Annotated in this window: 49 protein-coding genes (1 of these 49 running past the window's edge); 22 read left to right on the plus strand and 27 right to left on the minus strand. The window is 63.8% G+C overall.

What is annotated here, in order from left to right:
* The 3 genes from moaA to DL237_RS08095 form a co-directional block, all read left to right on the plus strand.
* Positions 1–451 carry the 3' end of a GTP 3',8-cyclase MoaA gene (gene moaA, locus DL237_RS08085; protein WP_119398716.1) on the plus strand. It extends 557 nt beyond the left edge of the window, so 451 of the gene's 1,008 nt are visible here — the last part of the coding sequence; the start codon falls outside the window, past its left edge; its stop codon occupies positions 449–451.
* Positions 451–1,767, plus strand: coding sequence for a 3-deoxy-D-manno-octulosonic acid transferase (locus DL237_RS08090; RefSeq protein WP_119398550.1), 1,317 nt, complete (start codon positions 451–453; stop codon positions 1,765–1,767). Before moaA ends, DL237_RS08090 begins: the two co-directional genes overlap by 1 nt.
* Before the next feature lie 81 nt (positions 1,768–1,848).
* Complete coding sequence (locus DL237_RS08095; RefSeq protein WP_119398551.1) at positions 1,849–2,904, plus strand: glycosyltransferase family 4 protein; 1,056 nt, start codon at positions 1,849–1,851, stop codon at positions 2,902–2,904.
* A gap of 276 nt (positions 2,905–3,180) precedes the next feature.
* Here DL237_RS08095 and DL237_RS08100 read toward each other — a convergent pair whose 3' ends face one another.
* The 4 genes from DL237_RS08100 to DL237_RS08115 all read right to left on the minus strand — a co-directional run bounded on the left by DL237_RS08100 (position 3,181) and on the right by DL237_RS08115 (position 8,821).
* Positions 3,181–4,344 carry a M20 aminoacylase family protein gene (locus DL237_RS08100; RefSeq protein WP_119398552.1) on the minus strand — a complete coding sequence of 388 codons (1,164 nt, stop codon included), beginning with the start codon at positions 4,342–4,344 and terminating at the stop codon, positions 3,181–3,183.
* Positions 4,345–4,380: 36 nt separating this feature from the next.
* Positions 4,381–5,541, minus strand: a complete 1,161-nt coding sequence (locus tag DL237_RS08105) for an amidohydrolase (RefSeq protein ID WP_119398553.1) — start codon at positions 5,539–5,541, stop codon at positions 4,381–4,383.
* Positions 5,542–5,544: 3 nt separating this feature from the next.
* Positions 5,545–6,711, minus strand: a complete 1,167-nt coding sequence (argE, locus tag DL237_RS08110) for an acetylornithine deacetylase (RefSeq protein WP_119398554.1) — start codon at positions 6,709–6,711, stop codon at positions 5,545–5,547.
* 250 nt (positions 6,712–6,961) lie between these two features.
* Positions 6,962–8,821: an ABC transporter ATP-binding protein gene (locus DL237_RS08115; protein ID WP_119398555.1), complete on the minus strand. Its 1,860-nt coding sequence runs from the start codon at positions 8,819–8,821 to the stop codon at positions 6,962–6,964.
* 274 nt (positions 8,822–9,095) lie between these two features.
* On the opposite strand from DL237_RS08115, the gene DL237_RS08120 reads away from it, so the two are divergent.
* The 4 genes from DL237_RS08120 (at position 9,096) to DL237_RS08135 (ending at position 13,912) form a co-directional block, all read left to right on the plus strand.
* On the plus strand, positions 9,096–10,802 hold the full coding sequence (locus DL237_RS08120; protein WP_119398556.1) for a peptide ABC transporter substrate-binding protein: 1,707 nt from the start codon (positions 9,096–9,098) through the stop codon (positions 10,800–10,802).
* 165 nt (positions 10,803–10,967) lie between these two features.
* Positions 10,968–11,990, plus strand: coding sequence for an ABC transporter permease (locus tag DL237_RS08125; RefSeq protein WP_119398557.1), 1,023 nt, complete (start codon positions 10,968–10,970; stop codon positions 11,988–11,990).
* 79 nt (positions 11,991–12,069) lie between these two features.
* Positions 12,070–12,960, plus strand: coding sequence for an ABC transporter permease (locus tag DL237_RS08130; protein WP_233544916.1), 891 nt, complete (start codon positions 12,070–12,072; stop codon positions 12,958–12,960).
* Positions 12,961–13,021: 61 nt separating this feature from the next.
* Positions 13,022–13,912, plus strand: a complete 891-nt coding sequence (locus DL237_RS08135) for a DMT family transporter (protein ID WP_119398559.1) — start codon at positions 13,022–13,024, stop codon at positions 13,910–13,912.
* A gap of 17 nt (positions 13,913–13,929) precedes the next feature.
* Here DL237_RS08135 and DL237_RS08140 read toward each other — a convergent pair whose 3' ends face one another.
* From DL237_RS08140 to DL237_RS08150, 3 genes are all read right to left on the minus strand, one after another.
* Positions 13,930–15,207 (minus strand): DUF3422 family protein, encoded by a 1,278-nt coding sequence (locus tag DL237_RS08140; RefSeq protein ID WP_119398560.1) that lies wholly within the window; start codon positions 15,205–15,207, stop codon positions 13,930–13,932.
* A 316-nt stretch (positions 15,208–15,523) separates the two neighbouring features.
* Entirely contained in the window at positions 15,524–16,957 is a 1,434-nt protein-coding gene (locus DL237_RS08145; RefSeq protein WP_119398561.1) for an NAD(P)(+) transhydrogenase (Re/Si-specific) subunit beta, read from the minus strand.
* A gap of 13 nt (positions 16,958–16,970) precedes the next feature.
* Positions 16,971–18,545 (minus strand): Re/Si-specific NAD(P)(+) transhydrogenase subunit alpha, encoded by a 1,575-nt coding sequence (locus tag DL237_RS08150; protein WP_119398562.1) that lies wholly within the window; start codon positions 18,543–18,545, stop codon positions 16,971–16,973.
* Between the two features lie 509 nt (positions 18,546–19,054).
* On the opposite strand from DL237_RS08150, the gene DL237_RS08155 reads away from it, so the two are divergent.
* Positions 19,055–19,804 carry an SDR family NAD(P)-dependent oxidoreductase gene (locus DL237_RS08155; protein WP_119398563.1) on the plus strand — a complete coding sequence of 250 codons (750 nt, stop codon included), beginning with the start codon at positions 19,055–19,057 and terminating at the stop codon, positions 19,802–19,804.
* Here DL237_RS08155 and DL237_RS08160 read toward each other — a convergent pair.
* Together DL237_RS08160 and DL237_RS08165 are read right to left on the minus strand one after the other, a co-directional pair.
* A complete protein-coding gene (locus DL237_RS08160) occupies positions 19,801–20,580 on the minus strand; it encodes a gamma-glutamyl-gamma-aminobutyrate hydrolase family protein (protein ID WP_119398564.1) in 780 nt (259 codons plus the stop codon). The two genes, DL237_RS08155 and DL237_RS08160, sit on opposite strands and share 4 nt — an antisense overlap.
* Before the next feature lie 202 nt (positions 20,581–20,782).
* Positions 20,783–20,977 (minus strand): hypothetical protein, encoded by a 195-nt coding sequence (locus DL237_RS08165; protein WP_119398565.1) that lies wholly within the window; start codon positions 20,975–20,977, stop codon positions 20,783–20,785.
* 148 nt (positions 20,978–21,125) lie between these two features.
* Between DL237_RS08165 and pepN the strand changes: the two genes are divergently transcribed.
* From pepN to DL237_RS08185, 4 genes are all read left to right on the plus strand, one after another.
* Complete coding sequence (gene pepN / locus DL237_RS08170; RefSeq protein ID WP_119398566.1) at positions 21,126–23,690, plus strand: aminopeptidase N; 2,565 nt, start codon at positions 21,126–21,128, stop codon at positions 23,688–23,690.
* 162 nt (positions 23,691–23,852) lie between these two features.
* Positions 23,853–25,367 carry an Asp-tRNA(Asn)/Glu-tRNA(Gln) amidotransferase subunit GatB gene (gene gatB, locus DL237_RS08175; protein ID WP_119398567.1) on the plus strand — a complete coding sequence of 505 codons (1,515 nt, stop codon included), beginning with the start codon at positions 23,853–23,855 and terminating at the stop codon, positions 25,365–25,367.
* A 235-nt stretch (positions 25,368–25,602) separates the two neighbouring features.
* On the plus strand, positions 25,603–26,070 hold the full coding sequence (locus DL237_RS08180) for a thioesterase family protein (protein WP_119398568.1): 468 nt from the start codon (positions 25,603–25,605) through the stop codon (positions 26,068–26,070).
* Between the two features lie 122 nt (positions 26,071–26,192).
* Positions 26,193–26,750, plus strand: a complete 558-nt coding sequence (locus tag DL237_RS08185) for a DUF4177 domain-containing protein (protein WP_119398569.1) — start codon at positions 26,193–26,195, stop codon at positions 26,748–26,750.
* A gap of 214 nt (positions 26,751–26,964) precedes the next feature.
* Here DL237_RS08185 and DL237_RS08190 read toward each other — a convergent pair whose 3' ends face one another.
* The gene (locus tag DL237_RS08190; RefSeq protein WP_119398570.1) at positions 26,965–27,222 is read right to left on the minus strand and encodes a BolA family protein; all 258 of its coding nucleotides are present in this window, start codon (positions 27,220–27,222) and stop codon (positions 26,965–26,967) included.
* Positions 27,223–27,297: 75 nt separating this feature from the next.
* On the opposite strand from DL237_RS08190, the gene DL237_RS08195 reads away from it, so the two are divergent.
* Positions 27,298–27,924 carry a J domain-containing protein gene (locus DL237_RS08195; RefSeq protein WP_119398571.1) on the plus strand — a complete coding sequence of 209 codons (627 nt, stop codon included), beginning with the start codon at positions 27,298–27,300 and terminating at the stop codon, positions 27,922–27,924.
* Positions 27,925–28,201: 277 nt separating this feature from the next.
* On the opposite strand, the gene DL237_RS20975 is transcribed toward DL237_RS08195, so the two are convergent.
* From DL237_RS20975 to DL237_RS08205, 3 genes are all read right to left on the minus strand, one after another.
* The gene (locus tag DL237_RS20975; protein WP_267897013.1) at positions 28,202–28,336 is read right to left on the minus strand and encodes a hypothetical protein; all 135 of its coding nucleotides are present in this window, start codon (positions 28,334–28,336) and stop codon (positions 28,202–28,204) included.
* 207 nt (positions 28,337–28,543) lie between these two features.
* Positions 28,544–29,266: an anti-sigma factor gene (locus DL237_RS08200; RefSeq protein WP_119398572.1), complete on the minus strand. Its 723-nt coding sequence runs from the start codon at positions 29,264–29,266 to the stop codon at positions 28,544–28,546.
* Complete coding sequence (locus DL237_RS08205; RefSeq protein WP_119398717.1) at positions 29,251–29,793, minus strand: sigma-70 family RNA polymerase sigma factor; 543 nt, start codon at positions 29,791–29,793, stop codon at positions 29,251–29,253. Before DL237_RS08205 ends, DL237_RS08200 begins: the two co-directional genes overlap by 16 nt.
* A 229-nt stretch (positions 29,794–30,022) precedes the next feature.
* Here DL237_RS08205 and cobS point away from each other — a divergent pair, with 229 nt between their 5' ends.
* The 6 genes from cobS (at position 30,023) to DL237_RS08235 (ending at position 36,268) form a co-directional block, all read left to right on the plus strand.
* Positions 30,023–31,006 (plus strand): cobaltochelatase subunit CobS, encoded by a 984-nt coding sequence (gene cobS / locus DL237_RS08210; RefSeq protein WP_119398573.1) that lies wholly within the window; start codon positions 30,023–30,025, stop codon positions 31,004–31,006.
* A gap of 259 nt (positions 31,007–31,265) precedes the next feature.
* Positions 31,266–31,667, plus strand: a complete 402-nt coding sequence (locus tag DL237_RS08215) for a hypothetical protein (protein WP_147405322.1) — start codon at positions 31,266–31,268, stop codon at positions 31,665–31,667.
* 45 nt (positions 31,668–31,712) lie between these two features.
* Positions 31,713–32,075 carry a hypothetical protein gene (locus DL237_RS08220; protein ID WP_119398575.1) on the plus strand — a complete coding sequence of 121 codons (363 nt, stop codon included), beginning with the start codon at positions 31,713–31,715 and terminating at the stop codon, positions 32,073–32,075.
* Positions 32,076–32,128: 53 nt separating this feature from the next.
* Positions 32,129–34,003: a cobaltochelatase subunit CobT gene (gene cobT, locus DL237_RS08225; RefSeq protein WP_119398718.1), complete on the plus strand. Its 1,875-nt coding sequence runs from the start codon at positions 32,129–32,131 to the stop codon at positions 34,001–34,003.
* Positions 34,003–35,826 (plus strand): aminopeptidase P family protein, encoded by a 1,824-nt coding sequence (locus DL237_RS08230; RefSeq protein ID WP_119398576.1) that lies wholly within the window; start codon positions 34,003–34,005, stop codon positions 35,824–35,826. The genes cobT and DL237_RS08230 overlap by 1 nt, the downstream gene beginning before the upstream one ends.
* A gap of 100 nt (positions 35,827–35,926) precedes the next feature.
* The gene (locus DL237_RS08235) at positions 35,927–36,268 is read left to right on the plus strand and encodes a DUF427 domain-containing protein (RefSeq protein ID WP_119398719.1); all 342 of its coding nucleotides are present in this window, start codon (positions 35,927–35,929) and stop codon (positions 36,266–36,268) included.
* A gap of 92 nt (positions 36,269–36,360) precedes the next feature.
* On the opposite strand, the gene DL237_RS08240 is transcribed toward DL237_RS08235, so the two are convergent.
* Positions 36,361–38,049: a chloride channel protein gene (locus DL237_RS08240; protein ID WP_119398577.1), complete on the minus strand. Its 1,689-nt coding sequence runs from the start codon at positions 38,047–38,049 to the stop codon at positions 36,361–36,363.
* A gap of 499 nt (positions 38,050–38,548) precedes the next feature.
* Between DL237_RS08240 and DL237_RS08245 the strand changes: the two genes are divergently transcribed.
* Positions 38,549–40,375 carry a LuxR C-terminal-related transcriptional regulator gene (locus DL237_RS08245; RefSeq protein ID WP_158585603.1) on the plus strand — a complete coding sequence of 609 codons (1,827 nt, stop codon included), beginning with the start codon at positions 38,549–38,551 and terminating at the stop codon, positions 40,373–40,375.
* A gap of 354 nt (positions 40,376–40,729) precedes the next feature.
* Here the strand turns inward: DL237_RS08245 and recN are convergent, their stop codons facing one another.
* From recN to ftsW, 12 genes are all read right to left on the minus strand, one after another.
* Entirely contained in the window at positions 40,730–42,382 is a 1,653-nt protein-coding gene (recN, locus tag DL237_RS08250) for a DNA repair protein RecN (RefSeq protein ID WP_119398579.1), read from the minus strand.
* A gap of 78 nt (positions 42,383–42,460) precedes the next feature.
* Complete coding sequence (locus DL237_RS08255; protein ID WP_119398580.1) at positions 42,461–43,312, minus strand: outer membrane protein assembly factor BamD; 852 nt, start codon at positions 43,310–43,312, stop codon at positions 42,461–42,463.
* A gap of 149 nt (positions 43,313–43,461) precedes the next feature.
* Entirely contained in the window at positions 43,462–44,382 is a 921-nt protein-coding gene (gene lpxC / locus DL237_RS08260) for a UDP-3-O-acyl-N-acetylglucosamine deacetylase (protein ID WP_119398581.1), read from the minus strand.
* 246 nt (positions 44,383–44,628) lie between these two features.
* On the minus strand, positions 44,629–46,419 hold the full coding sequence (gene ftsZ, locus DL237_RS08265; protein WP_119398582.1) for a cell division protein FtsZ: 1,791 nt from the start codon (positions 46,417–46,419) through the stop codon (positions 44,629–44,631).
* A gap of 173 nt (positions 46,420–46,592) precedes the next feature.
* Positions 46,593–47,900: a cell division protein FtsA gene (gene ftsA, locus DL237_RS08270; RefSeq protein ID WP_119398720.1), complete on the minus strand. Its 1,308-nt coding sequence runs from the start codon at positions 47,898–47,900 to the stop codon at positions 46,593–46,595.
* A 30-nt stretch (positions 47,901–47,930) separates the two neighbouring features.
* The gene (locus tag DL237_RS08275; RefSeq protein ID WP_119398583.1) at positions 47,931–48,836 is read right to left on the minus strand and encodes a cell division protein FtsQ/DivIB; all 906 of its coding nucleotides are present in this window, start codon (positions 48,834–48,836) and stop codon (positions 47,931–47,933) included.
* Positions 48,824–49,744 (minus strand): D-alanine--D-alanine ligase, encoded by a 921-nt coding sequence (locus tag DL237_RS08280; RefSeq protein WP_119398721.1) that lies wholly within the window; start codon positions 49,742–49,744, stop codon positions 48,824–48,826. Before DL237_RS08280 ends, DL237_RS08275 begins: the two co-directional genes overlap by 13 nt.
* Before the next feature lie 154 nt (positions 49,745–49,898).
* Positions 49,899–50,831: a UDP-N-acetylmuramate dehydrogenase gene (gene murB, locus DL237_RS08285; protein ID WP_119398584.1), complete on the minus strand. Its 933-nt coding sequence runs from the start codon at positions 50,829–50,831 to the stop codon at positions 49,899–49,901.
* 73 nt (positions 50,832–50,904) lie between these two features.
* Positions 50,905–51,153: a DUF2484 family protein gene (locus DL237_RS08290; RefSeq protein WP_321185971.1), complete on the minus strand. Its 249-nt coding sequence runs from the start codon at positions 51,151–51,153 to the stop codon at positions 50,905–50,907.
* A gap of 324 nt (positions 51,154–51,477) precedes the next feature.
* The gene (gene murC / locus DL237_RS08295) at positions 51,478–52,881 is read right to left on the minus strand and encodes a UDP-N-acetylmuramate--L-alanine ligase (protein WP_119398585.1); all 1,404 of its coding nucleotides are present in this window, start codon (positions 52,879–52,881) and stop codon (positions 51,478–51,480) included.
* 1 nt (position 52,882) lies between these two features.
* Positions 52,883–54,007, minus strand: a complete 1,125-nt coding sequence (gene murG / locus DL237_RS08300) for an undecaprenyldiphospho-muramoylpentapeptide beta-N-acetylglucosaminyltransferase (protein WP_119398586.1) — start codon at positions 54,005–54,007, stop codon at positions 52,883–52,885.
* 19 nt (positions 54,008–54,026) lie between these two features.
* Positions 54,027–55,193 (minus strand): putative lipid II flippase FtsW, encoded by a 1,167-nt coding sequence (gene ftsW, locus DL237_RS08305; protein ID WP_119398587.1) that lies wholly within the window; start codon positions 55,191–55,193, stop codon positions 54,027–54,029.
* A 392-nt stretch (positions 55,194–55,585) separates the two neighbouring features.
* On the opposite strand from ftsW, the gene DL237_RS08310 reads away from it, so the two are divergent.
* Positions 55,586–56,080: an SRPBCC domain-containing protein gene (locus tag DL237_RS08310; protein ID WP_119398588.1), complete on the plus strand. Its 495-nt coding sequence runs from the start codon at positions 55,586–55,588 to the stop codon at positions 56,078–56,080.
* Between the two features lie 5 nt (positions 56,081–56,085).
* Here DL237_RS08310 and DL237_RS08315 read toward each other — a convergent pair whose 3' ends face one another.
* Positions 56,086–56,382 carry a GNAT family N-acetyltransferase gene (locus DL237_RS08315; protein ID WP_119398589.1) on the minus strand — a complete coding sequence of 99 codons (297 nt, stop codon included), beginning with the start codon at positions 56,380–56,382 and terminating at the stop codon, positions 56,086–56,088.
* 103 nt (positions 56,383–56,485) lie between these two features.
* Between DL237_RS08315 and DL237_RS08320 the strand changes: the two genes are divergently transcribed.
* Positions 56,486–57,667 (plus strand): BaiN/RdsA family NAD(P)/FAD-dependent oxidoreductase, encoded by a 1,182-nt coding sequence (locus DL237_RS08320; RefSeq protein WP_119398590.1) that lies wholly within the window; start codon positions 56,486–56,488, stop codon positions 57,665–57,667.
* Positions 57,668–57,671 lie beyond the last annotated feature (4 nt).

A 57,671-nucleotide genomic window follows, 5' to 3' on the forward strand; every position in this document is an offset into this window, starting at 1 on the left:
GGATCTGACCTGGATCGAGGTCATGCCCATGGGCGATATCGGCAACGAGGATCGCGTCGGCCAGTACTGGTCGATGCGCGACGTCCGCGCCCTGCTGGAAACCCGTTATCGCCTGCGCGATCTTACCGAAAGCTCGGGTGGTCCCGCGCGCTATGTCCGGGTCGAGGAGACGGGCCAGAAGATCGGCTTCATCACCCCGCTCAGCCACAATTTCTGCGAAAGCTGCAACCGCGTCCGCATGACCTGCACCGGCGAACTCTACATGTGCCTCGGGCAAGAGGACATGGCAGACCTGCGCCCGGCCCTGCGAAATTTCCCCGGCAACGACGCGCCCCTGGAACAAGCGATCCGCGATGCGATCTCGCACAAGCCCAAGGGGCACGATTTCGATTATTCACGCCAGCGCGCCGATGGCCAGGTTTCGCGCCACATGAGCCATACGGGCGGCTGATGACGCGCCCACAGGCGCAGGCGACGCCGTTCTATCACCTCTACCGACTGGTGGCACAGGCGGCGATGCCGCTGCTGTGGCGGCGCGTGTCCCGGAAACTCGGCGCCGAAGGCATCACGCCCGACCGCCAGCGCGAACGCCTCGGCCATGCCACCCAGGCGCGCCCGGACGGCACGTTGCTGTGGTTCCACGCCGCCAGCGTCGGCGAAAGTGTCTCGGTCCTCGCGCTCGTGCAACGCCTGCTGGACATGCGCCCTGACGCCCACGCGCTGATCACATCCGGCACCGCGGCCTCGGCCACGGTCCTGGCATCGCGCCTGCCCGCGCGCTGCCAACACCAGTTCGCCCCACTCGATGCTGCCGGCCCGGTTCGGCGATTCTTCGACCACTGGCAGCCCGACGCGGGTATCTTCGTCGAAAGCGAACTGTGGCCGCAGACGATCGTCGCCGCCCGCGCACGCGGCATCCCCCTGGCCCTGCTGAACGCCCGCCTGTCCCGTGGTTCTCTGCGCAACTGGCGCCGTTTCGACGAAACCTTCCGCTTTCTCGCGGACCAGTTCTGCCTGATCCGCACCCAGGATCGCGCCACCTGCGACGGGCTGCTTGCGCTCGGCGCGCGCGCCGACACCGTCGCGCAGGGCCCCAATCTCAAGGCGATGATCCTGCCCCCGCCCGTGGATCAAGACGCCCTTGCACGGATGCGCGCGGCGTTTCCCGGCCCGCTCTGGGCGGCCGTCTCGACGCACGAGGGCGAGGAGGAACAGATCCTCGACGCCCACCTCGCGGCCCGCACCACCCTGCCCGGCCTGCGTCTGATCCTGGTGCCGCGCCACCCCACCCGCGCGGATGCGATCGCTCGCCTGATCAGCGACCGCGGCCTGGGCTTCGCGCGCCGCACCCAGGGCGCCACCCCCGGCACGGCCGAGGTCTACCTCGCGGATACCCTTGGGGAAACCGGCCTGTGGTATGCCCTCGCCCCGCTGGTTTTCCTGGGCGGCTCCTTCGGCAAGGCCGGCGGCCATACCCCCTATGAACCCGCCGCCTTCGCAACACCGGTGCTGCACGGCCCGCATGTCGCCAATTTCAGCGAAACCTATGCCCGGTTCGACGCCGCGGGGGCCGCCCGCGCGGTATCCGACGCCACGGCCCTTGCCACCTGCCTGACGCAGCTGCTTGGGGACCCTGCGCAGATCGCGCGCATGGGCGCTGCCGCCCGTGCCATCTCTCACTCGCAGGGCGAAACCCTCGCCCAGGTGGCCGACGAACTGCTCGAGGCCATCGCGCTGCCGCTTTCCGCGCCCCCCCGAACGGTGTAGTGCTGCCCCAGCCTCAGACCCAGCCCCAGACCCAGCCCCAGAACAAGACCCAGCCCACACTCACGAATACGGAGCCGCCCCATGCCGTCCGATACCGCAGGCCTCGACGTCATCGCGCCGAACTTCAAGAAACGCATGTCCGGCGTCACCTCGACCGTGTTCCGGCTGGTGCCACTACAGGCGCGCGACATCGCCATCGCCAGTGCCGGCCCGAATATCCCCGAAGGCGTGCCGCAGGTGCCCGTCTCCGCCCTCTTTACCATGTCCCGCCAAGGCCCCTCGGGGGCGCGGGTCTGGCACGCCAGACGCAACAACGAAATGCTGGTCGGAATCGCGCTCAAACGGATCTTCCGCAAGCGGCTGAAACTGCTGTTCACCTCCGCCGCGCAGCGCCATCACACCGGCTTCACCAGATGGATGATCCGCCAGATGGATGCGGTGATCGCCACCTCCGCCCGCTCCGCCGCATTCCTCGAGGTACCCGCCACCGTCATCCACCACGGGATCGACACGGAACTCTTCAGCCCGTCGCAGGACAAGACCGCCCTGCGCGCCGCGCTCAACCTGCCCATCGACCAGGTCCTCGTCGGCTGCTTCGGCCGCATCCGTCCGCAAAAGGGCAATGACCTCTTCACCGACCTGATGCTGCGACTGCTGCCCTCGCGGCCCGGCGTCACGGCCGTGATGATGGGCGGCGTCACCGACAAGAACCGCGATTTCCACGCCGACCTCGTCGCACGGGTCGCGGCGGCGGGCCTCACCGACCGCTTCCTCTTCCTGCCCGAAGACCCGCACTGGGACATCTCGCGCTGGTTCAAGGCGCTCGATCTCTACGTCGCGCCGCAACGCTGGGAAGGCTTCGGCCTCACCCCGCTCGAGGCCATGGCCTGTGCCGTTCCCGTCGTCGCCACCCGCGCCGGCGCCTTCGAGGAACTGGTGCAGGACGGCAGCACCGGCACCCTCGTCGGGATCGAGGACCTCGACGCGATGACCGACGCGACCGCCGCCCTGCTCGACGACGCCGACAAACGCGCCGCCTGGGCACGCAATGCGCGCGCCCATGCCGACGGCCACTACCGCATCGCACAAGAGGCCGCCGCCATCACGACGATCTACCGACAGCTGCTCGCCACATGACAAAAGGCACGCAGCCCCGCCACGCGCCTGTTGTTTCCCTGTTTCAAGTATCCCCGCCGGAGGCATCGCCGCCCGCGGCGATCCTTTGAAACGCGGGCCACATATCACCCCCTAAACGCCCTCGCGGTCGTCTGCCCCTCGGCGTATCTAAGCCGCCTACGCCTTCAGACATGACGGTCGCCTACGCCTCTACAAAGGCGCCTACGCGTCCACACAGCATCCGCGCCTACGCGTCTCCACATGACGGTCGCTTACGCGTCTCCACGGGATAGTCGCTTACGCGACGGGCATCCGCTGCTCGACGATCCCCGCCCACCAGGAACACCCTGCCGGGATCACCTCGTCGTTGAAGTTGTAGTCGGCGTTGTGCACATCGGCGCTGTCTCCATTGCCCACCAGGATATAGGCGCCGGGGCGCTCTTCCAGCATATAGGCGAAATCCTCGCCCCCCATGGTGATCTCGGCGGCCGCGCAGTCCCCTGCGACCGAACTGGCGACCTCTGCGGCAAATTCGGTCTGCTCCTCGCTGTTCACCATCGCAGGATAGCCCGGCAGCCAGGTGATCTCGGCCACCGCGCCAAAGGCCTCGGCGGTCGCGGTGGTGATCGCCTTCATGCGGTCCTCGCCCAACTTGCGCCCCTCGGCGCTCATCGTGCGAATGGTGCCGCGCAGGGTGACATGGCCGGGAATGACGTTGAACGCCTTGGAGGCGCTTTCGAACGAGGTGACCGAGACGACGATGCGCTCGACCGGGTCGGCATTGCGGCTGACGATGCTCTGCAAGGCGGTCACGATCTGCGCGGCCGCGACGATCGGGTCGATCGTCTGCATCGGCTTGGCGGCATGGCCCCCCCGCCCCTTCACCTTGACCTCGAACTGATCGGTGGCGGCAAAGAAGGCGCCGGGCCGGATGCCGAAACTGCCCGCGGGCATCCCCGGCCAGTTATGCATGCCATAGACCTCCTGGATGCCAAAGCGCTCCATCATCCCGTCCTCGCACATCTCGCGACCGCCGCCGCCACCCTCTTCGGCAGGCTGAAAGATCACCACGGCGGTGCCGTCGAAATTGCGGGTCTCGGCCAGATATTGCGCGGCGCCCAGCAGCATCGCGGTATGCCCGTCATGGCCGCAGGCATGCATCGCACCCGGTGTCTTGCTGGCATATTCCAGCCCGGTCGTCTCATGGATCGGCAGCGCGTCCATGTCCGCGCGCAACCCGATGACCTTGCCCGCGCTGTCGCTGCGGCCCCTGATGACGCCCACGACACCCGTCCGCCCGATCCCCGTGACCACCTCGTCACAGCCGAACGCCCGCAGCTTTTCAGCCACCAGGGCAGATGTGCGATGTGTCTCGAACAGGATCTCGGGGTTTTCGTGCAGATCCCGGCGCCACTTGGTGATGTCGCCGTGAAGCTCTGCGAAACGGTTCTTGATCGGCATGTCGTGCTCCTTGGGGTGTGGGTGATCCCGCGCCGCTCAGGCGCGCAGCGGCAACCGGCTTTCGGCCATCTCGGCCAGCCAGCTGCAACCATAGGGGATGACCGCGTCGTTGAATTCGTAACTCGGGTGATGCAGGTCGGCGCTGGCGCCATTGCCGACCAGAACATAGGCACCGGGGCGCTGGCGCAGCATCTCGGCAAAGTCGTCGGCCCCCATCACAGGCGCCAGATCGGTATCGGCGCGCGACACGCGCCCGGCCGCCGCCACCGCATGATCGACTGCCTGCGCATCGTTCACCAGCACCGGCGGGCCGGGCAGGAAAGTCAGCGCGGCGCTGGCGCCGAACGCCGCGGCGGTGGCCTGCGCCAGCGCCTCGATCCGTTTGCGAAGCATCGCCTGCACGTCCATATTCATGGCGCGAAAGGTCCCCTTGAGGGTCACCGTACCGGGAATGACGTTATAGGTGTCGGTCTCGGTGCGAAACCCGCAGACCGAGATCACCACGGGATCGACCGGATCGGCATTGCGCGCGGCAATGCTCTGCAACGCCGTCAGGATATGCGCCGCCGCCAGGGTGGTATCCGTGCCCTTGTGCGGCATCGCGGCGTGGCCGCCCTTGCCGGTCACAAGGATATCGAACCGTTCCGGCGCGGCGAACTGCGCACCCTTGCGCATGGTGAACCGCCCCACGTCCAGCCCCGGCCAATTGTGCATGCCGTAAACCTCCTCGATGCCGAAACGGTCAAGAAGCCCATCCGCCAGCATCGCCGCCGCACCGCCACCGCCCTCTTCGGCGGGTTGAAAGATCACCACGACCCGGCCTGCGAAACGGCGCGTCTCGCCCAGGTATTTCGCCGCGCCCAGCAGCATCGCCGTATGCCCGTCATGGCCGCAGGCATGCATCCTGCCCGGAATGGTCGACGCATGCGCCACCCCCGTTGCCTCAAGAATAGGCAGCGCATCCATATCGGCGCGAAATCCGATGCAGCCACCGGGGGCAGAGCCGTTGATCACCCCGACCACGCCGGTGCCGCCCAGTCCTGTCACCACCTCGTCACAGCCGAAATCCCGCAGCTTTTCCGCCACGAAGGCGGCGGTGCGATGCTCCTCGAACCGCAGCTCGGGGTGGGCATGGATATCGCGCCGCCACCCGGCGATCTCGACCTGCATCTCTGCGATACGGTTGCGCACCGGCATGGCTCAGCCCTCTGCCAGCAGGTCGAGCAACCGGCGCATGAAATCATGACCCGCCTCGAACTGCGCCACGGTGATATATTCGTCAGGCTGATGCGCCTGCGCAATGTCGCCGGGGCCGCAGACCACCGCCGAATAGCCGTGGTTCTGGAAATGCCCGGCCTCGGTGCCATAGCTGACGACATGGGTGCCATTGTCACCGGTCAGCCGCCGCGCCAGCTCCTCGGCCGCGCCGTTCACCTCGGGGGCAAGACCGGGGGCCATGAACTTGGGCTGGATCTCGATAAAGGTCTCGGGGCGGATCGCCTGCATCGCGGCCTCCACGCGCGCCACCTCGGCGCGGTACGCATCTTCGTATATCTGCGGGTCTTCGCCCGGCACACAGCGGAACGACATCACGAATTCGCAGCGCTTGGCGGTGATGTTATGGGCGGTGCCACCTTCGATCATGCCGACGTGGGCATTGGTCCAGGGTGGATTGAACAGCGCATCGGTGCCCTCTGCCCCCTTGGCCATGTTCGCGTCGTTGACGCCGTTGGCCCAAGTGATCAGCTTGGCCCCCTCCATGATGGCCGACACCCCGGTGTGCGACAGCGAGGAATGCACCTCGAACCCGTGCACGATGGTGTCAAAGGCGATACCCGCCTTGTGCCCGGTCACCGGCTGCATCATCGACGGCTCGCCAATGATCGCGACCCGCCCCCGCGGCAGCTTGTCCGCGACATCGCGCAGCAACGGGTCGGCGCCGATCACGCCGATCTCCTCGTCATAGGTCAGTGCGATCTGAACGGGGCGCGCCAGATCGCGGCCCGCGCCTTCGGCCAGCGCCCAGATGGCCAGCGCGTCAAAGGATTTCATGTCGACGCAGCCGCGCCCGAAATACTTGCCGTCCCGCTCCACCACCTTAAAGGGATCGCTGGACCACGCCTGCCCGTCGACGGGCACAACGTCCGTATGGCCCGACAGCACCACCGCGCCCTCCTCCATCGGCCCGGCATGGGCCATCAGACCGGCCTTGGGTTCGCTCGGGTGCAGGTGACGCACGCAGGTGACGCCGTGTTCCTCCAGATAGTCCTGAACCCAGTCGATCAGCGCAAGGTTGCTGTCCCGGCTGACGGTGGGAAATGCCACAAGGGTCTGCATGATCTCGAGGGGACTGAGGCGAGAGCTCATCTTCTGTCTTCTTTCAATTGGCTTCCTTCCGTCGAACGCGATGGAAAGAGGCGCCGCAATGCGGCATCACGCCGAACACACCGGCATCTTTTGCAAACCCGGCGACGCACCGCAGCACCACCGCACCGTTCTGGCCCCATCACCGGCCCGCTGCAAGGTGCAGCCAAGGCCGGGCGCACCCGCGCCGGACCTGTGCACACTTGCGGGGCAAAAGGACGCCACGACAGCACGGCAGCGGACGCCGTTCCGCTCAGTACCCGCTGTCTGTCACCAGCAGATAGTGATCCTCGCCCACCTTCTGATAGACCGACGGTTCGGGCTGATAATCCAGATCGTGTATCGGTGACGGGATCGGCTTGAAGTTCAGCTCATGCTCGCTCTTGCGGCGGGTCGGATCGGCAATCGGCACAGCCTGCATCAGCGCCTGCGTATAGGGGTGGCGCGGGTCCTCAAAGATCGCGCGGCGGCTGCCGATCTCGACGATCCGCCCCAGGTACATGACCCCGACGCGGTGGCTGACCCGTTCAACGACCGCCATGTCATGACTGATGAACAGAAAGGACAGGCCCAGCTCGGCCTGCAATTCCATCATCAGGTTCAGCACCTGCGCCTGGACCGATACATCCAGGGCACTGACGGATTCATCCGACACGATCAACTTGGGGTTCAGCGCCAGCGCGCGGGCAATGGCCACCCTCTGACGCTGGCCGCCCGACAGCTCATGCGGATATCGCCGCATGAAGCTGCGCGGCAGCTCGACCCGGTCGAACAGCATCTCGATCCGCTCCTGCATGGCGCGCCCCTTCAGCGTGCCGTAGTTTCGCATCGGTTCGGCCACCTGATCGGACAGCTGCATCTGCGGGTTCAGGCTGGCAAAGGGATCCTGAAAGATCATCTGCATGTCCAGACGCGCCCGACGCAGATCGCCCTGGTTCAGCGCGATGATGTCTGTGCCGCCCAGTTCGACCTGCCCCGACAGCGGCTCGATCAGCCGCAGCAGCGACCGCCCGGCGGTGGATTTTCCACAACCCGACTCGCCCACCAGGCTCAGCGTCTGGCCCTTGTTGATGTCGAACGAGATATCCTCCACCGCGTGCACGTTGGCGACGGTCCGGCGCAGCACGCCGCCCTTGACGGGAAAGCGCGTGGTCAGGTTGCGCACGCTCAGCAGCACCTCGTCGCTGCCGCGGATCGGCGCGATGTCCTGCCCTTCGACGCCGAACAGCTTCATCGGTTCGGGGAAATCCTTGCCGGTCATGTCGCCCAGCTTGGGCACCGCTGCCAGCAGCGCCTTGGTATAATCATGCACCGGAGCGTGGAATATCTGCTCCACCGGGCCTTCCTCGACCTTGTTGCCCCGGAACATCACGACCACGCGGTCGGCCATCTGCGCCACCACGGCCATGTCGTGCGTGATGAACATCACGGCGGTGCCCGTCTCGCGTTTCAGCCGGTCCATCAGGGCCAGGATCTCGGCCTGGATGGTCACGTCCAGGGCGGTCGTCGGCTCATCCGCGATCAGCAGGCGCGGCTCGCACGCCAGGGCCATGGCGATGACGACGCGCTGACGCATCCCTCCCGACAGCTCATGCGGGTACTGCTTGATCCGCCGCTCCGGTTCGGGGATGCGGACCTCTCGCAGCAGCTCCACCGCCCGTTTCATCGCGGCCTTGCGGTTCATCCCCTTGTGCAGGATCAGCCCTTCGGACAATTGCCGCCCGATGGTGAAGACCGGGTTCAGCGCCGTCATCGGCTCCTGAAAGATCATTCCGATCTCATTGCCCCGGATCGTGCGCATCAACCCCTGATCGGCCTGCGCCAGATCCACCTCACCCCCGCCCTTGCGATCAAAAATGAGGCGCCCGCCCGAAATCTCGCCGCCGCCATATTCCACCAGCCGCATCAGCGACAGAGACGACACAGACTTGCCCGACCCGGATTCGCCCACGACGCAGACGGTTTCACCGGGGTTGATGGTAAAGGAGATGTCCTCGACCCCGACCACCGGCCCGTCCTTTGTCTGAAAGGACACCCGCAGGTTCTCGATACGGGCGATATGCCCGGTGTCGGGCTGCGCTGTCGGGCTCGGGGGGGGCGACGTGTCCAGCATGTACCAACCTGAAAGAGTGAATGTTGCCCGACGCTACAGACGGTTTCGCCAAAATGTCAAACGCCGGTCCGGCTGACCGGGCCTTCCCTCTGCGTCAGCGGCGGCGAAGGCTTGCAATTTGAACGAATCCGCTTTTCGATGCCTTCACCCGCGGGGGTCGGTGCGGCACAGGCCGTGCACGACGCACGGTTGCGCCATCACCCGGCACTCCGCATGGCACCCTGCGACAACAACCGGTCCGAAAAAAGGCCGGGCATCCAACTGGGAGATATCTATGAAACTGAAAACCATTTTGCTGGGGGCGGCGGCTGCATTCGCCATGGCCCCGGCGGCGATGGCGGAACGCGGCGCCGATGGCCACGTCAACGTCATCTACTGGCAGGCGCCCTCGATCCTGAACCCCTACCTGTCCGGCGGGACCAAGGACATCGAAAGCTCCTCGATCATCCTCGAACCCCTTGGCCGCTATGACCCCGACGGCAACCTGGTGCCCTTTCTCGCGACCGAAATCCCGACGGTCGAAAATGGCGGCGTCTCCGAGGATCTGACCTCGATCACCTGGAAGATCAAACCGGATCTCCTGTGGTCTGACGGCACCCCCCTCACCTCCGAAGATGTCGTCTTTACCGCCGAATACTGCATGGACCCGCAGGGCGGCTGCGCGCAGCTGTCGAAATTCAACGGCATCAAGACGGTCGAAGCGGTCGATGACCTGACCGTCAAGGTCACCTTCGCCACGCCGCAGCCCAACCCCTATGGCGCGTTCATGGGCGGCCAGTCCCCGATCCTCCAGAAGGCCCAGTTCAAGGATTGCACCGGCGGACGCGCCGCCGAATGCACCGAGGCGAACTTCAACCCCATCGGCACCGGCCCCTTCGTCGTCGACGAATTCAAGCCGAACGACGTGATTTCCCTCTCGGCCAACCCCAACTACCGCGATGCGGCGAAACCCGCGTTCGCCACCATGACCTTCAAGGGCGGCGGCGATGCCACTGCGGCGGGTCGTGCCGTGCTGGAAACCGGCGAATTCGATTACGCCTGGAACCTGCAACTGGCCCCCGAGGTGCTGGAACAGATGGCGCAGGGCGGCAAGGGTGAAACCGTCGCGGCCTTCGGCACGCTGGTCGAACGGATCGAGATGAACCTGACCGACCCCTCGCCCGATCTGCCCCCCGAAACCCGCGCCACGGTCGATGCACCGCACCCGATCCTGTCGGACCTGAACGTGCGCAAGGCCCTGTCGATGGCCATCGACCGCGAGATCCTCGTCGAAATCGGCTACGGTCAGGCGGGTCGCCCGACCTGCAACCTGGTGCCCGCACCGGAAATGTACGCCTCGCCCAACAAGGAATGCATCCCGCAGGACATCGAAGGCGCCAAGGCGCTGCTGGACGAAGCCGGCTGGACCGACACCGACGGTGACGGCATCCGCGACAAGGACGGCAAGAAGCTCAGCCTGCTGTTCCAATCCTCGACCAACGCCGTGCGCCAGAACTTCCAGGACGCGATCAAGGCATGGTGGGGTGAAATCGGCGTCGAAACCGAACTGCGCAACGTCTCGGCCTCGGTCTTCTTCGGCGGCGATCCCGGCTCGCCCGATACCTTCCAGAAGTTCTATGCCGATGTCGAAATGTACGCCAACAACTTCGACGGCACCGATCCGCAGGCCTACCTGGCCCAGTATCGCTGCGGCAACGAACCCAAGCCGTCTTCGCAGTGGCAGGGCGAAAACATCAACCGCTTCTGCGATCCCGCCTATGATGCCATGCTGGATGAGCTGGCAAAGACTGGCGAACTCGACAAGCGCGGCGAAATCGCCAAGAAGCTGAACGAGATGCTGACCAAGGACACCTACACCATCGTCCCGCTGGTCGACCGTGGCCGCGTCTCGGCGCACTCCAACACGCTCGGTGGCGTGGCGCTCAACACCTGGGACAGCGAGCTTTGGAACGTTGCCGACTGGTACCGGATCAAGGAGTGATCCATCCCCGGGGTCGGGCCCTGCGCCCGGCCCCGGATCTTGCGTACTGGTGCCGGGCCGCGTGTCCGGCACCGGATTCTGCGCAGCGGAGCACTTTTGCCTGACCTGCCTCCTCTGACTTCAGGTCACGGCGCGACAGTTCACTCCTGACCCCCGGGACACCCCATGCTGACATTCACCATCCGACGGCTCATCATCGCCGTCCCCACCCTGCTATTCATCGCCGTCGTGATTTTCGGGCTGTTGCAGCTCGCCCCCGGCGACCCGATGGCACAGGTTCCCCTGACCGTGCCCCCCGAAGTCAAGGAACGCATGCGCGAGGCCCTCGGCCTGGGCGAGCCGATCCATGTGCAATTCTGGAAATGGATCGTGCAGTTCTTCTGGATCGAACCCCAGGTCTTCATCGACAATGTCTTTGGCACCCACCTGGCCGACGGCAAGCTGCGCGTCCTGTCCTGGCAGACCCGGTCCCCGGTGATGGACATCGTGGTCCAGCGGATGCCCCAGACCCTGTGGGTTGTCGGCATGTCGTACCTCGTCGGCATCCTGATCGCCCTGCCCATCGGCATCTATTCGGCCTACCGGCAGTATTCGATCTTCGATCAGCTCGGCACTTTCATCGCGATGATCGGCTTTTCGGTGCCCACCTTCTTTACCGGCGTGCTGCTGATCGTGATCTTCTCGGTCAACATGGACCGCGACAGCTTCTGGTGGTTTCCCTCGATCTACGACACCACGCTCCAGGTCACCGACTGGGCCAGCTTTGGCCAGCAGATCCGCCAGATGGCGATGCCGGTGACCGTGCTTGCGCTCTATAACGCCGCGCAGATCTCGCGGTTCATGCGGGCCTCGATGCTCGACAACCTCAACCAGGATTACGTGCGCACGGCCCGCGCCAAGGGCGTCGGTGAACGCGCCGTCGTCATGGTGCATGTGCTGCGCAACTCGCTGATCCCGGTCGTGACGGTCATCGCGCTCGGCGTGCCGCAGGTCTTTGGCGGGGCCATCATCACCGAACAGGTCTTCAAGGTGAACGGCCTCGGCCAGCTGCTGATCGGCGCGATCGAGGCGAACGACCTGCCGATGGTGCAGACGCTGACCTTCATCTTCGCGGTCCTGATCGTGCTCTTCAACCTGATTGCCGACGTCCTCTACGGCATCCTCGACCCACGGATCCGCTATGACTGAGCCGACACACACCCCCGAAAACGAACCCGTCGTCGAAACCGGCGGCGCCACCCTTGCCGGGGGCGTCATCCCGCAGCCCATGCCCTCGGCCCCGCCCCGCAGCCAATGGCTCGATGTCTGGCACCAGTTCCGCCACCACAAGGGCGCGATGGCCGGCGGCATCGTCTTCCTGTTCATCGTGCTGGCGGTTTTCCTCGGCCCCTACCTGTGGGATCTCGACCCGGCCAAGATCGACTTTCGCGCCCGCAACAACGGCCCCAGCTGGGCGCACCCCTTCGGCACCGACCAGCTGGGGCGCGACATGATGGCCCGCCTGATGGCCGGTGGTCAGGTCTCCCTCGCCGTCGGCATCACCGCGATGCTGCTGGCGCTGGTCCTCGGCTCGCTCATCGGGATCCTGGCGGGCTATTTCCGTCGGCTCGACAACATCCTGATGCGGATGACCGACCTGTTCCTGGCGCTGCCCCTGCTGCCCTTGCTGCTGGTCATGGTCCTGCTGTTCCGCGAACCGCTGTCGGCCGCCTTCGGCATCGAGACGGGGATCTTCATCCTGATCGTCACCGCCATCGGCGTCACCTCCTGGATGCCGACGGCGCGCATCGTGCGCGGCGACGTGCTGGCCCTGAAGGAGCGCGAGTTCGTGCTGGCCGCGCGCTCCATCGGCACCACGAACCTGATGATGATCCTGCGGCACATCCTGCCCAACGTGATCTCGCCCATCGTCGTCTCGGCCACGCTGGGCATCGCCAACGCGATCATCACCGAAAGCGCGCTGTCCTTCCTCGGCCTCGGCTTTCCGCCGGACTTTCCGACCTGGGGGCGGCTGCTGTTCGATGCCGTCGACTACATGCAGCAAAACCCCGAACGCGTGGTCATGCCCGGCATCGCCATCTCGCTGACCGTCCTGTCGGTGAACTACCTCGGGGACGGGCTGCGCGACGCCCTCGACCCGCGCATCCGCGGCCGCTAAGGTCCGGCGCAAGACACCCCCGCGGCCACCGCGCCGCGGGGATCACCTACCGAAAGACCCCATGTCCCACCGCGCCTATTACGCCGGGATCGCGCTGCGCCTGACCTCGGCCTTCCTGATCACCGCCATGTCCGCTGCCGTTCACGGCGTCGCCGCCACCGTCCCGGTCGGGCAAATCATGTTCTGGCGCTCGGCCGTCGCGCTGATCCCGATCCTGGGCTACATGGCGTGGCACGGCAATTTCCCCGCCGCCCTGCACAGCCGCTATCCCCGCCTGCATGTCACACGCGGGATGCTCGGCGCATTTTCCATGGCGCTGTCCTTTGTGTCGCTGGCCTATCTGCCCGTCGCCAATGCACAGGCGCTGGCCTATCTCGCTCCGGTCCTCAGCCTGCCGATGGCCGCCATCCTGCTGCGCGAAAAACTCTCGCCCGCGATAATCGCCGCCGTCGCCTTCGGCTTTGCAGGCGTCGTCGCCCTGCTGTGGGAGGCCCTGGAAATGCCCGGTGACGGCGCGCTGATCGGCGTCGCCGCAGGCCTCGCCTATGCGCTGACGATGGCCTTCGTGCGGGTCCATACCAAGCGGATGACGGTGACCGAATCCTCCTCGACCATCGCCTTCTACTTTGCCGTGGTCGCGGCCCTCGTCGGTCTTGCCACCCTGCCCTTCGGCTGGGTCGCCCTGAACGGCACACATTACACCTGGCTGATCCTCGCCGGGCTGCTCGGCGGTATCGGGCACATCGTCTCGAACGAGGCGACGGCCCGCGCGCCGGTCAGCACGCTGGCGCCCTTCGACTTTACCGGGCTGATCTGGGCGCTCGGGTTCGACCTGATCCTGTTTGCCACCTTTCCCGGCCCGCTGGGCCTTGTCGGGGTCGTCGCCATCACCGCCGCCGCCCTGCTGGTCACCTTTGCCGGGCATCCCCGGCGGGTGCCGCCCGGCAAATGACCGGCAAATGACCGGCCTCAGTGCAGCCTCTTGCGAATGCGGCGGATCATCCACCACACCACCAGCACGACAAGGGGCGTGACCATCGCCAGCAGCATCCCCTTGCTCAGATGCGCCGCATCGGCCAGTGGATAGGACAGATACCCCACCAGCGACACGGCGTAATAGCTGATCGCCACCACCGACAGCCCCTCGACCGTCTGTTGCAGGCGCAACTGCGCATCGGCGCGCTGGTCCATGCTGGCCAGCAGCGCCTGATTCTGGGCACTGCGCTCGACGTCCACCCGCGTGCGCAGCAACTCGCCCACCCGGATCGCCCGGGCCGACATTGCCGCCAGCCGCGCCTCGGCCGCGCGCACGGTGCGCATGGCCGGATCGTAGCGCCGCATCATGAATTCGCCAAAGGTCTGCCGCCCGCGAAACCGTTCCTCGCGCAGCATCGCCACCCGTTCGCGCAGGATCGCCTCATACGCCTTTGTCGCCGCCAGCCGATAGGCGGCCTGCGCGGCAATGTCCTCCAGCTCTGCCGATACGCTCAGCAGCCCCGCCAGCGTATCCTCCGACCGGGTCGCATCATCGCGCATCGTGCCGATCAGCCGGGTCAGCTCCGCGTCGATCCGCGCCATGTCAGGTTCCAGCGCACGCACCCGCGCCAGCCCCAGCATCGACATGGCGCGATAGGTTTCGATTTCGCACAGCCGCTGGACCACCCGCCCGATCCGCCGGGTGCCGATGCCATCGTTGGTAAAGACTGAAAACCGCGCATGACCCGCAGGATCGATGCGGAAATCCCCCGCGATGATCGCGTCGCGCTCGATCGCATGGGCAATCGCCAGGCTTTCCCCGACGAACCAATCCTCGATCTGATCATGCACCTCGTCCTCGCCCCGGCTCGGCTCCACCCGCAACAGGATCGAGGTAACGCGCCGCCCCGGCGCCTGCTCCAGCCAGTCCTGCGGAAAGACATCGAAGGACGCCGGATCGAAGGGACGTTCCGGCACGCCATCGCTGAACACCGTATAGGTCACGAACTCGGTATGGCTTTCCCATTTCAGCATGTGCCGCCCGATCTCGCCCGACCAATGGGTCGCGCCGGGCTGCGGGTGCGCCGCGCCGTGCCGGTCCAGCAGGTCGATCAGGTGTGCCCGCTCGGCCGCGCGGTTGCGCGCCGCCACCGGGCCTTCGGCTTTCAACGCCAGAAACGCGACGCTGCACGGCGATTTCAGCGTCGGAAAGGGCCGCGCGTGCAGTTCGTTGACCAGGGGATAGCGTAGCGGATGATCGTTCAGCGGCATGGCATGTCGTTCCGTCTCAGGGGGCGTCAGGCCGCCTTGTTAGCCCCGCACGCTGCCCCTGAAAAGGCATTTATCAATATTTTCAATGCGTTAGCGGAATACCTTGGTATACTGGCGCACGAAGCGGCATCCGGGCCGGGGCGTCGACAGAAAAACCGTTCAGATACCGCTCTGATACCGTTCAGATACCGACGTTCGAATTCAGCGTTTTCAATGGCTTGGCACCGTCAGACCGGCCGATACCGACGCCGGTGCGCAGATGTGCAAAAGGGCGACCCACCGGGCCGCCCTTTGCGTCGTCACGTTGCTGGTGCGATCACGCGATCTTGGTCAGCAGCTCGTCCAGAGATTTCTTGGCGTCGCCATAGAACATGCGCGTGTTCTCCTTGTAGAACAGCGGGTTCTCGATCCCGGAATAGCCGGTGCCCTGGCCGCGTTTGGACACGAACACCTGCTTGGCCTTCCAGCACTCCAGCACCGGCATCCCGGCGATGGGGCTGTTGGGATCTTCCTGCGCCGCAGGGTTCACGATGTCGTTCGACCCGATCACGATCGCCACGTCGGTAGAGGGGAAATCTTCATTGATTTCATCCATTTCCAAGACGATGTCATAGGGCACCTTGGCCTCCGCCAGCAGCACGTTCATGTGCCCCGGCAGCCGCCCGGCGACCGGGTGAATGGCGAACCGCACGGTCTTGCCCTTGGCCCGCAGCTTCTTCGTCAGCTCGGAAACCGATTGCTGTGCCTGCGCCACCGCCATGCCGTAGCCCGGAATGATGATGATGCTGTCGGCCTCGTCCAGCGCGCTTGCCACGCCATCGGCGTCGATGGCAATCTGCTCGCCCTCGACCTCCATCGCCGGGCCGCTGGTGCCGCCGAAGCCGCCCAGGATGACCGAGACGAAACTGCGGTTCATCGCCTTGCACATGATATAGCTGAGGATCGCCCCCGAAGACCCGACCAGCGCGCCCACGACGATCAGCAGATCGTTCGACAGCGAAAACCCGATCGCCGCCGCCGCCCAGCCGGAATAGCTGTTCAGCATGGAAACGACGACAGGCATGTCCGCCCCGCCGATGCCCATGATCAGGTGATAACCAATGAACAGGGCCGCCAATGTCATGATAAACAACGGGAAAAATCCGCCGCTATTAAAGTACCAGATCAGGCAAAGAACCGAGATCACGGCCGCAGCAGCGTTCAGCATATGGCCACCGGGCAGCTTCGTTGCCTTGGTGTTCACCTTGCCTGCCAGCTTGCCATAGGCAATCACTGAACCGGTGAAGGTCACCGCGCCGATGAAGATACCCAGGAACAGCTCGACCCGCAGAATGTTCTGCTCGACCGGTGTCTTGTGGGCCAGCAGCTCGGCAAACCCGTGCAGGCCGGTACGTACGGCGGGATCCATTGCCAAAACGTGCTGCAATTCGAAATGCGCGTTGAAGCCGACGAACACTGCCGCAAGACCGACGAGAGAGTGCATGGCCGCGACCAGTTGCGGCATCTCTGTCATCTGCACACGGGTTGCGACGAAAAAGCCGATGATACCGCCCGCAGCAATCAGGATGACCGACAACAGCCAGAGACCCGAGCCGGGTCCGATCAGCGTTGCGAACACCGCAAGGGCCATGCCCACGATGCCGTACCAGACCGCGCGCTTTGCGCTCTCCTGGCCCGACAGGCCGCCGAGCGCGAGGATAAAGAGGACCGCCGCAACCACGTAGGCCGCTGTGGTGAAACCGAATTCCATTGTTCAGACCTCCTTACGATTTCTGGAACATGGCGAGCATGCGCCGGGTGACAAGGAAACCGCCGAAGATGTTGATTCCGGCCATGAAAACCGACAACGCCCCGAGGATGATCACGATCCAGGATCCAGACCCGATCTGCATCAAGGCCCCCAGAATGATGATGGATGAAATCGCGTTGGTGACGGCCATCAGCGGCGTGTGCAGCGAATGCGACACGTTCCAGATAACCTGGAAGCCGATGAAGACCGACAGGACGAACACGATGAAGTGCTGCATGAAGCTCGCTGGCGCGACAAGCCCGACCCCCAGCAACAGCACGGCGCCAATGGCGAGCAGACCCACCTGGTTGCGCGTCTGTTTCTTGAAGGCGGCAACCTCTGCGGCACGGCGTTCCTCGGGCGTCAGCTCCTTGGCCTTTTCCTTCGGTTTCTGCGCGGCAATCGCTTTGACCTTCAGCGGCGGCGGCGGAAAGGTGATCTCTCCTCCACGCGTGACCGTGGCCGAACGGATCACGTCATCATCCATGTTGTGGTTGATGACACCGTCCTTTGCCGGCGTAAGATCCATCAGCAAGTGACGGATGTTGGTGGCATAGAGGCTTGAGGCTTGCGCGGCCATCCGGCTGGGAAAGTCGGTGTAGCCAATGATCGTCACGCCGTTCTCGGTCATGACCTTTTCGTCAGGCACCGTGCCTTCCACGTTGCCGCCACGCTCGGCCGCAAGGTCGATGATGACCGACCCGCGTTTCATCGACGCGACCATATCGGCGAGCCACAGCTTGGGTGCCTCGCGGTTGGGGATCAGCGCCGTGGTGATGACGATATCGATATCCGGCGCGATCTCGCGGAACTTGGCGAGTTGCGCTTCGCGGAATTCTGGCGAGGAAACAGATGCATAGCCACCCGTCTCGGCGCCGTCCGTCTGTTTTTCCTCAAAGTCGAGGTAGACGAATTCCGCACCCATGCTCTCGACCTGCTCGGCCACTTCGGGCCGCACGTCGAAGGCATAGGTGATCGCGCCAAGCGACGTTGCAGCCCCGATTGCGGCCAGACCGGCGACACCTGCGCCGACAACCAGAACCTTGGCCGGGGGCACCTTGCCCGCCGCCGTGATCTGACCGGTGAAGAACCGTCCGAAGTTGTTGCCCGCTTCGATTACTGCGCGATAACCCGCGATGTTCGCCATCGAAGACAGCGCATCCATCTTTTGCGCGCGGCTGATGCGTGGAACCATTTCCATGGCCATCACTGTCGCACCCTGCGCCTTGCACAGTTCAAGCAGATCGGTGTTGCCAGCCGGGTTGAAGAAGCTGATCAACGTTTGATCGGATGTCAGCAACTTCGCTTCTTCATCACTTGGCGCACGCACCTTTGCCACGACATCGACAGCTGCGAACAACGCCGCCTCATCTGCAACGACGGTGACGCCTGCCGCCTCATAGGCGGCATCCGCGAAGCCGGCGACGGTGCCCGCCCCGGTTTCCACAAAACACTCGTGTCCCAGTTTCTGCAATTGCAGCGCGGAATCGGGCGTCATTGCGACGCGCGCCTCTCCTGCGAACACTTCCTTTGGCGATCCGATTTTCACCTTTGTCGTCCCCCTTTTGAACAACTGGCTAAAATTTCGCCGGAGAAACAACTCCGGCGGCTCCTAGTCAGCATCGCGCAACATTATTGCGCTTCGGCTGTTGTGGATTTGCCTGTTGTGATAGGCCAAGTCAAACCCAACGATGTGTGTTTCGCGCTTATGTGGCGAATTCTGCACGTATTTTTCTCGATAAGATACGTCTCCCGGATCAGATGAAGCGTTTCTGCGGTACCTTAGGCAAGCGGTGATTGCATGGTAGCGCCAACACCACGGCTGGTTTCGAAATTGCCCGTGCAGCGCGGCAACATCGCAACCTATCCGTGCGCTCCTCTTTCGGAGTCCGCAGCAGCATATCACCCCCGCCCCGCAGTACCAGCGCGATCCTGGGTCATCCCATTGCCTTATCCAGACAGACCCGCATCACCGCACAGGCTTGCGCCAATCTGACAGGACGATATGGTTCGCCCGTATTGCGGAAGAATATTCCGCTGAACTGGGAGGAGACCGACATGCTGGAGGGCAAGCACGCCATCGTCACCGGAGGTGGCACGGGAATAGGGCTGGCAATCGCCAATGCACTGGCCGACGCCGGTGCCCAGGTGACGATTACCGGGCGCAGACGCGAGGTCCTGGAGGACGTCGCGGGCCCGAACATGTTCGTTTTGCCAATGGACGTCAGCGACGAGGCATCGGTAAGGGACGGGATGGCCAGCGCGGTTGCCGCACGCGGCCCGATCCAGATCTGCGTTGCAAACGCGGGGATCGCGGAGGGGCGAAAGCTGCAAAAGACGTCATCCGAGTTCTGGCGCAAGATCATGGCGACAAACCTGGATGGCTGTTTTTATACGGTCCGCGAAAGCCTCGAGTCGATGACGACGACCGATTGGGGGCGGGTTATCGCGGTCTCTTCCATCGCCGGACTGCGTGGTGCGCCCGGCGCCGGGGCATATTCAGCGTCGAAACATGGCGTTATCGGTATGATGCGATCCTTTGCCGAAGATTTTCTGGGGGGCCCCATCACCTTCAATTCGATCTGCCCCGGCTATGTTGACACGCCCATTGTCACTCGCAACACCGATGCCATTTCCAAACGCGCAGGTGTCAGCGAAGAAGAAGCGCGCAACATGATGATCAACATGAACCGTCACAAACGCCTGATTTCGCCCGAAGAAGTTGCCGCTGCGGCGCTGTGGTTGTGCAACCCGGTCACTGAAAGCGTAAATGGTACGGAAATCCGGATAGCGGGCGGACAGCTTTAGGCGGACCTGAGGACAGGGCTTGTCTGACGCCCGTTCCGCCAAGCGCGGGCAGCCTCGCCCAGCCCTTCGAACAGCGGACGAGACACCGGATCCTGCGCGGCGTTGTATTCGGGGTGCCACTGGACGGCTAGGGTAAAGCCTGGCGCCCCGTCGATATAAGCGGCCTCCGGCGTTCCGTCGGGGGCAGTTCCATCAATCACAAACCGTTTGCCGGCAGAGATCACACCCTGACCATGCAGGGTGTTTGTCATGACTTCCGGCGCCCCCATCAAACGATGAAAGACACCGCCTTGCGTAAAGGTCACCTTGTGACGCAGTGCGAATTTTTCCTCTATCGTACCGTCTGGCGGCATCCGGTGGTTCATACGCCCCGGAATATCGCGAATTTCGGGGTGAAGTGTTGACCCCATCGCGACGGCAACCTCTTGAAACCCCCGACAAATGCCCAGGAAAGGCTGTCCGCGCTCAACACAGGCCCGCACCAGTGGCAGGGTGATGGCATCGCGCGCCCGGTCGAAAGTGCCGTGCGCCTCAGTTTCTTCATCGCCATATTCGGAGGGGTGCACATTGGGCCGACCGCCGGTCAGAACGAACGCGTCGAAGGTTTCGAGCAATTCGTCCACGGAGACGAGCCGTGGGTCGGCAGGGATCAACGATGGCAACCCACCTGACACGTTGGCCACCGCTTCGGAGTTCATCACCCCGCCTGCATGGGCCCGGTAGCTGCTGTCGATCACGTGCAGATTGGTGATAATGCCGATAAGGGGTCGTGTCATGCTGCGCCTCTAAGCCTCCCGAACAACTTACTAGCGCACAACGACAAATAAAACGGAAATCACTGTGCAGAGATGCACTGCCGATTTGCGCCGCTGCCATTTACGGCAGAACATCGCAAATTGATGGCGACGCCTGCAACGATTCACCGCTGCAAGAGACACCTCCTTTGCAGACGCGTGACTGCAACGATGACGCCTGACCTCAATTCGACTCGGTTTGACCGGCAGACGTCGTGGGCGTTGTTGCTGCGTCGTCGGGATCATCTTCACCCGATGTCCCGCTGAGGGTAATGAACCCGGCCATTGCCAAGCCAAAGACAACGACGATCACGATGCCCCAGATGACGGATCGATGAGAGCGGGCTTGCTTTTCCACGTCGGTTTGCGGTGCGGACATTGGTGTCTCCTCCTGCCTTGTTGATCAGGTACATGACAAACTCGATCCGCGGCCGGATGTTCCCCGTCACGCCGCACCGCCCGCTTGGCCTTGCAATCCCGGCTGTAGAGGTGAAACTCGCGCGCAGCCAGTGAAGAGGACGAATGCCATGAAAGACGCCGCCGCCACCACCTCGGGTCAGACGATCTATCTCGACGATTATACCGCCCCGGGCTGGCTGGTCGAAGAGGTGCATCTGACCTTCCGCCTCGCGCCGGAGGCCACGCGCGTGCTGAGCAAGGTTCGTTTTGTCCCGAACCCGGATGCGCCACAGGGGCAGTTCTACCTGCATGGTGAACAACTTTCGCTGATCGGGGCCAGCATTGACGGCACCCCGGTATCGCCGGAAGTGACAGAGGATGGTCTGACCTGCGACGTCCCCAGCGGCGCCTTTACCTGGGAAGCCGAAGTCGAGATCGCCCCGGCGAAAAACTTTGCACTGGAAGGGCTTTACATGTCCAACGGCATGTATTGCACCCAATGCGAAGCCGAGGGGTTTCGCAAGATCACCTATTATCCGGATCGCCCGGACGTGATGGGCGTCTTTACCGTCCGGATCGAAGGCGAAGCACCGGTCAAGCTGTCGAATGGCAATCCCGTCAGAGAGGGCGAAGGCTGGGCCGAATGGCATGATCCGTGGCCGAAACCGGCCTATCTGTTCGCATTGGTGGCGGGCGATCTGGTCAACCATCCCGATAGTTTCACCACCAGATCCGGCAAGGACGTCGCGCTGAACATCTGGGTGCGCCCGGGGGACGAGGGCAAATGCGCCTTTGGCATGGAGGCGCTGAAAAAGTCGATGAAGTGGGACGAGGATGTCTATGGCCGCGAATACGACCTCGACATTTTCAATATCGTTGCGGTCGACGATTTCAACATGGGCGCGATGGAGAACAAGGGCCTGAATATCTTCAACTCTTCCTGCGTTCTGGCCAGCCCCGAGACCAGCACCGATGCAAATTTCGAACGCATCGAGGCGATTATCGCGCATGAATACTTCCACAACTGGACCGGCAACCGGATCACCTGCCGCGACTGGTTTCAGCTGTGCCTGAAGGAAGGTCTGACCGTCTATCGCGACAGCCAGTTCACCTCGGACATGCGATCGGCCCCGGTCAAGCGGATCTCGGATGTGATCGACCTGCGCGCGCGGCAGTTCCGCGAGGACAACGGCCCGCTTGCGCATCCGGTGCGGCCTGAAAGTTTTCAGGAAATCAATAACTTTTACACCGCGACCGTCTACGAAAAGGGCGCCGAGGTCATTGGTATGCTCAAGCGGCTGGTGGGGGACGAGGCCTATGCCAAGGCGCTGGATCTGTACTTTACGCGCCACGACGGACAGGCCTGCACCATCGAGGACTGGCTGGCCGTGTTCGAGGAATCGACGGGCCGCGACCTGAGCCAGTTCAAGCGTTGGTACAGCCAGGCTGGCACGCCCCGCCTGCATGTCAGCGAAAGCTGGGCGGATGGCACGTTCACGCTTCACTTCCGGCAGGAAACCCCGGCGACGCCCGGCCAACCGGACAAGGCCCCACAGGTGCTGCCGATCGCCGTGGGGCTGATCGGGCCCAATGGCGATGAAGTGCAGGAAACCACGCTGCTCGAGATGACCGAGAGCGAGCAGAGCTTCAGCTTTACCGGTCTGGGAGCGCGCCCCGTTCCGTCGATCCTGCGCGAGTTTTCGGCCCCCGTCATCCTGCACCGCGAATCCGACAATGCCGAACGGGCGTTCCTGCTGGCCCACGATACAGACCCCTACTGCCGCTGGGAGGCCGGGCGAACCCTTGCAAAACAAGCCCTTATGCGGATGATCACCGACAATGCCGAACCGGACCAGGCCTATCTCGGCGCGCTGGCGACCCTGCTGTCCGACGAAACGCTGGACCCGGCCTTTCGGGCGCTGGCGATGGCGCTGCCTTCGGAGGACGACCTGGCGCAGACGCTGTTCGAAACCGGCCATGTTCCCGACCCGCAGCGGATCTGGGAAAAGCGGCAGGAGATGCGTGATGCGATGGCTGACGCGATGCCCGATCTGCTGGCCGGGCTGTTTGCCGCCCACCAGGTGCCCGGCACGTATCAACCTGATGCCGCCCCGGCGGCGGCCCGCGCCCTTGCCAACTCAGCGCTGGCGCTGTTGTCACGCCGCGACGGCGGCGAACGGGCCCGGGCACAGTTTGCCAAGGCCGACAACATGACGCAGGAACTTGCCGCGCTAAGCTGTCTTCTGAGCATAGACGCCGGGGAGGAAGAGCTGAAAACCTTTTATGATCAATGGCATGATGACAGACTCGTCATGGATAAATGGTTTTCGCTGCAAGTGGCCTATGCACCGCCCGCCCAGGTGGCCGCAACAGCCGAACGGCTTGCCACCCATTCGGATTTCGACATGAAGAACCCCAATCGGTTCCGCGCGACCTTCGGAGCCCTGACGATGACGCCGGCCGGTTTCCACCATGCCTCCGGTGCCGGGTACCGGCTCTTGGCAGACTGGTTGATCAAGCTCGACCCGCTGAACCCGCAAACCACGGCGCGCATGTGCACCGCCTTCCAGACCTGGACACGCTACGACGCTGATCGCCAGGGCATGATCCGCGCCGAGTTGGAGCGCATGGCCGCGCAACCGAAGCTGAGCCGAGACACCAGCGAAATGGTGTCGCGCATCCTGGCGAACTGACGCAGCGCGCACCGCCGGTATCCCCCGGCGGTGCGCGCAGACGCGGCAAGCTGGTCGCGGGCGCGCCTTTTCTAAACGCTCGCACGGTGAACAGAGCCTCTTGCCCCCCGAAACGCCCTGTCCTAGAACCCGGGACCAAGCCAATGCCGGAAAGGACCGACCATGCTGGACCTCACGTACGAGACCCCGAAACCCAAGGTGATCGCCGGTGCGAAACACGATTGGGAACTGGTCATCGGCATGGAGGTCCATGCGCAGGTCGCCTCGAAGGCGAAGCTGTTCTCGGGCGGGTCGACCCTGTTCGGGGCGGAACCCAATTCGAATGTCGCCTTTGTCGATGCGGCGATGCCGGGGATGTTGCCCGTCATCAATGAATTTTGCGTTGAGCAGGCGGTCCGTACGGGGCTGGGCCTGAACGCCGAGATCAACCTGTTCTCGGCCTTTGATCGCAAGAACTACTTCTATCCTGACCTGCCGCAGGGCTATCAGATCAGCCAGTTGTACCATCCCATTGTCGGCGAAGGAGAAATTCTGGTCGATATGGCACCGGGTATCGCGCGGCTGGTGCGGGTGGAGCGTATCCACCTGGAACAGGACGCGGGCAAATCCATTCACGACATGGATCCGAACATGTCCTTCGTCGACCTGAACCGCACGGGCGTGGCCCTGATGGAGATCGTCAGCCGCCCCGATATTCGCGGGCCGGAAGAGGCCGCGGCCTACATGGTCAAGCTGCGTCAGATCCTGCGCTATCTCGGCACCTGCGACGGCAACATGCAGAGCGGAAGCATGCGTGCGGATGTCAACGTTTCCGTATGTCTGCCAGGCGCTTATGAGAAATTCCGCGAGACGGGCGACTTTGGCCACCTCGGCACGCGCTGCGAGCTGAAGAACATGAACTCCATGCGGTTCATCCAGATGGCGATCGATGTCGAGGCGCGGCGTCAGATCGCGATCCTCGAGGCCGGTGGCACGATCGATCAGGAAACCCGCCTGTACGATCCGGACAAGAACGAGACCCGGTCGATGCGCAGCAAGGAAGAAGCGCATGATTACCGCTATTTCCCCGACCCCGACCTGCTGCCGCTGGAGATCGAGCAAGCCTGGGTCGACGACATCAAGGCCGGTCTGCCAGAACTGCCTGACGCCAAGAAAGCGCGCTTTGTCAAAGACTTCGGACTGAGTGAATATGACGCCAGCGTGCTGACGGCCGAAGTGCCGAACGCGGTGTTCTTCGAAGCGGTCGCAGATGCCTGCAAAGACGGCAAGCTGGCCGCGAACTGGGTGATCAACGAATTGTTCGGCCGCCTGAAGAAGGACGACGCCGACATCACCGACAGCCCGGTGTCACCCGCGCAGCTGGCAGGGATCATCGCGCTGATCAAGGAAGACGTGATCAGCGGCAAGATCGCCAAGGATGTGTTCGAAATCGTCTATACCGAAGGCGGCGATCCGGCTGTTATCGTTGAGGAAAAAGGCCTGAAACAGGTGACGGACACCGGCGCGATCGAAGCGGCGGTGGACGAGATCATCGCGGCCAATCCCGCGCAGGTCGAGAAGGCCAAACAGAACCCGAAACTGGCGGGCTGGTTCGTCGGACAGGTGATGAAATCGACCGGTGGCAAGGCCAACCCGAAGGCCGTGAATGACCTGGTCGCGGCAAGGCTGGGCCTGTAACCCTAAGCCCTTGGCGGTCGGCGCCCATATGCGGGCAGTGGTGAGAGCCGCTGCCCGTTTGCATGTCTGTCGGTATTCGCGGCATGAACGGCCGTAAGCCATTGAAATCGTGGAATCACCACGTCGGTATCTGAACGGTATTCGTACGGTATCTGAACGGTGCGAAAGCAGTGCTGCGCCTTGCCCTGCTGCGCAGGCCTGTTAGCCTGACGAAAGAACAACCGCAGGAGATCCGATGCCTATTTTCACCTCGCCGCTGATGGACGTAAAACAGGAATGGACCGACTATAACGGGCATCTGAACATGGCCTATTACGGCGTGCTGTTCGACCTGGGTCTGGAATTCTTCAACACCGGCATCGACCTGGCCGAGGCCTATATGCGCCGCACGGCCCATACCACCTATTCCGCCGAATTCCGCATACGCTATCTGCGGGAGGTCCATGCCGGCGCTAAGGTTAGCGCGACGACCCACGTGCTGGATGTCGGCCCGAAGGCGTTTCATTTTTGCCAGGAGTTGATCCACGAAGACGGCTGGATCGCGGCCACCGGCGAAGGCATCAGCCTGCACATCGACCAGTCCGGCCCCCGTGTCGCCGCCTATCCGCCGGAACAATTCGCGCGCCTGCAGGCCGCCGCCGCCGATCATGGCGCGCGGCCGGTTCCCGATTGGGTTGGCGCGCCGATGCGCCTTCGCAAGTAGGACGGGCCCACAGCCGGTGCGGTCCGGCGGTGCCTTGCCGCTCTGGCAGGGAAATGTCGCCGGGGATTGAGACAGCGGCCCCGCAGGCGCTAGATGGCGCGACCAGATCAGAGAGACCCCAGATGACCCAGTATGAATACAAGGTGGTGCCGGCCCCGACGCGCGGGATCAAGGCGCGCGGCATCAAGACCCCCGAGGGGCGCTTTGCCAATGCCCTGGAAGAGGTGCTGAACGACATGGCTGGCCGGGGTTGGGAATATGTACGCGCCGAGACCCTGCCCCAGGAAGAACGCCAGGGCCTGACCGGGTCTTCCAGCAGCTTTCGCAACCTGCTGGTGTTCCGGCGCGAGGGGGCGGGCGCCTTGACCCACCAGCACCCCGAGCCGGGCGACACCGCGGAGGCCGTGGCCCGCGCGCAGGATGACGAGACCCAGGCACCGCCCGTGACGGCTGGACCGTCGGTCGGTCCGGCACAACGCAGCGATGCGGTTCAGGGCAATGGGCCGCGCCTGTCCGGCGTGTTGAAATCGCGCGCGGCGCAGGTGATGGGGCGCGCCTCGGACGTGGCAGAGGGCGCGGCGACGCCCGCCCCCGGCGTGGGCGACGCGGCCCCGACCGAGACCCGGCGCGATGACAGCCCGGATGATGATGACACGGGCCAGACCCGCAAACCTGACTGACCACACGGTCGGTCCCTGCCTGCGGGCCAGTGCCTGTGCCGTCTGATGCGCCGGCAGATCACGTGCCCCATCATGTGACGGAGCAGGCCCGCAGGCACCGGAGCGGGCGAGCCAAAAGGATCGCGCCCGCCCCGCCGACAACAGGGTTTCTTTTGCGCCGGGCCTTGTGCTTCGGCGCCGTTTCTTTATATTCGGACAGCCTGAGAAATCGTTCTCAGGCGTTCAGTTCCAGCGCCAGCGCGTGAATGCGACCCATCAGGTCGGACCCGAGGGCGGAGTGCACGGCGCGATGACGTGCAATGCGACTTTGGTCAGCAAAGGCACTGGATGTCATCCGGACACGAAAATGACTCTCTCCGCCTTCCTGAAAGCCCGCGTGGCCACGGTGGCTCTCACTTTCGTCAAGCACCTCAAGGTGTTCAGGCGAAAATTCGTCTTCAAGTCGCCTGCGGATCTCTGCCGTTCGTGACATATTTTTTCCTCTCGCCTCTTCAATCTCGCGCCACACAGTCTATGCTGCAGCGCCTGACTCGGAAAGGACCGCCTGATGCCCAAATCTGATCCCTTCGGTTTTGACATGTCCATTTCTTCTGCAAAGAAGAAAACCAACCGTGGTCGTCGCGGCATGACAGGGGCCTCCGAAACATCGCGGCGGGTCTGCGAACATGAGGGCTGTGAAGAACCCGGCAAGTACCGCGCCCCCAAAGCCCCGGACGTGCTGGACGATTTCTATTGGTTCTGCAAGGACCACGTGCGCGAGTACAACCTCAAGTGGAACTTCTTTGACGGGCGTACCGAGGCCGAGATGAACGCCCAGATGTCCGAGGACAAGGTCTGGGAGCGCAAGACCAAGCCGCTGGGTGATCCCGAGGCACGCGCCTGGGCACGTCTGGGCATCGAGGACCCGCACCAGGTGCTGGGCGCCAATGCGACGCAGAATCCCGGCAAGACCGGCGGCGTCACTACGCGCCGCCTGCCGCCGACCGAGCGCAAGGCCGTCGATATCCTGGATGCCCGCGACAACTGGAGCAAGGCCGAGGTACGCAAGGCCTACAAGGCGCTGATCAAGGTGCTGCACCCCGACATGAACGGCGGCGACCGGTCGCAAGAGGAACAGTTGCAGCAGGTCGTCTGGGCCTGGGACCAGATCAAGGACAGCCGCAACTTCAAGTGACGCACCCTGCGCGCCTGCACCCCGTGGGCGGGCGCGCAGGGGTGGCTGTTCATGGACAGGCCGTTTTTGGGCGGCCCGCCATGGGAGGCCGTTCATGCGAGGCCTTTTCAGGGTGACCTCTCATCAGGGCGACCTTGCATCAGGTGTGAGACGCGTAGGCCGGACGCCGGCTGGGCGCGTCCGGAAAGCTCAGCCGGGTGGCGCCTGCCCCGAAATCCAGATGACAGCCCAACCTTGACCCCGATGAGAGCCGGCACCTGCGGCGCGGTCGCGCAGTCTAGGGTTGTGCGGATGCCGACGCCGTGCCGTGCGGCAGCGCCAGCGTGCTGATGTAATCACCCAGCCCGGCGAGTGTGAAAAGGGCGATGACGAAAAGGCTGGCAATGCTGCGGCGGCCTTGGGGGATGAACATGGGCTTGCCTCCCGTTGGAATGAAGGGCGTTGGCAGGGAAATGCCATGCCAACGCGGGCGATACCGGGCCGCAACGGACCCGAGGTGACCCTAGCGCGCGGAGTCCAAACAATGCGTTAAGGACCAATCTGCCTCCCCCATGACAGAAAAACGCCCCCGGCACGCGGCCAGAGGGCGTTTTCGGTGCTTTGGGCCGGGGCGGGACCGTCAGCTGGCGGTGACCGGACCCGCGGCCAGGACTGCCCCTGTCGGCTGACCCGTGGGAGAACCGCCGAGCGGTTCGTCCGAGATCGCAAGCGTCGCGCCGGGCAGCACACCGGCCAGGTTGGCGGGCAGAACCAGCGCCTGTTCGGTGGTGTCGGCGGGCCAGACCATGACCGAAACCGGTGCGGCATCCCCCGCGATCAGCCACAGTTCGTAGGAGCGACCGGCAGCGGCGCCCTGCCCCTCTCGGCGCATGCGCAATTCGCCGGTATCGACGTCATAGGCGGCAGCGAACCGCACAGGCGCGTCGGCCGCCCCGAGGGTCGCGACAAATTCGGGATGATCGCCCGGCAACATGTCCGATTGATAGACGAGGAAGCCGAACATCGCCGCGACCGACGCGGCGACCACCAGCTTGCCCAGGCCCAGGCGCGCCCAGAACCCCATGGCGGGGGTCGTGTCCGCACCCGTCGCTGGCCAGAGCCGCTGATGGATCGCCCGCCAGACGCGCGGGGGCACGCGCGCTTCGTCGATATTGTCGGTCATCGCGACGAAATCATCTGCCCAGGCGGCCACCAGTGCGCGCAACGCAGGCTCGCGCACAAGGCGCTCCTCGAACGCTGCGACCTCGGACGGGCCGAGCAGCGTCAGAACGTATTCCGCCGCGAGGACCATATCCTCTTCGCCCGGTGTGAATGTGGTGTCGTCGCTCATCGCGTCAGACATTCCTTCAGTTTCCTCAGGCTGCGGCGCAGCCAGGTTCGCATCGTGTTCAGCGGGATCCCGTAGGATTCGGCCAGTTCCTGATAGGTCAACCCCATCAGGTAAGCGCCCCGCACGGCTTCGGCACGATCGGCATCCAGCTCATCCAGGCAGCCCATCAGCCGCGCCCGTTCGGACCCGGCAATCGCCAGAGCCTCGGGGCCGGGATCCGAGGAGGGCACCGCGTCGGCTTCGGACAGGTCCGCCCCTGCGGCACGCCGCGCCCTTAGACGGTCGATCGCGGTATTGCGCGCAATCGTGATGAGCCATGTCATCGGAGAATAGCCGCCCGCCTGATAGCGCCCGGCGCTGCGCCAGATCTTGATGTAGGAGTCCTGTACTGCCTCTTCGGCTTCGCTTGTTGTCCCCAACACACGCAGCGAAATGCCGAATAGTTTCGCCGAGGTCAGCTGATACAACTTCTGAAAGGCTGCCCGGTCGGCCAGAGCGGTACGTGCGATCAGGTCTTCGATGTCTTCCAAGGTCGCCATGGTTTGCCTTGTGCCCCCCCTATTGCCGTCCCGCCAGGACCTGCCGATTGCATGGGCCGGGCGGTTGATACGGATGCCACGCGCCCCGGTGGGCGCGATTTTGCCCTTTTCCTCGCCGTCCTCTTCGATATGTTGCACCGAGAATGCGCAGGGATCACCTGCGCGATGCGACATGAAGACCCCCGCGCGGCATTCGATGCGCGGATGACTTACAAGGGACAAGCCGACCATGGCCGACGGATCGCTCGATATCAACGCCAAACCGACCGAAGAAATTTCGGTCCGCGACGTCTTCGGAATTGATACCGATATGATCGTGAAGGGTTTTGACGCCCCGACGGATCGGGTGCCCGACGCCGACCCGACCTATCGTTTCGACCCCGACACGACGCTGGCGATCCTTGCAGGGTTCAGCCACAACCGCCGTGTCATGGTGCAAGGCTACCACGGGACGGGCAAATCGACCCATATCGAACAGGTGGCCAGCCGGCTGAACTGGCCCTGCGTGCGCATCAACCTAGACAGCCACATCAGCCGCATCGACCTGATCGGCAAGGATGCGATCAAGTTGCGCGACGGCATGCAGGTGACCGAGTTCCACGAAGGGATCCTGCCCTGGGCACTGCGCAATCCCACGGCCATCGTGTTCGACGAATACGATGCGGGCCGCGCCGATGTGATGTTCGTGATCCAGCGTGTTCTGGAAACGGATGGCAAGCTGACGTTGCTGGACCAGAACGAGATCATCACCCCGAACAAGTATTTCCGTCTGTTCGCGACATCGAACACGGTTGGCCTGGGCGACACGACCGGCCTGTACCACGGCACGCAGCAGATCAACCAGGCACAGATGGACCGCTGGTCGCTGGTCGCGACGCTGAACTATCTCAGCCATGACGCGGAAACCGCGATCGTTCTGTCGAAGGCGCCGCACTACAACACCGCGGCAGGCCGCAAGACCATCGGGCAGATGGTGACACTGGCCGGGCTGACACGGACCGCCTTCATGAACGGCGACCTGTCGACAGTGATGAGCCCGCGCACCGTGATCAACTGGGCCGCCAACGCCGAGATCTTTCGCAACGTCGGCTATGCCTTCCGCCTGACCTTCCTGAACAAGTGCGACGAGCTGGAGCGTCAGACCGTCGCGGAGTTCTATCAGCGCTGCTTTGACGAGGAGCTGCCCGAAAGCGCGGCTGCCGCGGCAAGCTGAGGCCAGACGGGACGAACCATGATGGAGCGCGGCGTCGGAGCAGATCCGGCGCCGCGTCTCGTTTGGCCAGCCCTTATCGGGGTGCCGCTGCGCCGGATACAGACAGTTCGAAGCAGATAGCGCACGCCCGATAGACAGAATGGCAAGGATTGGCCCCCTACCATCGCCCCGTTGCGAACCGGCGATGGCAGAGACGCGCGACCCTTGTCCGTGGTTTCCCGCCCCCGCCAGTGACGCATTCCGCGTCAGGGGGTCTGTCATGCGACGGCACAGGGCACATCTGGCGGCAGCCGGCATGTGCCTGGCTGGCTGCCTCGGGGTATCGGCGGTGCCTGCAATGGCGCTGCGGATGGACGCCACGACACGGACATTCGCCACCTGCACCGGACGCCTGTCGGCGCTGATGGAACATCAGTGGTTGCTGGCGCCGGCTGAGGCAGAAGTGACGCGGCACCACCGCCACAGGATGATCGAGCTGTTGCAGGCCGTCATGCCCCAGGGCGGGGCGCGAGACGTGCTGTCGCTGCGGATCGAGGCCAAGTTTGCGCAGGCGTTGCTGTTGACGCGCGCGACCTTCAACGCGGACGCAGGCGACGCAGCACAGGCCGGCGCGATATCGGACAGGATGCTGGCCCATTGCGAGGCGCTGCTGGCGCAATGACGCAGAGGGGCTTCCTTTGCGCGGCGCGCGGCTTACCTATGCCTCATGAAAAAGACGCTGATCCCCCTTTTGCTGAGCCTTGCCCTGGCCAGCCATGCGGCCGCGCAAACGGATCGTGATCCTGCGCAATGTGCCGCGCTGTGGTATGGCATGACCGACGCGGCGGCGGATTATCCGGGAACCTTCGGCACGATGCCCGACACCCATGCCCTTGCCGCGCAGTTCGCCGCGCTGGCCGGGCCGGATGCGGCGGATCGCATCGCTGCACAGCGCGCCGATTTCAGGCTGATCGCCAAGGCCAAGGTCCTGGGGCGCGACAGGATTTCATCCGACCTGTTCGACCGGATTGCCGAGTCGTGCGACGCCCTGCTGGCCAGCCTGCCCCCCTCCGCCACCGCAAAGCCCTGAAAGAGACGCGCGTGACCCTTGCCGAGGGGCGCGCGGAATGCTTTATCGACATCATGAGCAAACCCAGCGACAACCCCGCCGATCCGTTCAAGAAGGCGCTGGCCGAGGCCACCAAGGTGATGGCCGATGACCACGAATTGAACGTGCAATATTCCGTCGACCCTTCGGGCAAGACGGCGGATTCGATGCGCCTGCCGCAGATCAGCCGCCGCCTGACCCGCGAAGAGGTGATGCTGGCGCGCGGCTCTGCCGACGCGATGGCGTTGCATCACAAGTTTCACGACGCCAAGACCCATTCCCGCTATGCGCCGCAGGGGCAGATGGCGCGCGACCTGTACGAGGCGATGGAAACCGCACGCTGCGAAGCAATGGGGGCGCGCGTGATGCCCGGCACGGCCGGCAACATTGATCACAAGATCGCCGCCGAAGCCAAGCGCGCCGGGTTTGCCGGGATCAAGACACAGGCCGAGGCCCCGATGGCCGCCGCGGCGGGCTATCTGATCCGTCACCTGGCAACCGGCCGTCCGATGCCCGAGGGTGCGGACAACGTGATGGAGCTGTGGCGCGACTTCATGCAGGAGCGCGCGGCAGACACGCTGGAAGATTTGCAGACGAAGCTGGCCGACCAGGGCGCCTTTGCCAAGTTTGCCCGCCAGATCATCGACGACTTCGGCTATGGCGATCAACTGGGCGATGATCCCGACGGCGAAGACGAGGATGCCGACGACGAGGCGCAGGACGGCGAGGAAGAGGAGCAGGACCCCGATTCCACCGGCGACGACGATAGCGAAGAGCAGCCCGAAGCGAGCCCTGAACAGACACAGGACGACCAGCAGGACCCCTCCGAGGCGCAGGTCAGTTCCGACGACATGGCCGATCAGGACGCCGGCGAAGAGGCCGAGCTGCCCGAAGGCGAAGCCCCGATGGAGCCGCCTGCCCCCAACCCGGTGTCGGACGCCGATCCGAATTATCTGGTGTACGTCGATACCTTTGACGAGGAGGTTCTGGCCTCTGAACTGGCCGACCCACAGGAGCTGGAGCGCCTGCGCGCCTATCTTGACCAGCAACTTGACCCGCTGAAGGGCGCGGTCAGCCGGTTGGCGAACAAATTGCAGCGCCGCCTTCAGGCCCAGCAGAACCGCTCTTGGGAGTTCGACCGCGAGGAAGGCATTCTGGACGCCGGGCGTCTGGCGCGGGTTGTCGCCAACCCGACGACCCCCCTGTCCTTCAAGGTCGAAAAGGACACGGAGTTCCGCGACACCGTCGTGACGCTGTTGCTGGATAATTCCGGGTCGATGCGCGGGCGGCCGATTTCCATTGCCGCGATCTGTGCCGATGTTCTGGCGCGCACGCTGGAACGCTGCAACGTCAAGGTCGAGATCCTGGGCTTTACCACCCGTGCCTGGAAAGGTGGCCAGAGCCGCGAGAAATGGCTGGCCGATGGACGCCCGCAGCAACCCGGCCGCCTGAACGATCTGCGCCACATCATCTACAAGCAGGCAGATGCACCCTGGCGGCGCGCCCGCGACAACCTTGGCCTGATGATGAAGGAAGGTCTGCTGAAGGAAAACATCGACGGCGAGGCGCTGGAATGGGCGCACCGCCGCATGGTCGCCCGGCGGGAACAGCGCAAGATCCTGATGGTGATATCAGATGGCGCGCCGGTCGACGATTCCTCGCTAAGCGTGAACCCAGCGAATTTCCTGGAAAAACACCTGCGCGACGTGATCGCCATGGTCGAAAAGCGCAAGATGGTCGAGCTGATTGCCATCGGCATCGGGCACGATGTGACCCGGTACTATGATCGCGCCGTGACCATTACGGATGTCGACCAGCTGGCCGGGGCGATGACCGAGCAACTGGCAAGCCTGTTCGACAATGACCCGCGTACACGTGCCCGCATGTTCGGTATCAAGAAGGCCTCGTGATGTTTCAGAGTTTCGAGACGACCTCTTCGCCCGACCAGGGGCCGCCCCGATTGGCACGCCTGCGCGATGCCATGGATGACGCTGGACTCGATGCGTTTCTGGTGCCGCGCGCGGATGCGCATCAAGGCGAATACGTCGCCCCCCATGATGAACGCTTGGCCTGGCTGAGCGGGTTCACGGGATCTGCCGGGTTCTGCGTCGCAACGGTGAGCCGGGCTGCGGTGTTCATCGACGGGCGTTACCGCGTTCAGGCCCGCGCACAATGTGCGGAAGACTTCGAAAAGGTCGCATGGCCCGAGGTTTCCATCGGATCCTGGCTGCGTGACGCGCTGCCCGACGGTGGTGTGATGGGCTATGACCCCTGGCTGCATACGCGCGGCGAGATTGACCGTCTGTCAGAAAGCCTGAAGGGCAGCGACATCACCCTGCTGGCCGTCACGCAGAATCCCGTCAACGCGATCTGGCCAGACCAGCCCGATCCGCCGCGCGGTAAGATCGTCGTTCAACCGATTGAATTTGCGGGAGAGACGCTGGAACTGAAATGTCAGCGCCTGGCGACGGAGCTGCGGGCGCGTGGTCAGGGCGCGACCGTTCTGACCTTGCCCGACAGTATTGCTTGGCTGCTGAACATCCGGGGCAGCGATATTCCCCGCAACCCGGTGCCGCATGTCTTTGCCATCCTGTTCGCCGATGGCCAGGTGACCCTTTTTGCCGATGACGACAAGTGCGACGATGCGCTGATAGAACACCTCGGCCCCGATGTGACCGTCGAAAGCCCGAGCGCGTTTGCCGCCACGCTGCACGGCCTGGCGCGCGAGGTTCAGGGAGCGGTGCGTCTGGATCGCGCGACCTGTCCGATCTGGGTGGAACAGCAGCTGACCGGGGCCAGCATCGCCTGGGACACGGACCCCTGCGCCCTGCCGAAGGCGTGCAAGAACACCACCGAGATTGCCGGCGCACGCGAGGCGCATCTGCGCGATGCGGCGGCCATGTGCAGGTTTCTGGCCTGGTTCGACGCGACAGCGGAGAGCGCCAGCCAGACCGGCCTGACCGAGATCGACCTGGTGACGCGGCTGGAAATTTTCCGGCGCGAAACCAATGCGTTGATGGAAATCAGCTTTGAGACGATCTGCGGCGCCGGTCCGAACGGGGCCTTGCCGCACTATCGCGTCAGTACCGACAGCAACCGACGTCTGAAGGATGGCGATCTGGTGGTGCTGGACAGCGGCGGGCAGTACCTGGACGGCACCACCGATATCACGCGTACCCTGCTGGTCGGCCCCGAGGCCGGAGTCGCGGAGAAGGCCGCCTTTACCCGCGTGCTGAAAGGCATGATCGCAGTGTCGCGTCTGCGGTTTCCGAAAGGTCTGGCCGGACAGCATCTGGATGCGCTCGCACGCTATCCGCTGTGGCTGGCGGGGCTGGATTATGATCACGGCACCGGACATGGCGTTGGCAGCTACCTTTGCGTGCACGAGGGGCCGCAGCGCCTCAGCCGGGTCAGCGATGTGCCGTTTCAGCCCGGGATGATCCTGTCGAACGAACCGGGATATTACCGCGAGGGCGCCTTTGGCATCCGCATCGAGAACCTGATCGTGGTTCAACGCGCCGAGGCCCTGCCGGAGGGCGACGACCGGGCCATGCTGGATTTCGAGACACTGACCTTTGTACCGATCGACCGGCGCCTGATGGATCGCACCCTGCTGAGCGCGGAGGAGGTCGATTGGATCAACGCCTATCACGCCGCCTGCCGCGAGAAGGTCGCCCCGCGACTGGACGGCGCGGCGTTAGTATGGTTGGATCAGGCAACCGAAAAGCTCTGACTTGTCCGGCCGCGCGCGCTGCCGGACTTATTTTGATGTGACATGATGATGTTACATCAACAGGTCAGGAGTGTGACGCCTCATGGGGAGGGCAGAAAACATGAATGACGTAAGAATTCGAAATGCACAGGGGATGTGGAGTGTACGTGCCGGCGGCGCCGTGTTGGGCGAGAGCCGCAATGCGCTGGTCCTGTCCGAGGGTAATCTGCACGATGTGATCTATTTTCCGCGCGACGATATCGCCATGGCCTTTCTGGATCGGACCGAGCACACCAGCCACTGTCCGAAAAAGGGCGACGCGAGCTATTTTTCCATCGTGACCAAGAGCCAGACCTTGCAGAACGCCGCCTGGTCTTATGAAACTCCCAACGAGGACGTGGCGCGGATCAAGGATCATGTGGCCTTCTACGCCACCGATTTCGTTACCATCGAACAGATCTGATCCGGACGGTCACGTGGCATTGCCGAAGCGGCGTGGGGTATTCCCCGCGCCGTTTTTGCATTCCCCCGGGGCTGGAACGCTGGCGCGGTCGGTCAGCTGTGTTCCTCTGCCGCCGTGGCGGCAAGCGCGCGATTGTAGGCACGCAGGGCATCGACATGGAACAATGCCCCCCGCAACTCGGGCGGGGTCTGTGCACTGGTCAACGTGACGACGGGCAGGAACGGCTCTCCGCTGCGATCAAAGGCGGGCAACGCAGCTTCGAGGGTAGAGGCCGCATCGAGGTAGTCGCCCTTTTCGATCAGTTCCCAACAGCGTTCCTGTGGCGCGGAGCGCGCATCTTCGGCGCGTCGGATCAGATCGCCGACCTTGACCATGGCCAGTAGGTAGCTTTGCGGCCCCGCCGCCAGGTGGATGCCGCGCCGTTCGAGCTGGGTCAGAAAGAACGACCGATTGACCATCTTGGTGCCGATCGCGGTCGAGATGGAGACCGTCACCATCACCGCCAGAGCAACCGCCCAGTCGCCGGTCAGTTCGAAGACGATCAGCGTGGTCGAGATCGGCGCGCCCAGCACCGCCGCCGCGACCCCGCCCAGCCCGGCAAGGGCATAAAGGCGGGGCGACCCCGAAATATCGGGGAACAGGCTGGTCGCGATCAACCCAAACGCCAGCCCGGTCAGCGCGCCCATCATCATCGCGGGAGAGAACATGCCACCGCCCATGCGCCCCCCCATGGTGATGGCCGTCGCAAGCGCCTTGATGCAGGCAAAGAGGATCGCCTCGCGCAGGCCGAGATCCCCCAGAAGGGCGCGGCTGGTCGTCTCGTATCCGACGCCGATGATGTGCGGGAACTGGATCGCGATGGCCCCCAGCAACGCGCCGGCGAAAGCCGGGCGCAGCCAGCGCGGTATGTGAAACCTGGCCTGCACCTTGCTGGCCAGATCCTCGGCCAGGAAAGTCGAGCGCATGAGTATCCCTGCAACCACGCCGCAAACGGCGCCCAGCATCAGGAACGCGGGAAGTTCTTCGTAAAATTGCAGGATGGAGGCTTCGGGCAGCAGGAATTCGGTCATGCCTCCGAACTCGAGCCGGTTGATCACCGTTCCGGCCACGGAGGCAATGACGATCGGGGCAAAGGCATGGATGGCAAAGTGGCGCAGCACCACTTCGAGCGCGAAAAGCGCCCCGGCAATCGGCGCATTGAAGCTGGCCGAAACCGCAGCAGCGACGGCACAGCCCAGCAGATCGCGGCCAGTGACACCATCCGCGCGCAACCAGCGCAGCACCCATGTCGACATGACCGCCGCCATGTGCACCACAGGCCCCTCGCGTCCGGAAGAGCCGCCAGTGCCGAGCGTGATCAGCGACGCGGCAGCCGAGGCAAGACCGGCCCGCCGCTCCACCCGGCCGTTGTGCATCGCCGCGCCCTGAATGACATCTGACACCGAGCGTACCCGCCCGTCCGGGGTGAACAGGTGCAGGATCAGCCCCACTGCGAGGCCACCCAGCACCGGCACGCAAAAGATGACGTACCATGGCAGCCCACCGGCAAAGGTGTGCAACATGTGCACCTCCTCGACCCCGTAGGCGAGGTGTTGCAGCTGGGCGATCCCCTTGCGAAACAACAGGGCGCCGGCACCGGCCACGATACCGACCACCAGCGCCACCAGCCAGAACTGCACCTGGTTCAGGCTGCGGTGGCGTATGACCCGCAGCCGGGGTCGCACGGAATCAGAGGCCCGTCCGACCATGGTGATGATCGTGCTTCTGCCGCGTGGCGCCATTGCGATGTCTACTCCTCAACCTCTTTGATCGCGGCGCATGCCGGAGCGCGCCATCCTCGCCGCCGCTGTGCCGCGACGGCTCTCGGGCAGGTTGGCAGATACAAATGTCCATAGAATAAACATATTGACCCCGAAAGCCCCGGAACCTGCGACGTGCGTGCTTATGGCCTTGGTGTGGCCCGCTTGCGCGTGAATGACGCGAAAATCTTGATCCCGCAAATGAATTTCCTAGTATCAGTAGAGAGGACCAATTGGAGTCAGCATGGCCAAAACGCCTGAACGACCATCTGGACGGCCAGTCCCTTTGGATATGGCGCCAGACACCCCGGGGCAAACGCCACGACGACCCAAGAGCGAAACAACATCAGGTGCGGGCGGGCCCGTCCCTGGCTACAGCCGCCCGGAACGCGAACGGCCATCGGGTGGCGACCCTGATCTGCGCGGCGATGCCGCGCCTTTTCACGCAGCCGAGGCCGGATTTGACAGCCGTACGGATACTTTGCACGCCGATATCATCGGACGGCTCTACGACGTCGCGCTGGACCCTGTACGGCTGGATGACCTGTTGGACGATTGGGAACGCCTGCAAGCGCCCTTGCAACGGGCCCAGGAAAGGGCCGGCGGGGGCGTGTCGGACCATGACACCCCCATGCGGCGCATGGCGCGACTCTATCGCAAGACCCGCCGCCCGTCGCGACCGCCTGTGCCCGACCTGACCGATCATTTCCGCCGGGTCGCGGCATTGCTGGCACAGACACAGGTAACGCGCACCCTGCGACCGGAAGAGGTCGAGCTGGCACGTTTCGCGCGCACGGCAGCCTTTGCCGTCGCGCCGAGCCTGCGTATCGCCAGCGCAAACAGGGCTGCGCAAGTGTCCCTGTCGGCGCAACAGGGGCGATCCCTTGACACGCTGCCCTTTGACGAAGCCGACCGGCTGGTGCTGGCCAGCCGGATCCGGCAGTTGCTGGCCGAAACCTCCGCGTCCCAGGGTCGTGCGACATTGCTGCGATTACGGCGGCATGGGTCGGATCGAATCGTGCTGTTGCATCTGTCGGTCGTCAGACCCGGCGATGCGCCTGCCTTTGTCGTCGTGGTGACATCAGAACTGCGCTGGCCGGAGACCTTGAACCGTACCTTGCGGGACGCCTTCGCGCTGACCCCGGCAGAGATCGAGATCCTGCGCGCGCTGTCCGAAGGGCGCAGTCTGAGGGATATCGCCCATGTGCGCGACCGGTCGATCGAGACCGTCCGTGCACAGATCAAGGCCATCCTGTCCAAGACGGAAACAACCAGCCAGAACGAATTGCTGCGCCTGACACTGACCATCATGGAGGTGGTCCCGGATGGTGCCAATGAGATCGGCGCGATATCGGGACAGGCGTTGCCCAGACTTGCGGACATCCGCATCAGTCGCGCCACCGAGACCTTGGAGGAGCGCCCTTTCCATGTGCTGATCCGTCCCGACGGGCGGCGGGTGGAATATCTGCTGCTGGGCGACCCCAAGGGGCGACCCGTGCTGTTCACGCACGGCGCGCTTGGGCTGTGCCGCTGGCCCGGCGCATTGGAGCGGCAGGCACAGGCGGCAGGCATCTGCGTGGTGGTGCCGGTGCGGCCGGGGTACGGGGCCTCGACCCCGCTGCCATCGACCGCCAACCGTCGTCAAGAAGTGGTCCGCGACATGGCAGCGCTGATGGACCGGCTGGGCATTGCCAGCGTTCCGGTGCTGACCCTCGATCTGGATGTGCACTACATCGCCCATCTGCACGCGCGCTGTCCCGGTCGGGTCAAAGCGTTGATCGCCGTTGGGGGCACCCTGCCCCTGACGGCGCGCGCGCAATATGAGCGTATGGGGCGCTGGCATCTCTTCATCCGTGCCGGCGCGCGCTATACGCCGGCGCTCTATCCCTTCATGGTACAGGCAGGGATCGCCATGCAGCGCCGCCTGGGGCGACAGGGCTGGCTGCGCAAGATCTTTGCCGAATCCGCTGCGGACCGGGCGCTTGCCGACCGGCCCGAAGCCTTCGAGGCGATTGATGTCGGGATGGATATCATGATGCGCGAAGGTTTTGATGCCGCCACAGCCTTTACCGAAGAGGTGATGACCAGCGAGCGCGTCGACTGGCGCGCAGAAATCGACGCGATGCGCGACAAGGTGCCCATCCATTTCCTGCATGGCGATGACGATCTGCAAATGGTCGCAGAAACCCGCCGCGAGCTGGCGCAGGAGTATCCCTGGATCACGTTTCACCTGATTCCGAATGCCGGGCAGTTGCTGTTGTTTCAGGCAGGGGAAATCGCACTGACCTGGCTACGGAAATATCAGTGAGCGCCGAGCGCAGTATCGGCGCAAACCCAACCGCGTGCCAGTCGTGCATCGCGAGACAGCTGGCGTGAATCAGAGATGGTTTCCATCAACGCCCCCGCGCCTATCAGCGCCCGGCCGCCATGAGCGTTCCTGCCCCGAAACCGCGCGACGCAATCCCGCACGGATCATTCCTGAATTTTCAAAATCTACCCAATTTGGGGTATGACGTAGTGTGCGACGGCTGCGACAGTCCACCTTGTAAAAGGTGAATATGTTTTGGAACTCAGACCGCCCCCTGCGAACAGGCGCGCGGTCTGAGTTTACCGTTTCAATCGGAAAGGCAAGTGATGATGCCGCCTTGTCGCGTCGTGTGGTTCACACCGCGTCGATCAGGCGACGCGCGGCTGCACGTGCCTCTTCGGTAATGGCATCACCGGAAATCATGCGGGCCAATTCGTCAACGCGATCTTCGGGTGACAGGGCCGTCACGGTCGACAACGTCATGTCATTGTCGACGCGCTTGGCAACCTGCCAGTGATGCGCCCCGCGGGCGGCAACCTGCGGAGAGTGCGTGACCACCAGCACCTGCCCACCTTCGGCCAGCGCCGCAAGGCGACGCCCGACAGCATCCGCCGTCGCCCCACCGACACCGCGATCGATCTCATCGAAGATCATCGTCACACCATCGGACTCCCCTGACAGGCAAACCTTGAGGGCAAGGAGAAAGCGGCTGAGTTCACCCCCAGAGGCAATCTTGGCAAGGGGGCCGGCCGGTGCGCCGGGGTTGGTGGCGACGGTAAAGGACACTTCGTCCCGGCCATCCGCCCCGGGTTCAGAGGGGCTGACGCGGGTTTCGAAACGTGCGCGATCCATCTTGAGTGGCGCCAGCTCGGCCTCGACAGCAACATCCAGTCGACGCGCCGCCGAACGGCGCGCATCGCTGAGCGCATCTGCGGCGGCATCATAGACCGCAGCGCGCTCCTTCGCCTCGCGCTCCAGCTCGGAGATGCGGTCGGCTCCGCTGTCGATCGCATTCAGGCGTGCCCGCAGGTCGTCGGCCAGTGTCGGCAGCTCTGACGCCGCAATATCATGTTTGCGGGCCAGCGCGCGCAGTGCAAAAAGACGCTCCTCGGTCGTCTCAAGGTCGAAGGGGTCGAACTCCAGCGCCTCAAGGCACCGCAGGACACCATCAGACGCCTCGTCCAGTTCTGCGAGCGCACGCGACAGGGCGGCAATCGGCTCATCCAGCCGGCCCTCGGTGCCCTCGGCTGCGCCTTCCAGCCAGCGCAGCGCGTCGCCCATTGCCCCCTCGGCGCCGTCCCCACCCAACACGGAATGCGCACGGGCGATATCGGCGCGGACACGTTCAGCGGCCTGCATCAGGCGTCGCTTGGTATCAAGCTCCGCCTCTTCTCCCGCCTCGGGGGCGAGCTTGTCGATCTCGGCCACGGCGTGACGCAGGAAATCTTCTTCGGCGGCGGCCTGTTCCAACGCAGCGCGGGCTGCATCGAGCTGCCGGGCGGCGGTCACGCTGGCGCGCCATGCCTCCCGCACGCTTTGGCGCTGGTCGGCCAATGCGCCGAACTGATCTAGGATCGCACGGTGCCCCGAAGGGTTCAGCAGACCGCGGTCATCGTGCTGCCCATGCAGTTCGACCAGGGTTTCCGAGAGTTTACGCAAAACCTCGCCCGAGGCGCGCCGATCGTTGATCCATGCGGTCTTGCGGCCCTCGGCCGTGTTGATGCGGCGAAGGATCAACTCAGCCCCCGAAGGCAACCCGGCCTCGGCCAAAACCGCATGGGCGGGATGGTCATCGTCCAGATCAAACCAGGCCGTCACCTCGCCCTGGGCTGCGCCGGTGCGCACCAGATCCGCGCGCCCCCGCCATCCAAGAACAAAGCCGAGGGAATCGAGCAGGATGGATTTCCCTGCCCCTGTTTCGCCCGTCAACACATTGAGACCCGGCTGAAAATCCAATTCCAGCCGGTCGATAATCAGTAGGTCACGAATATCGAGACCACGCAGCATCGCGGGATCACTCCTGAGATCGGCCGGGCATCCCGGCGCCGTGTGGCGGGCGCAGACCGGCTGCACCCGCATCGAGGATCACAGCCATTTGCCCTTCAGCGTCTGGCGATAGATGCTCGACAACCAGTTGTCGCCCGTGGCCTTCATCTCAAGGCCCCGGCCCGTCAACAGCTTGTAGCTGTCTTCGTACCATTGAGACGACCGGAAGTTATGACCAAGGATCGCGCCCGCGGTCTGCGCCTCGTCGGTCAGGCCCAGCGAAAGATAGGCCTCAACCAGGCGATGCAGCGCCTCCGGTGTGTGCGACGTGGTCTGGAATTCCTCGACCACGACCCGGAAGCGATTGATCGCCGCCGAGAAATGATCGCGACGCAGATAGTAGCGCCCCACTTCCATCTCCTTGGCTGCAAGGTGATCGAAGGCGAGGTCGAATTTCAGGATGGCCGAGCGTGCATATTCACTGTCGGGATAGCGTTCGATCACCTGGCGCAATGCCTGAAGGGCCTGGAACGTCAGGCCCTGATCGCGGCCAATCTCGTCAATCTGGTCATAGTAGGACAAGGCCAAAAGATACTGCGCATAGGCGGCATCCTCGTCCGTCGGGTAGAAGTCGAGAAAGCGCTGCGACGCCGCGCGGCTTTCTTCGTAGTTCTTGCCGCTGTGCTGTGCAAAGGCGTTCATGATCAACGCCCGCTTTGCCCATTCCGAATAGGGATAGAGCCGCTCGATCTCGGCAAAATACTTTGCCGCGTCCTCGTAGCGACGCCGATCCATCTCGAATTCACCGCGCTCGAAGATCTGCTCCGCTGTGAAGCTTTCCATCGAGGTGCTGCTGTTGTCGATCCCCGGCTCTTGCACGCCACATCCGGCGAGCATTGCGGCCATCAGAACCGCACCCGCCAGCCTCAATCTGAAACCGCCGCCTGTCATGCGTGCTCTCACCCCTTAGCGTCATCATTCCGCCGGGCCTTGAACGGCCCGCGCGCCTGTCGGTCCTAGCACAGATATTTCCGGGGCAAAACGCCTTAACGACGACACCGGCGGGAATGCGTCGGCAAGGTCCTGTCGGGTCGGGTCCGTCAGGCGACGGCCGGGATTTCCTCGCGGCTGACACCTGCGCCGGGCAACCGCGCTGCCAGCGCCTTGTTGCATGTCACAACGCGAAAATTCGCCGTGTCGGAAAACACGGCCCGCAGCAAGGTATTTGTCAGGCTGTGACCTGCGCGCAGACCTTCGTACCGACCCAGAATCGGTGCGCCGGCCAGCGCCAGGTCACCCAGGGCATCCAGCATCTTGTGGCGCACGGGTTCGTCGGCGTGGCGAAGACCGCCAGGCGTGACGATGCGATCGCCATCCACGACGACTGCGTTATCCAGCGTGCCGCCCAGGGCAAGGCCCTTTTCGTGCATCAAATCGACGTCGGCTTGACGGCAGAACGTGCGACTGTCGCAGAGTTCGCGCACGAATGAGCCGTTTTCCATGACCAGCGCCTTGGATTGGTGACCGATGGCAGCATCCGAAAAGTCGATTTCGAAGGCGATTTCCATCACCGCATTCGGCTGCAGACGTGCAACCGCCTCTCCGTTCGAGACTTCGACGGGGCGCAGGATTTCAATCGCGCGGCTGGGGGCCGATTGTGCCGCGATACCGCGGGCCAGGATACCCCGTACGAAAGGCGCAGCGGAGCCATCGAGAATTGGAACCTCGGGGCCGTCGATATCGATAATGGCGTTGGAGATGCCACAGCCGGCAAGGGCTGCCATGACGTGTTCGACGGTCGAAACCGACGCCCCAGCCGCATTGACAAGACGCGTGCACAGCGGCGTACGGTCGACAGCATCCCAAATGGCAGGGATCATGGCGTCGCCAAGCGCGATATCGGTGCGCCGGAACCAGATCCCGTGATCGGCAGCAGCAGGGCGAACGGTCAGGCTGACGGACCGGCCGGAGTGCAGTCCGGTCCCTTTGAAGCTGACGGGTGCTTTGAGCGTATTCTGCACGGTTCTACCCCAGATAAACGTTTGATCGCTGACGATCCTGAATGCCCTTTAGGTAAAAGCTGGGGAGGTCGCACTCAACTCACTCTTTGCAACGGATTGAAACATCGACCGAAACGCTGGGCGGTAACCCGCAAAGCCCTGAAAGATACTGAAACAAAGCCTTGATTTAAGGCAAAAAGACCGCCCAAGGGCGGCCTTTTACCTGATTTCGAAACGCGGCGTCACATCACGCGACGCCGGTTTTGATCAATTGGCCTGGCGACGCAGGAAGGCCGGGATCTCGATCCGGTCCTGTTCCGGCTCGCTTGACTGAACCGCGCGTTTGGGCGCTGCAGCGGGTTTTGCGGCCGTCTGCGGGGCAGATTTCGGGGCCATTCGCGGCGCGGTCGGCTCGGAACTGCGCATGGCAGGTTGCTGGCGCGGTTGCGGCGCGGGGGCGCGGTTGTCCTCGGCGGCCTCGGAAGAGCCGGTCATCCGGTTGATCAGCGAGTTGATGCCAAAGCGCGATTTCTCATGCTCGGCCCGCCGCGGCGCGGCAGCGGGCTCAGCCTGCTGCGCGACCTGGGGTGCCGGACGCGGTGCCCGGCCGACAGCGGCCTGAAGCCGTGCAAGTGCCTCCGGCGACGGTTGACCGGGACGGCGCGGCTGCGGTGCAACAAAGGTATCGGGCGCACCGGCATCCTGATAATTCTGCGCGCCGGTATCCGCAGGGCGGGGTTTGTAGGCCGGCGGGGGCAGATCATCCGAGGCGCGGGCGGCAGGGGCCTGCTGACGCGGCGCCGTTTCATATGCCGGGCGATGCTGGACAGGAACAGGGCGGGCCGCAGGTTTGGGCGCGGCGGGTTCGGCAAATGCCGCGTCCATCGAGCTGCCTGCCTGATCGTCTTCGAAATCGTCGAACAGTGTCGGCGCGTTCGCTTCTTCTTCGTCGACTTCGGCGTAGGTCGGCTGGCTACGGGGTGTGGCGGCAACGCTCGCGGGGGCGGCGATGACATCTTCCTCGACACGCGCGGCGGGTTTCAAAGGCTCGGACAGCTTGCGGCGCGGCACGGGGATTTCCAGATGCTCGGTCGCGTCGATGCCGGTGGCGACGACGGAGACACGCATGCGGCCTTCCATGTTCTCGTCCAGGGTCGAACCGACGATGATGTTCGCATCCGGGTCGACTTCTTCGCGGATACGGTTTGCGGCTTCGTCCAGTTCGAACAGCGTCAGATCGTGGCCACCGGTGATGTTGATCAGCACGCCACGGGCACCGCGCAGGGAAATCTCGTCCAGCAGCGGGTTCGCGATGGCTTTTTCGGCGGCCTGGATGGCGCGGGTTTCGCCGTCGGCTTCGCCAGTCCCCATCATCGCCTTGCCCATCTCGTCCATCACGGCGCGAACGTCGGCAAAGTCGAGGTTGATCAGGCCGGGGCGCACCATCAGGTCGGTGACGCCTTTGACGCCTTGGTACAACACGTCGTCAGCCAGAGAGAACGCTTGGGTAAAGGTGGTCTTTTCGTTGGCGAGGCGGAACAGGTTCTGGTTCGGGATGATGATCAGCGTATCGACCATCTTCTGAAGGGCTTCGACGCCTTCTTCAGCCTGGCGCATCCGCTTGTTGCCCTCGAACTGGAAGGGCTTTGTCACGACACCGACCGTCAGCACGCCGAGTTCGCGCGCCGCCTGGGCGATGATCGGGGCCGCGCCGGTGCCGGTGCCGCCGCCCATGCCCGCCGTGATGAAGCACATGTGTGCGCCCGCGAGGTGGTCGACGATCTGTTCGATGCTTTCTTCGGCAGCGGCGGCCCCGACGGAGGGTTTGGCCCCCGCACCGAGACCCTCGGTAACTTTGACCCCCAGCTGAACGCGGCTCTGTGCCTGACTTTGCTGAAGCGCCTGTGCATCCGTGTTCGCCACGACGAAATCGACGCCCTCGAGCTCTTTTTCGATCATGTTGTTCACGGCGTTACCGCCTGCGCCACCGACGCCGAACACGGTAATACGGGGCTTCAACTCTTCTCCCTGACCGGGAACGCTGAGGTTCAATGTCATCGATTTGTCCGCCTGGTTGAGTCCCGGTTTTCCGGGGTGTTTTTCTGCCTATCAAGGCTAAGTTTACCGGTTTTGGCCCCGCGCGTCACCCCATAATCCGTGAAAAACCACCAAATATGGGCTAATCGGTCGAGAGGGTCGCGGTATTTCGCCTACGCCACATCATATTGCGTTTACCAGTTGTCCTTGAACCATCGCACGGCCCGTTTCAGCGACCGGGCGGGATAGCGATCAAGCGGCAGATCGAAGTCCCACCATTCGTCTTGCGGGTGCGCGGCGAACAGGCACATGCCCACGGCAGAGGCAAAGCCCGGTCCGGTGGCGGCTTGCGGCAGTCCATGCACGCGCAGCGGCCGACCAAGACGCACCTGCTGGCCGAGGATACGACTGGCGAGGCCGTCCAGCCCCGGGATCTGGCTGGCACCGCCGGTCAGCACGATTTGCTGGTTTGGCAGATGGTCAAACCCGGCGGCATCCAGGCAATACCGGACCTCTTCAAGGATTTCCTCGACACGCGGGCGCATGATCGCGATCAGTTCGGCGCGCGTGACTGTTCTGCGGTCATGTTCGTAATCCCCGGTCTCTCCGCCGATCTCGATCCGCTCGCGGTCATCCATCCCGGTGGCGACGACACCGCCGTAAAAGGTTTTCAGCCGCTCGGCATTGGCCATCGGAATCTGTAGCGCCATCGAAATATCGCTGGTGACGTGATCCCCGCCCATCCGCACCGTATCGGCGTAGATCATGTGCTTTTTCATGAAGATCGACAGCGACGTCGCACCGCCCCCCATGTCGATGCAGGCGGCGCCCAGCTCCTGCTCGTCTTCGACAAGGCAGGAAATGCCGGTGACATAGGCCGAAGACGCGATGCCTGCCAGCTCCAGATCGCAGCGCTTGACGCAATGGGCCAGGTTCTGCACGGCCGCGGCATCGACGGTCAGCATATGCAGATCGGTCGCCAGCGTGTTGCCAATCTGGCCACGCGGGTCAGACAGCCCGGAGCGGTTGTCGAGTGCAAAGTTCACCGGCTGGGCGTGCAGCACCTCTCGCCCCTCGCCATAGTCGGGCGTATCACACGCCGCAAGCACGCGACTGACGTCCTGATCCGACACCAGCTGACCCTCGACATCCACACGCCCGGTAAGGCCGTAGCTGCGCGGACCGGCGCCTGCAAAACAGGCGATCACGTGATCGACGCGCACCTTGGCCATCTTTTGTGCCGCCTGGAGCGCGGTACGAATGGCACGTTCGGTCTCCGGCATCGATTCAACTTCGCCAAAGCGGACCCCGCGCGAACGCGTGGTCGCGGCACCGATCACACGAAACCCGGCCTGTCCAGCCAGGGACCCGACACCATCGCCGGGCATTGCCTTGCGCCCTGCCCCGTCGAAACGCAGCACCAGGCAGGCAATCTTGCTGCTGCCCACGTCAAGCACCGCAACGACGCCGCGCTGCATTGCTGCCTTGCGCATGTTGCGCATCGCGCGCTGGAATTCGTACAGCTCCATGCCTTACCTTCCTGTATCCGCAACCAAGTCCCTGATCTTTCGCCAGTCTTCCGCAGCCCCGTCGGACAGCCGCACGGTCGGACGCGACGCCAGCCGCATATCCACCACCGTCACATCCCGATCGAGCAATTCCTGAACCTGGTGCAATGCAAGCACCCGTTCCAACGCTGGAACGGGGCGCTCTTCGGGCAGCATGATGCGCTGCCCCCGGTCCAGCACCAGATCCCAGCGGCGCGCCCCGATACGTTCCAACCCGCGCACGCGATCGCGCACGGGGTCGGCAACGGCCAGCAGCGCCAGCGCCTCGGGCACCGCCGCCTGCGCCCCGACCCCTGCCAACAACGGCAGGTCAGATCGATCGAGGCGGCTTCCGAGCGTTCCGGTGACCGCCCCGGCCGGGTCGACCAGCTCGATGCCATCGGGACCATGCCACAATGCCACCGGAATTCGTTCGGTCACGCCGACAAACAGCACACCCCCCTTGCGCACCTGCAGCGCAGCCTCGGCGACCGCCGGAAGCGTTTCGATGGACGCCTTCAGTGCCGGCAGGTCCAGATCGAAGGAAGAGCGTGGCAGACCGAGATGAGCGACATCCCGGATTTCGCGCGATGTCTCGGGCGAGACATCCGAAATCTCCATCGCGTTTACCATGAATTGCGGGCGGTTCTGAAAGTCGTGCTTCCAGCCCTCGACCTTGGCCACGATCGTGTCGCGACGCGCCTGGTCCCCGGCATAGATCGTCGCCGCGCCGGCGCAGATCGCCAGCGGCAATATCACCCGGATGGCAAGGCGAAACGTCGGCGTCAGCATCAGGCGCTGCATCCGCCAGGACCAGCGTGACGGAGCGGGATCGTGCCGCGTCGCATCGCGGCGGCGCGACTTGGCCCGGGTCGCTCTTACCGCTCGCATGATGCGTCCTCCACCAACCAGCGGCAGAATGCGCCAAAGGAATATCCACAGGCCAGGGCGTGCTCGGGCGAGAGCGACGTCGGCGTCATGCCCGGTTGGGTGTTTGTTTCAAGCAGGATCAGGCCAGAAATGCCCTTGTCCGAATCCCAGCGGAAATCCGTGCGCGACAGGCCCCGACACCCGAGGGCGCGATGCGCACGAAGGGCAAAATCAAGGCACGCCGCCTCTATCTCGGGCGGGATTTCGGCGGGGCAGACATGAGTGGACCCGCCGGGCGTATACTTGGCCGCGTAGTCGTACCAGCCATTCGTCATGATTTCGGTCACGCAAAGTGCCCGATCGCCCAGCACGGAAACTGTCAGCTCACGGCCCGGCACGAATTGTTCGACCATCAGCGTGTCGGGCATGTCGTCAGCGATAGTTGGCGGCGCATTTGCGCCCTCGGGGACGATGTAGACACCCACCGACGACCCCTCGTTGTAGGGTTTCACCACGTACGGCGGTGCCATGAGGTGAGATGCCTGGATATCGGATTTTGTTGCCAGAAGGCTGGTCGCCACCGGAAGACCAGCCGCGACATAGGCCGCCTTGGTCTTTTCCTTGTCCATCGCAAGCGCCGAGGCCAACACCCCGGAATGCGTATAGGGAAGGCGCAACCACTCCAGCAGGCCCTGAACGCAGCCGTCTTCGCCCCAGCGGCCATGCAAGGCGTTAAAGACCACATCCGGAGCGATTTCGCCAAGACGCGTGGCGAGGTCCGGACCAGCGTCCAGCTCGACCACTTCAAAGCCCTCTTCCCGTAAAGCGGCGGCGCATTCCTGCCCTGACGACAGCGACACCTCGCGCTCAGCCGAGGGTCCGCCCTTCAGTACCACCACTTTCGGGGTTGCCCTGCTCGACAAACCCACGTTGCGCCTCAATGTCCCGGACCTTTGCGGCCCTTGTTCGCCTTCGGATATATAAAATCCGCTTAAAATTGGCGCCTTTGCGGCACCTTATGACTGCGTGCGGGCCTGTTGCGGCCCCCAATTTTCTGATCTTTTGCGAGGGTTTAACCAGCCACTAACGGGGCGCGGGATTACCTATTCGCATGATTTCCCACTCTAGCTGTATTCCCTGCGATTGAAAAACCTTTTTTCGGACTTCTTCACCCAGAGCCTCCAGATCCGTGGCCGTTGCGCCACCCGCGTTGATCAGGAAGTTCGAATGCTTTTCGCTCATCTGCGCTCCGCCAAGGCGCGCCCCGCGCATTCCCGCGGCATCGATCACCGCCCACGCCTTCAGGTCATGCACATCGTCTGCCCGCCCGGTAGAAGAGAAACCGGCCGGGTTGCGAAACGTCGATCCGGCGGTACGTTCCTTGGTCGGCTGCGTTTCGTCGCGCCGCGCCAGTTGATGCTGCATCCTTTCAGCCAGCTGATCGGGATCCCCCGGCGCCCCCTCCAGCTGCGCCGAAACCAGCACCCAGCCGTCCGGCAACGATGTCTGGCGATAACGGAAATCAAGGTCATCCTTGCCAAGGCGAACCACCTGCCCCTCGCGACTGACGGCAACAGCGGAGACAAAGACATCCGCCGTGTAGGTTCCGTAGCATCCGGCGTTCATGCGCAACGCGCCGCCAATCGAACCGGGGATCGTGCGAAGAAACGTGAGATCGACACCACCCTCTGCCGCCTTGCGGGCGACATGGGCATCCAACGCCGCAGCGCCCGCCGTCACCCTTGTTCCCGAGACTTCGATCCCGTTGAAGCCACGCCCCAGCCGGACCACGACCCCCGGCAACCCGCCGTCCCGCACGATGAGATTCGATCCAACGCCCATGGGAAACACCGGAATGTCCGGATCAAGATTGCTCAGAAAATGCGCAAGATCGTCAACATCGGCCGGCTGAAACAGCCAGGCAGCCGGCCCACCGACACGCAACCATGTCAGATCCGACAGCGGACGATCTGCGGTCAGGCGACCCTTGATTTGGATTTCGTCGGGGCGTGGCATGGTCTCTCCTGTGCGGTGAGGCTCTCTACCAACGCAGGCACGGCCCGACAAGGACACAGCGCGGGGCGCGCCCTCAGTCGATGCGACTGCGCAACCAGCGACCGAAGTTGACGACCGGCCAGCGCAGCGCCGCCATGCCAGCCACAAGCACGATCAGTCCGGCCCATGGGCCATGCTGCATCGTAACATATCCAAGGATCGGGATACCTATGGCAATCAGGATATACGCCGGCGTCCAGTCATCCTGCTGACGTGGCAATATCGCGGCAAGATTTGCTGCAAGACCCCAGATCAGGACGAGGGAGATGGATTCACTGATCATTCCCGCGCCTCCGCACGTTGGAATGCAGACGCAAGAGGCTGACAGACGCCATACGAAAGCTGTGCACAGGCATATACGCGCAAGTGTTCTGTCATGTGTGCTCCGTGCTTTTTCGTGATCTGTTGCCGTTTTGCAAAGGTAGTGCCAACCCCCTGCGATAACAAGGAAGTTTTTAAAATTTGCCGAAAAATATATCAATTCAAAGGCGCGAATGTGAATCTGAAATCAACCCCCAATTGCACACGTAAGGGCCTGCCGGCAGGGTTCTCCGCCGTCAGGCCCCCATCAGGGGTGATTCACGCATATCGCAAGGGTTGCGCCAGATCAGACCGTTTCGGACAGCCGCTCCGGCAGGCGATTGGCCCAGGCAGAGATAGTCCCGGCGCCGAGGCAGACCACCATGTCGCCAGGCTGGGCCTGCTCGCGCACAAGACGAACCAGATCGTCCTCGGATGTGATCGCGCGGGCGTGACGGTGGCCGTGCCGGATCAGGCCGGCGACCAGATCGTCGCGGCTGGCCCCGGGAATGGGTTGTTCGCCCGCTGAATAGACCTCAGCTATGGCAACGACATCTGCTTCGTTGAAACAGGCGCAAAAATCGTCGAACAGAGAATGCAAACGGGAATAGCGGTGCGGCTGATGCACGGCGATGACGCGGCCTTCGCTTGCCTGGCGCGCCGCCTTGAGCACGGCCGAAATCTCAACCGGATGGTGGCCGTAATCGTCGATGATGGCGACACCGTTGACGACGCCGACCCGGGTAAAGCGGCGATTGACGCCAGCAAAACCTGCCAGCGCGCTGCGGATCTCTTCTGCCTTCATCCCCAGGTGCCGCGCCACCGCGACCGCCGACAACGCGTTCGAGACGTTGTGATCGCCAGGCATCGGCAAGGTGCATCCCTCGATCTTCTGCCCCTCGGCCTGTAACAGGATATCGAAATGCGCGACTCCCGCCTTGTAGGTCAGGTTCACCGCGCGAATATCGGCCTGGGCATTGAACCCGTAGGTGACAACGCGGCGATCCGTGATCTTGCCCACCAGGTTCTGCACCTCGGAATGATCGGTGCAGCAAACCGCGATTCCATAGAATGGGATGTTGGACACGAAATCGAGGAACCCCCTGCGCAACGCGTCGAAATCACCCCAGTGGTCCATATGCTCCGGGTCAATGTTGGTGACGATGGCGATGGTGGCAGGCAGCCGGTTGAAGGTGCCGTCGCTTTCATCCGCCTCAACCACCATCCATTCCCCAAGGCCGACGCGCGCGTTCGACCCATAGGCATGAATGATGCCGCCGTTGATCACCGTCGGATCGAGGTGACCGGCATCCAACAGTGTCGCAACCATTGTGGTGGTCGTCGTCTTGCCATGCGTACCGGCGACGGCAACATTGGATTTCAGCCGCATCAGTTCTGCCAGCATCTCGGCACGGCGCACGACGGGAAGGCCGCGCAGACGCGCTTCGTCGAGTTCGGGATTGCCGGGCTTGATGGCAGACGAGATCACCACGACCTGCGCATTTTCCAGGTTTTCTGCGCTCTGCCCCTCGAACACCAGGGCCCCAAGACTTTCAAGCCGCTCGGTGATCTTTGATCGTTTCAGATCACTGCCCTGCACCGTGTATCCATGGTTCAGCAGCACTTCGGCGATGCCGGACATGCCGATCCCGCCGATTCCGACGAAATGAATGGGGCCTACGTCACCGGGCAGCTTGGTTGCGGCGTTCACATCAATGTCCTTTGTCTTGGCGGCCTGCGCGGGTGCTCCGCGTCAGGGTTTCGACCATGTCGGCCAGCGTTTCCGCGGCTTCGGGTTTGCCCACGGTCAGGGCGGCGCGCGCCATCGCCTCGGCGCCTTCGGGATGGTCCAGCACCAGCGAGATCTGCGTCGCCACGGCCTCGGGTGTCATTTTGGATTCGGGGATCATGATCGCGGCTCCGGCTTCGACGAGCCCGCGTGCATTCGCGGTCTGATGGTCGGCGGCGGCGGCGGCAAACGGCACCAGAATGGCGGGGCGCCCGATCACCGAAAGATCGGCGATCGAGGACGCGCCAGAACGCGTGATCACCAGCTGCGCCTCGGACATGCGCCGGGGGACATCATGAAAGAACGGCTCGACATCCGCATCGATGCCGTTTTCAGCATAGAACGTGGCGACGCGATCAATATCTTCGGGGCGGGCCTGATGACTGACGCGGATGTTTTGCAGGCGATCCAGCGGCAGGGCCGCCATTGCGGCGGGCACCACGTCGGACAGGATACGCGCCCCTTGCGAGCCCCCCATCACAAGCACCGACATCGGGTAGTCACCGGGCGAGATATAAGCCGCGCCGGCGCGTTCACGCACCGCGCTGCGCACCGGGTTACCGGTGTGCACGCCGTCGACGCCCGCGGGCAGGGTTGTTGGCCAGGTGCCACAGGCCACGCGATTGACGCGCGGGGCAAAGACCTGGTTCACCCGACCGAGCACGCCGTTTTGTTCATGGATCATGCGCGGTTTCTTCAGCACCCAGGCCGCGGCCATCGCCGGAATCGCCGGATAGCCGCCGAACCCAACCACCACCGAGGGGCGATCGCGCATCATCCGAAAGATTGCGCCAAAAACACCGGCCGTGATCCGCAGAGGCACCATGACCTTGGATGCCAGCCCGCCGCGCGCGAACGTGGCCGAGGAAATCTGCTCGACCTCGACTTCCTTGGGAAAGCCACCGGCATAGCGGGCGCCACGCGCATCCGTTGACAGCTTTACCCGCCAGCCACGGGCCAGCATCGCCTCGGCAAGGGCCTGGGCGGGAAACATGTGTCCGCCGGTTCCCCCGGCTGCGATGATCAGGAGAGGAGCATCAAAGTTCATTGACCAGTTCCGCCCGAGGTTAGCGGCCGCGACCGGAGAGCAGGTCTCCGATCTCGCCCTGCGGACGGCTGCGCGTGAAGGCCAACAACATGCCGACGGCAATGCCACCTGCAATCAGAGACGATCCACCATAGGAAACGAACGGCAGGGTCATGCCCTTGGCCGGCAGCAGGCGAACGGCGACCCCCATGTTGATCATCGCCTGCACGCCAAAGATCGCGGCAAGGCCGGTCCCAGCGAGGCGGATGAACGGATCGCGTTCGCGCATCAGACGCGTAAAGCTGCGCAGCACCACGGTGGAATAGAGTGCGATGATGATCAGCACCAGAACCAGTCCGTATTCTTCGGCGGCGACCGCAATGATGAAATCCGTATGGGCGTCCGGCAGGCTCATCTTGACCTGACCTTCCCCAATACCGACACCGAAAAAGCCCCCTTCGCGGATGGCATTCGCGGCGTAGCCCAGTTGCGTCGTAGGGTCGACATCCTGGCTGAGAAAACCATCGATGCGGCGCGCAAAGTGTTGCGAGTTCTGGTAGGCCAGCGTGCCGCCCAGCACCACCAGCCCGGCGATGCCCGACAGCAGCACCAGCGGTGCGCCAGCGACGAAATACATCACGCCCCAGCCAAACAGGATCAGGCTGGCCTGACCAAAGTCGGGTTGCAGCACCAGCATGGTCACGATGGTGCCCATCAGCACGAAGGACAGCATTCGCCCCGGCGGTCCGTTGACCTCCTGCGCGGCGGCCATCATCCAGGCGGCGACAACGATGAACACCGGCTTGAGGAATTCCGACGGCTGCACCGACGCAAACCCCAGCGAGTACCAGCGGACGGCCCCCTTGCCGAAATCGGTGCCCAGCACCGGCAGCATCGCCAGCGAGATGAAGGTCCCGATAAAGCCGATCACAGCCAGGCGGCGCACCATGTGGGGCGTCATCATCGAGCTGGCCAGCATCGCGGCCATGGCCAGGATCCCGAAAAATGCCTGTCGCTGAACATAATAGAAGGGCGGGAGGTTGTTGCGTTCCGCCAGCGGGGGTGACGCGGCAAAGCCCAGCAACAGCCCAACCCCGAACAACCCGAGGATACAGCTGAGCGTCAGCTTGTCGATCGTGCGCCACCACTTGGGAATTACCGGCTCGCCATCCCTCACAGGGATGGCGCCATACACCATCTCAGTCATTGTTTTCCGCCTGATGCCTCATCTTGCCCCTTTGCGGGGAGCCCCTTTTCGGGGTCTGGGATCAAGTGTAGCCCGTTTTACCCCTCAGGGCCAGTCTGAATGCCGCCAATGAGGCGGATAAGTCGGCCCTCGCAGGCCTTGGCGGCGGGCACTGGCACGTATGGGGCTGGGCTATGCCGGTCTCTGCCCCGGACCGGCACATCGGCGGCGGTGCGGTGCGCCCTCCACGCAGGCTGGATGGGGCCGGCCTTCCCGCGCGGGGCCGCATCCGGGCGCTTTGCCCTTGATCCCGCCGGCATTTCCGACAGGATCGTAAAAGGCACCACACCACGCGGATCGCCTGAATTTTCACTGACCCATTGCCGCCTGCGACCTGTTTCAAGGATAGTCCCATGCCCATTGCCCCCATCGACCAGCCGGTCGGCACCGCCACGATCACCACCTTCGGGTCGGACCGCATCCGCATCTATCGTCGCTTTGCCACCGATCGCCCCACCCTGTTTGCCGCCTGTTTCGATGCAGAGATGGTGCGACAATGGCGCAGCGCCCCAACCCGAACCGTCACGGAATGCGACATCGCGCTGCGCCCCGGTGGCCAGGCGCGGATGACCTGGGATATCGGCGAGGGCCGAACCATGGGGATCACCGCCACCTTTCAGGATGTCGAACCCCCTGCCCGCACGGTGCGACAAGAGGTGCAGGATGGTGCCCCCGCCGATGCCGCAGTCCTGTGCACGGTGCTGATGATTCCGGATCGGGACGGCACCCTGATGACCAGCGAATATTGGTACAAGTCCAATGCCTTGCGCGACGCTGCGCTGACCTCGCAGATGCGAGAGCAGACCGAAGCGGAGTTTGCACGTCTCGACGCCATGCTCGGGGCCTGATCGGCTCAGCCGTTCAGCACATCCGACCATTCGGGGTGGCGGCGGAACTGCGCCGCCGCAAAGGGGCACAGAGGCAGGATCTTGTGACCGCGCAGACGGGCATCCGATACCGCCCGGGTCACCAGGGCAACGCCGACACCTTGACCGCGAAAGGCATCGGGCACCTCGGTATGGTCGATGATGATCAGATTCGCCCCCGCCCGCGAATAGGTCATCTCGGCCACGGCGCCGTCCGCGCGGTAGCTGTAGCTGCCCTTCGTCTCGGTGACCTCTTCGGTGATCTGGTCTGCAATATCTGTCATTGCCCATGGCTCCTGTTGCGGGCGGAGCGTGACAACCCGCCTGTCGGCGGTCAAGCGCATTCGCACCCTTGCACAGCGTCGTGCCTTCGCTCAAAGCAGGGTCATGGACTATGATGTCGTCATCCTTGGGGCCGGGGCCGCCGGTCTGATGTGCGCCGCCCAGTGTGGCGGGCGCGTTCTGCTGGTGGACCATGCGAAGAAACCCGGCGAGAAGATCCGCATAAGTGGTGGCGGGCGCTGCAATTTTACCAACACAGATACCACTGCGGCGAATTACCTGTCGGCCAATCCGCATTTCGCCAAATCGGCGCTGGCGCGGTACACGCCCTGGGACTTCGTCTCGCTGGTCTCCGAACATGGTATCGCCTGGCATGAAAAGACGCTGGGCCAATTGTTCTGCGACGGGTCCGCGCAACAGATCGTCGACATGCTGACAGGCTTGGTTGCCAGGGCCGGGGCGGACCTGCGCCTGCAAACCAGCGCCTCGGGTGTCGAGCGGGTCGCGGGGGGCTTTGCGCTGAGCCTGACGCGGGGCGATCGCACACAGCGGATCAGCACCCGCGCGCTGGTGCTGGCAACGGGGGGCAAGTCGATTCCCAAGATGGGTGCCAGCGGGTTTGCCTATGAAATCGCACGACAATTCGACCTGCCCATGGTCGAAACGCGCCCCGCGCTGGTGCCGCTGACCTTTCCGCCCGAACGCTTTGCCGGGCTGCCCGGCACGGCGCTGCCAACGCGGGTCACGGCGGACACGACCGGCTTTGACGAGGCGATGCTGTTCACCCACCGGGGGCTGTCGGGACCGGCGATCCTGCAAGCCTCGAGCTATTGGCACGAAGGCGAGGCGATTTCCGTCAACCTGACCCCCGGCACCGATGCCTTCGCAGCGTTGCGCCGCCTGCGCGGCGAGGTCGGGCGGCGTAGCCTGCACCGGGCGCTTGACACGCTGATTCCCGCAAAGCTGTCGGACCATCTGGCGGGGGAATGGCAGCTGGCCGGCAACCTGGGCGACCAGTCGGACAAGGCGCTGGCGGAGCTTGCCGCGCGGCTGGGCAACTGGACCCTGACGCCTGCGGGCAGCGAAGGCTATCGCACCGCCGAAGTGACGCTGGGTGGCATATCGACCGATGCGCTTTCGTCAAAGGACATGCAGGTCAAGGACGTCCCGGGCCTGTATGCCATCGGTGAATGCGTCGATGTCACCGGGTGGCTGGGGGGCTACAACTTTCAGTGGGCCTGGGCGAGCGCGATGGCCGCAGCCCGTGCGCTGAGCGCGGGTCGCTGAGGGC

Source organism: Pseudooceanicola sediminis (assembly GCF_003575965.1).
Classification (GTDB): Bacteria; Pseudomonadota; Alphaproteobacteria; order Rhodobacterales; family Rhodobacteraceae; genus Pseudooceanicola; species Pseudooceanicola sediminis.

Coding starts and splice junctions, on each gene's coding strand:
- DL237_RS08090 (WP_119398550.1), top strand. CDS start 451: ATGACGCGCCCACAGGCGCAGGCGACGCCGTTCTATCACCTCTACCGA.
- DL237_RS08095 (WP_119398551.1), top strand. CDS start 1,849: ATGCCGTCCGATACCGCAGGCCTCGACGTCATCGCGCCGAACTTCAAG.
- DL237_RS08100 (WP_119398552.1), bottom strand. CDS start 4,344: ATGCCGATCAAGAACCGTTTCGCAGAGCTTCACGGCGACATCACCAAG.
- DL237_RS08105 (WP_119398553.1), bottom strand. CDS start 5,541: ATGCCGGTGCGCAACCGTATCGCAGAGATGCAGGTCGAGATCGCCGGG.
- argE (WP_119398554.1), bottom strand. CDS start 6,711: ATGAGCTCTCGCCTCAGTCCCCTCGAGATCATGCAGACCCTTGTGGCA.
- DL237_RS08115 (WP_119398555.1), bottom strand. CDS start 8,821: ATGCTGGACACGTCGCCCCCCCCGAGCCCGACAGCGCAGCCCGACACC.
- DL237_RS08120 (WP_119398556.1), top strand. CDS start 9,096: ATGAAACTGAAAACCATTTTGCTGGGGGCGGCGGCTGCATTCGCCATG.
- DL237_RS08125 (WP_119398557.1), top strand. CDS start 10,968: ATGCTGACATTCACCATCCGACGGCTCATCATCGCCGTCCCCACCCTG.
- DL237_RS08130 (WP_233544916.1), top strand. CDS start 12,070: ATGCCCTCGGCCCCGCCCCGCAGCCAATGGCTCGATGTCTGGCACCAG.
- DL237_RS08135 (WP_119398559.1), top strand. CDS start 13,022: ATGTCCCACCGCGCCTATTACGCCGGGATCGCGCTGCGCCTGACCTCG.
- DL237_RS08140 (WP_119398560.1), bottom strand. CDS start 15,207: ATGCCGCTGAACGATCATCCGCTACGCTATCCCCTGGTCAACGAACTG.
- DL237_RS08145 (WP_119398561.1), bottom strand. CDS start 16,957: ATGGAATTCGGTTTCACCACAGCGGCCTACGTGGTTGCGGCGGTCCTC.
- DL237_RS08155 (WP_119398563.1), top strand. CDS start 19,055: ATGCTGGAGGGCAAGCACGCCATCGTCACCGGAGGTGGCACGGGAATA.
- DL237_RS08160 (WP_119398564.1), bottom strand. CDS start 20,580: ATGACACGACCCCTTATCGGCATTATCACCAATCTGCACGTGATCGAC.
- DL237_RS08165 (WP_119398565.1), bottom strand. CDS start 20,977: ATGTCCGCACCGCAAACCGACGTGGAAAAGCAAGCCCGCTCTCATCGA.
- pepN (WP_119398566.1), top strand. CDS start 21,126: ATGAAAGACGCCGCCGCCACCACCTCGGGTCAGACGATCTATCTCGAC.
- gatB (WP_119398567.1), top strand. CDS start 23,853: ATGCTGGACCTCACGTACGAGACCCCGAAACCCAAGGTGATCGCCGGT.
- DL237_RS08180 (WP_119398568.1), top strand. CDS start 25,603: ATGCCTATTTTCACCTCGCCGCTGATGGACGTAAAACAGGAATGGACC.
- DL237_RS08185 (WP_119398569.1), top strand. CDS start 26,193: ATGACCCAGTATGAATACAAGGTGGTGCCGGCCCCGACGCGCGGGATC.
- DL237_RS08190 (WP_119398570.1), bottom strand. CDS start 27,222: ATGTCACGAACGGCAGAGATCCGCAGGCGACTTGAAGACGAATTTTCG.
- DL237_RS08195 (WP_119398571.1), top strand. CDS start 27,298: ATGCCCAAATCTGATCCCTTCGGTTTTGACATGTCCATTTCTTCTGCA.
- DL237_RS20975 (WP_267897013.1), bottom strand. CDS start 28,336: ATGTTCATCCCCCAAGGCCGCCGCAGCATTGCCAGCCTTTTCGTCATC.
- DL237_RS08200 (WP_119398572.1), bottom strand. CDS start 29,266: ATGTCTGACGCGATGAGCGACGACACCACATTCACACCGGGCGAAGAG.
- DL237_RS08205 (WP_119398717.1), bottom strand. CDS start 29,793: ATGGCGACCTTGGAAGACATCGAAGACCTGATCGCACGTACCGCTCTG.
- cobS (WP_119398573.1), top strand. CDS start 30,023: ATGGCCGACGGATCGCTCGATATCAACGCCAAACCGACCGAAGAAATT.
- DL237_RS08215 (WP_147405322.1), top strand. CDS start 31,266: ATGCGACGGCACAGGGCACATCTGGCGGCAGCCGGCATGTGCCTGGCT.
- DL237_RS08220 (WP_119398575.1), top strand. CDS start 31,713: ATGAAAAAGACGCTGATCCCCCTTTTGCTGAGCCTTGCCCTGGCCAGC.
- cobT (WP_119398718.1), top strand. CDS start 32,129: ATGAGCAAACCCAGCGACAACCCCGCCGATCCGTTCAAGAAGGCGCTG.
- DL237_RS08230 (WP_119398576.1), top strand. CDS start 34,003: ATGTTTCAGAGTTTCGAGACGACCTCTTCGCCCGACCAGGGGCCGCCC.
- DL237_RS08235 (WP_119398719.1), top strand. CDS start 35,927: ATGAATGACGTAAGAATTCGAAATGCACAGGGGATGTGGAGTGTACGT.
- DL237_RS08240 (WP_119398577.1), bottom strand. CDS start 38,049: ATGGCGCCACGCGGCAGAAGCACGATCATCACCATGGTCGGACGGGCC.
- recN (WP_119398579.1), bottom strand. CDS start 42,382: ATGCTGCGTGGTCTCGATATTCGTGACCTACTGATTATCGACCGGCTG.
- DL237_RS08255 (WP_119398580.1), bottom strand. CDS start 43,312: ATGACAGGCGGCGGTTTCAGATTGAGGCTGGCGGGTGCGGTTCTGATG.
- ftsZ (WP_119398582.1), bottom strand. CDS start 46,419: ATGACATTGAACCTCAGCGTTCCCGGTCAGGGAGAAGAGTTGAAGCCC.
- ftsA (WP_119398720.1), bottom strand. CDS start 47,900: ATGCGCAACATGCGCAAGGCAGCAATGCAGCGCGGCGTCGTTGCGGTG.
- DL237_RS08275 (WP_119398583.1), bottom strand. CDS start 48,836: ATGCGAGCGGTAAGAGCGACCCGGGCCAAGTCGCGCCGCCGCGATGCG.
- murB (WP_119398584.1), bottom strand. CDS start 50,831: ATGCCACGCCCCGACGAAATCCAAATCAAGGGTCGCCTGACCGCAGAT.
- DL237_RS08290 (WP_321185971.1), bottom strand. CDS start 51,153: ATGATCAGTGAATCCATCTCCCTCGTCCTGATCTGGGGTCTTGCAGCA.
- murG (WP_119398586.1), bottom strand. CDS start 54,007: ATGAACTTTGATGCTCCTCTCCTGATCATCGCAGCCGGGGGAACCGGC.
- ftsW (WP_119398587.1), bottom strand. CDS start 55,193: ATGACTGAGATGGTGTATGGCGCCATCCCTGTGAGGGATGGCGAGCCG.
- DL237_RS08310 (WP_119398588.1), top strand. CDS start 55,586: ATGCCCATTGCCCCCATCGACCAGCCGGTCGGCACCGCCACGATCACC.
- DL237_RS08315 (WP_119398589.1), bottom strand. CDS start 56,382: ATGACAGATATTGCAGACCAGATCACCGAAGAGGTCACCGAGACGAAG.
- DL237_RS08320 (WP_119398590.1), top strand. CDS start 56,486: ATGGACTATGATGTCGTCATCCTTGGGGCCGGGGCCGCCGGTCTGATG.